This window comes from Sulfobacillus thermosulfidooxidans (genome assembly GCF_001280565.1).
GTDB lineage: Bacteria > Bacillota > Sulfobacillia > Sulfobacillales > Sulfobacillaceae > Sulfobacillus > Sulfobacillus thermosulfidooxidans_A.
The window spans coordinates 2,354,977-2,412,647 of sequence record NZ_LGRO01000001.1 but is presented as its reverse complement, the minus strand read 5'-3'; the positions used below and the strand labels follow the sequence as shown (position 1 = coordinate 2,412,647).

The window sequence follows — 57,671 nt, the reverse complement described above, 5'->3', positions numbered from 1 at the left end:
AAAATTAGCTATCCATAACGGCCCTTTAGGACTGACCGCCAATGCGACGGGACCATCCGCCGTGCTGGCAAAGGTCTTAACTGCACCTGTAGTGGGGTTAATAGCTTCGATGGTCGTACCATCGCCATTGGTTCCAGCTTTATTGGAGAAGTTGGATACTAATAAGTCACCGTAATAGGGGTTAGGCGCCGTTGTGCTACCTTTAAAGCTGTCAAATGTCAAGCCATAAGGGTTTTGATCTCCGTTTGTGCTATCCACCGTACTGGCAACTGTATCAATGGTATTGAGCTGGCTAATGTTGCCGCCATAATCGCGCATCGTTACCCATGTGGGTTGATAGGTGACTGAGGGTGCTGTCGCACTGCCAGTGGCTGCAGTCAGGCCTGAAGCGGTCAATTGGTCGGTTCCCGCCGTGGTACCGGCCATCACTTGAACTTGACCCATACCATTTTGAATCGGAACCTGAACAGAATTCACGGCGTTTCCTGACGCATTCATTAAGAGGCTCTCTGTATCACTCACGGTTACGGTGCCATTGAAGTTGGTTACGGGTTCCCCTTTTGCATTAAGCACAGTTACCATCACAGGATCTACACCGCCACTGGATGTGTGCAAGCTGCTGACAGCGGGTGATAATACGACCATAGCGGCTGGGGTTGAAACGGAAATGGTAGTGGTCTTACTTGCTAAAGCACCGACGTAACTGGATACGGCGGCAGGAGGTTTGGCAAACGCCACAAATTGATAACTGCCATTTCCCGTTAACGGTACGGTAAAAGTATTCCCTGCCTGATAATTACCACTGGCATGCCAGTTACCTGTAGGAGTTTTCCACCATAATTGATACACGGCATTGCCAATGTTCACCGCATTCACGGTGACCGTTGCTGTAACGGTTCCTGATGATGAGGTGGTTGATGTCACATTCAGAGATACAGAAGCATTCACATATAAACTGTCTGGTGTTGTCGGCATTGCCATCGACCAGTCGCGAGCCTGGACCTCGCTTTGGTTGAGCGCATAAGCGACCACTTCATAGGTACCGGCTTTGACATTATTCAGAGTTAAATGATTCGATGCGGAGTAATTTTGTGCCACCATCCATTGTCCAGCAGGTGTTTCCACCCAAAATTGATATTCTGTCGTTGCGGTAGCAGATGGATCTTCAACCGTATAAGTAACACTTTGACCTGCACTTGCTAATTTGCTGCTAGCCATCAAAACCGGCATGCTCGAAGCCGCAAAGGCTGTCAGGGGTAATACCGCTAATGCCGCCGTTGTAGATGCTAACGCTAGCCCAGCACTTTTTTTCAATGTCATAAAAACGCCTCCCAAAATCCATTGACCCATATCATGACGCATTGAAGAGAAAATCATATCTTCTATTAATGAATACGAAATATTTTCCAATACGGATGCACAGATGCCGAGAAAAAATAAAATAAATATTTTCTGGGTTTTGGTTCGGACAATTCAAACTGCTAGGGCCTTGAAAGAGGACTTTGCCAACCGGTGGCGAATGTTTAGGAATAATTGTTGACGGCTTCTTCAGTGGTTTTCGTAGGATTTCAAGGAGGACATCTTAGTGCTTGCTCATTCGCTACTCATGCTCTTATCCACGGCAATCGGATCTCTTTCCCCTTCTTCGGCACCTGCTGTTCCCGTGGTTCATCTCAACAGTCTTAACACCCAAGTAATCAAACAATTACCGCCGACCACCTTTTATCACGGGTCATCGCTCGTTGCCGACTTGCATCACTTACAAGATTTGTCCCGTCCCAAAACATTATCCATCTTGGTCGACAGCCCCAGTAAAATCCAGTCCCTAGAACGCTATAGCCAGGCGGTTAGTCAAGTAGGCAATCCCCTGTACCACCATTTTTTGAGTCCGCGGGCACTCATGAAACGGTTTGGCCCTTCGCCCACACAGTGGAATGAGGCTTTTCACAGCATTGAAGCCGCCGGCTGGCACATTCAAGGGAGGCAGGGATTTTTGGTCACGGTAAGTGTGCCGGCCCATGTTAATAACCCAGCCATACCCGTTTCCCCCGATATTTGGAGTGTGAATGGACTTCAGCCCATTCACATTGTTCACCAAATCCACATGTCCAAGGTGCACGTGTTGCCCAGATCCCGCAGCACGGTGACAGTTCGTCCGGAAAATTCGGGACAAGTGGGATCTCTCAGTGCCTTTCAATTCAACGAAACCCCCACATATCTTCAACAATTTCCTACCGGTTCGGGCGATGTCATCAACTTACTCAGCTGGAATCCCGATATTACCCAGGCGATTCCTGCAGGGTTGCCCTTTAATATGTTTGTAGCAGCCCAAAATAGTCAGGGAACGCCTGTGAGTATCATGCAGGTCAATCATCTTTCCGCATCCAGCAATGTGGGCGTCTATGGACCCGCCACCGCGTTGCCCGCATCGAATGGGACTATTTGGCAAATTGAACTCGCGGGTTACTCGGCTTCGTCTGCAGTCAGTAGCATCTCGATGACGGTGACACTAAGCGATGGACAAACAGAAACTATCCAAGGGACCCTTCCTCCTTTTTCCGGAAACGCTTCCGCATTAAACACCTTAACGGGTCCCGAGCTTAATACGTTAACGGGTAACGCGGCCTTTAGTCACATGCAAGGGCCGGGGTCACCTGTGGCCTTATATGTGCAAGGTCAAATTCCTAGCTTGGCCGATCTGCAACAACTTATGACGCAAGAAAGTTTGCCCATGCCAACGGTCAATTTTCATTATGAAGATGGCGCTACCGCCTCCATGACGAGTCAACAAGACTTGCCCGAATCGAACATCGATATCCAAGCCGTGGCGTCGATTGATCCCGGCACGTCGATTGAAGAATATGTCTTTCCTGCGAACGATCCGACTGACCCGTTAGCGTCATTTCTCAATGATTTGGCTCAACAATCTAGCGCAAAAATTGCTTCCATATCCTACGGATTCTTTGGCATTGACCCTGCTAGCATTACGCCCCTGGTCGATGCTTGTACTGCAGAGGGCATCACCATTGTGAATGCCAGTGGTGATCAAGGTGCATGGGATAGTGGATCGGATCCGGGACCTGTAGGCATTGATCTCATGGATGCCCAAGCAGAAGTGCTGTCCGTTGGAGGCTTAGATATCGCCTCCCCAGCGCAATTTGACCAATCGGGAAATATGACCTCAGTCAGTCCTCCGCCCCTTGCCAAAGCCTGGGGCGGGAATTACCTCAATGGCTTGCCCACAGCCATTGCTCAAGCCTATACCGCACCCAATGCCGCATCAAGCGGCGGATATGGCTCAAATCCTATCCCTTCCTGGCAAGCTCCTTTCTTACCAGCCACAGCCCCAGGCATTGGAGCTCCTGACATTGCTGCCCTTGCTGGCATCCCGGGATTCCTCGGAATTAGCGGTGGGCAACAAGTCGCCATGGGGGGCACTAGTTTAGCCGCTCCTTTAACCGCTGGTTGGCTGTCATTATTCGAAAACTTTACCGGCCAAGTAAGCGGGATGGGGAATATTAATCCCTGGCTTTATCAGATGGCGGGCACTCATCCTAGCGACTTTACCCAAGCCCAGTGGGGCAGCAATGGGGTTTACCAAGTCAGTTCTTCACAAGATGGGACATGGAATCCAGTTACAGGCTTAGGACTCCCCAATTGGTACCAGCTCGCTTTATCCCTCTCCTCAAACGTTGCCACCCATCTAGTCATTCAACCCAGCCAATCTCATGTCAATATTGGCCAACCCATCACGATAAGTGTCAAGGCCCTCACCGCATCTGGGTCAGTCACCGGCCTTCTGCCGGGCTCCGTCGTCATTACATCAAGCGATTCTCAAGCCACTTTACCCTCGACTCTCAACTTAAGTGGGGGAACGGGACAATTTTCTGTCGTCTTCAATAGCCCTGGAACCCAAAGCATCACCGTAGCAGTGCAAAACAGTGGGCAAACCTTGTTTCAAGCTTCAACGTCTGTCCATGTGAGTGATATTGGACTGTCTTTGCCCAATAATCCAGCCATCGGCACCCCGGTTGAAATTCAGGCCACTGGCGGCAATGACACCACCGAATATCAGTTTTGGGTGCAAAATCCGGCAACAACCCAGTGGACGTCATCGGGTGCCTTTAGTTCCCGCTCCTATTGGACGCTAAAAGAAACGGTTCCCGGACTCTATTCGGTTCTTCTTTACGTGAAAACCTCGCAAGGAACACGGCTCGCTGCAACGGGACATATCACCTTTGTGAATCAGAGCCAAATCCCCATGGTCTCAGGATTGACGGTAAACAGTCCTTCAACTCGGTTAGCCCAAGGGGCTTCCATTACCATTACTGCCCAAGCTCAGGATCCGGATGGCGTTGCCGAATATCAATTTTGGATCCATGGACCCAATAACCAGTGGAAAATGGTACAAGATTATTCGCCCGGTAATATCTTGTCCTTGACCGATCTGGCTTCCGGGAGTTATGTCATTGCGGTCTATGCCCTGGATAAAACGCAGGTTGCGCAGGGATTATTCAACGAGGCTTACCGCTCGTCGACGGTTATTGATGTGAATAGTCATGTTTCTCTCAATGCCCCTAGCACCGCCACAATCCAAAATCCGCTCACCATAACCGCGAATTCTTCAGGGATTACCCATCCCGTTTATCAGTTTTGGTATGAGACCCCTAGCGGTCAATGGATGGCCAGCGGCAATTACCAAACGCAGGCATCATTTACATTTACCCCCTCTCAAACGGGAACCTATCACATCGTCGTTTACGCCAAAGATCCTTATGCTCCTGCCACGGCTGCCTATGCTCTAGCAGCCAAAAGCACAATAAGCGTGTCTTAATGTCACACAAGAAACACCAATCAAAAGAGAAGAGCATAGAGACGAACGTTGAAGAGAAACCAAGAGGGATGGACTTGCCGCCAGAGTGAAAGAAAGCACTCCGCGGAGCTGAGGGTTTCCCACAAGTCTCCGCGGAGCTGAGGGTTTCCCACAAGTCTCCGCGGAGTCTACGCCCCTTAGGGCGCCTAACGTCCAGCACTTCCTCTACTTTTTTAAGCTCGAACCTTCAAGGTTATTCCTGGCTTTATCAGAATTGTTGTTCTTGTCGATGTTAATAGTCCGTCATAATAGAAGCTTGAGGATCTCCTAAGGGATAGGGTACCGACTCCTTACGCGAAAGAAAGAAGTAACGTTTGATATGAGGAATATGAATCCTCAGGCCACACCAGCGACTGTTCAGTACCGGCTACTTAGGCGAGAGGTTTAGGAGTCTTGAATGACGTTCCACGATTCTTGCCTGCCAAGCACACCGCTCTACAGTTGACAAGAATAAGCTCGGAGCTTGACCCTGTAATCGGCCCCTCCGTATAATGAACACACAATGACTGTATACCCGCAATCGGAAGGGATATTATGCACACCACTTTTGGCCCAGGAACTCATCGGGGCTTGGCTTCGGGTTTTTCCTCACCGTGCTATTGCCTGGCTTTCATCTCCGAGCGATGTCTTTGACCCACAATCTCTTGGCAACATTCCCCAAATTTCATCTTCCAACCAGGATTCTTGGGATGTGGTGATTAGTCTCAATCGCGAGGCTCTTGACGAATTCGCGGCACGCCGTTCGGTGCCGGCGCGGTTTCTTGTCACCTCAGTGCCCCGATCTTTAAATGCCAATGTCATGATAACCGTTGCGATTCAGTACTATTTTCATTGGGAAAACGCAACGGATCTTGAAGACCTAGGATATGACAGTCACCCCAAAAGCCGAGGGCTAGGATACTTGCTTGGATGGGGAGCAGATGATTTACTAGCTGAATATGTTCACGCGCTTCATAGTGCCAAACACAATGTAGCGCGTCTTGAGCAGGATTTCGAGATTCTCATCGCGGAGCGCCAATCCTTATTACATCGTGTCCGGGAACACGAGCAGATAATTGGCGATTTACATGAGGAAATCCGTGTTTTAAAGCAAACGCATGCGCAGAACGAGGAGCAAATGGGTGTATTACAACAAACCAATAGGTCTTTGGCGGAACACCTCGAGCACTATCAGCAGCAAAAAGAGCTGGCATCTCAAGACAGCCTACAATATTACGAGCAAATGCAAGCATTGCAAAGGCGGGTTGATCAATTGCAAGATGATTTAACCGCCATTCACCAGTCACCCTCTTGGAAACTTTTGTCCAAAATGTGGCGGGTGATGGGTGCCGTGAAAGGGAAGCGGAGATCCCTATGAATATTTGGATTCTCAGTCCACGCTACGCCCCAGATATTACCGATGACACGGCCATTTTGACCTGGCACTTTGCTCACTATCAAAAACAGCAAGGGCACCACGTTAGGATATTAGCGATTTCTTGTTGCTCGAAATCTGAATCCGCTATCTGTGATAGGCCCCGGTTGTCTTTAACTCCTCATTTAAATAGCACCGCTTATTGGGCCTGGCATATGACTCAAGAGATTCTTCATGCCCAGGAAACAGGAGCTGGACCCGATAAGATCTATGTACTAACCGACTGGGGATTAGGCCAGATGCTGCTTCAAGAAAGGTGGACCTTGCATCCTCTCTTTCGCAATATCCCAGTCATCACCCTGCCGGCACGCCCTTTCCTGTTGACGCTCAAGGATAATCTTATTCCACGCTACCGTCTAGACTATTGGTGGGCTACAGAAATGGAGCGTTTTACAATTCAAGCGTCAGACGCTGTGCTCTCCCTGTCTTTAGTCATGACTGAGGCTCTTGGCTTATCTGATGCACATGGGATCAGTGCCTCTGATTTGATGTCCGTTGTGGACACAAACGGTCCGGCACATATTGACCGCTTATTAATGCTTGGTCCGGTTGAGCCTGCCTCACGTTTAGAACTATGGCTGACCGCCTTGTTGCCGTTATGGGAACAAGGATTTCCCTATACTTTGGAGGTAATCGGAGCCCCAAGCCTTTTTAGCGTTACTCAAAGTACTTACCATGATTGGCTGGTGAAAAAATTTCCCCGGGCGTTTACACAAGGCTGGATTAAAGTTATCAATAATGATCCAGACAATCCAGTTACCGAGGACATTTTGTCCTCATCCTTATTGTTGCATGGAACCCCCTCTCCGGTTTTGTCCTGGCCTCTTCTGTTGGCATCTTACAGGTCGGCGCCAGTGCTCGCCTTAGATTCGGCCAGAGTTCGGGAAATTTTAGGCGGCGATGATGCAATAATTCCCCCTGTTCCTGCATTGATGCGGGATATGGTGCAAGAAAAAGTTACTAAGATTCCTGCCGCAGGGAAGGAACAGCCGCCAGCAATGCCGCCCGTAATCACGATCACCGATTGTATTGACACAGCACAGAAAATGTTTCCTTTTGTACGTCCGGGCGACAAAATCGCGACAACCACCCATAAGGAAAACCGGACATTATCTGTCGTGATGCCTTATTATAATCTTGGTTCTTTAATCTTTGATGCCTTAGATAGCGTCTTTCAGTCCCGCTTGATTCCTGATGAAGTCATTGTTGTGGACGACGGCAGTGATCAAGCAGACAGCATCGACGCCCTTTACGAAATCGCCCGCCGATATCCCGTCGTACAGGTAATTCGCACTCCCAATCGCGGCATCGTTCATGCCCGCAATCTAGGTGCTAAAAAAGCCGCCGGGACCTTTGTGGCCTTATTAGATGCCGATGACAAGTACCATCCAGATTATTTGGCACGGTGCTGTGATATCCTTGAAACCTATCCTAATGTGGCATTTGTCGGATCGTGGGTTCAGTACTTCGATGGCAACGAGGGAATTTGGCCGGGATGGAATGCTGAACCACCGTATTTGCTATACCACAACACAATCAATAGCAGTGGGATCGTGATACGCCGGCGTGCCTTGTTAGATGCTGGACTCAGTCATCAAGACATGGCGTATGGACTTGAAGATTATGAAACGATTGTGCATTTAATTGCCAAAGGATACCGCGGCGTAGTCATTCCGGAGCCCTTATTTGATTACCGGGTACGCTCTAATTCTCGCTCCAAGAGCAACCGCCATGATGCTCGCTGGATTTATTTATACGACGTGATTCGTGAGCGCCATGCGCGCGTTTTTTCCCAGTATGCCGAAGAAGTGATGGGACTTCTTAATGCAAATGGACCTCAATACCGGGTCAATTCGCCGCTATGTCCAGATCAAGACTTCATCAAGGACTGGATGGCATTGCTTGAGAGTGCTAACACCAAAGATCACGGACGCGACTTCTTGCCCTAGCATATTCGCTCGAATGCTGAGATGAAGAGCAAGCAAAACCTGCTTCACCCGAGTCCGGTCTTTGGTCAGATTTTTGAGAGGACTATTGACTACCATCCGCTTGTCATAACACATAAGATTCTCAGAAAATCTAATGGCTTCATGCTTCCATGCTCAATTCAGATTATCTATTTTGGTTATGGCTTACTGTTCGAATCGCGCCGTCTTTGATCATTCCATATCAGATAGTCAAGCCACCGGGGACTGACGTGAGGAAAGTCCGACTGAAGTCTTTTAGATACCTGTTGGACCATTTCAAGAGCTTTTGTTTCCGTCAGTGTGGCGTTTCCGCTGACGCGCCTTAGATAGGTCATTACGTGTCGATCGGGTTTGATTAAATCGCGACTTCCGGTAAGCATCCAAAAATAACTCAAAGAAATGCCTGACGTTTGTCCTTTTATCTGACAGAATTGTTGCCGGAAATAGCTGTTATTCATAATGCGCGGCATATCTTGAAAATACTCAACGTTATTGTCAACCAACAACATTGCGGCTTGCCTTACCGCTTCAGCTTTGAGAATGCCATTTTGTGTGGATGTGCGCTGACGGTTTCGGAAAACTTCCGTGGTGAGGGTTTCAAGCCCTAAGGCTTTAAATTGCGTAACCAATTCGCTCAAAGGCTGTTGTTCTGTTGTATTGGGCCAATCATCGAATGAGTCCCGGAACAAAGATAAACCTGAATAATCGGCATAACGTTTAACAGTTTGCTGAGTCGAGGAATACCGAGCACCGATAGAGAAAATCGCATCGATGAGCGCTAAGCTTAAATGAGCATACCGATATTCTGCGCCTAGAGGTGTCGGATGATTGTCCAAAATGTCTCGAAGACTTTTCTCTAATCTTGTCACAGCATCATCCCAATGAGAATTCATCTGGTTCTCCTTTGGCCAAAGTGTATTTACATCTCACTAAATCCCGAGGCAATCGATTGCATTATTCCATCTCAAGGTTGTCGTTCTATATTTTTAGCGTGCATCTAAGATAAAGTCCCTGTAATTATCCATGTGGCAATATCATTAATCACCTCATCTGATACGTGTCCCGGGACTAAGTAGCTTGCCGGCGTAGCCATTTTTGCCTCACAGGGCATAAACAAATGATGAAGATCGGGATAACTCTTGCAAATGACATGATTATTGCCCTTTGCTGCTTCTCGCCACAATTGGAAGTCATCCGCCATCGTTACTTGATAATCGCATTCGCCTTGTAAGATAAGGGCTGGAATATGTATCGCGCTCATCAGCTGTGTAGGCTGGTAATTTTTCAAATCAAGCCAATAACTGGCTGGTACATTAAAGGGCGATAGCGTCAGATCAGGCTGCTGACTGGCTATGAGCGTTTTAAGCTGATTAAGTTGGGTTTGCATTTCCCTTAATTGTTCCCGCATGGGATCCGTCGTTTCAGGTAAGGTCAAAAGATAGGCGACCTGAGAAGATAGCACGTCTTCGAGCGGACGGGCATTGGCTGCTAACAAAATAATGCCAGCCAAATGCGGCTCTTGTTGAGCAATTCGCGGTAAAAGATATCCCCCTAGACTATGTCCTAGTGCAAAAATTCTCTTGGGATCAATGGATTCGACATGCTCGAGAAATTGAATCGCTTGCAGAACATCATCGGTGGTTTCATCAGCCACTGTAAAGGACTTCAGTGTTTGCACCGACTGTGGATAAAGACGTGTCCGTTTGTCATATCGTAAGACGGCCACATTGTGTGCGGCCAATCCCCATGCTAAATCTCGAAATGGTTGATTGGGACCAATCGTTTCATTACGGTCTTGAGGACCAGAACCATGGACAAGAACGACCGCCGGAAAAGGTCCCTCTCCTTTGGGTAAAGACAACGTTGCAGGCAATATCCACGGTTCAGCACCAAAATGCACCGTTTCTTCCGAAAATGCTGCATCGGACAATGTTTCCATTCTAAAAGTCTCCTTGTCTCCTGTACACGATTCAGTCCTAAACAATGTTTCGCTTTTTCTATCAACTTCTATTACGTTGCGAAAAAATGAATAGCCACATCGATCCCTCTCTTATCGAGGCTGGTTTTGGATCCGGTTTTTGCGCTGATGGAAAAGCGGATCGCGAATCCAAAGTGCCCTTCAAAACAGTAAGGACTAGAGTCAAGGAGCGTCATAGGCAACCAAATCGCCCGTCTTCTTCTTTTCTTCGTGCTTTCCATTGCGTCCCAATGGCGGAGTAATCTTAACTCCTTGAATAAGATCCACCTGAAAAAGAGGGATTACGTTTTCCCATCCAAAACGGTGTTTAACTCGCACGTCTTTGTCTCACCTATACGGTCGTGCTCAGTTCTGCGTCGAAAACAAACTTCATCGTTAAAGTCGCCTTCAAGTGCCGTCGCTACCCGGCCACACGTTTAAGATACGAACTAAATGGGTTTTTTGCAGCGTGTAGCGCGTTATGTCTTCATTGCCATCTCCATTTTAAATTAATGCCAGACACCTGACCGACATTACAGGAAAAGCCGCACTTTGGCATATGAGAACAAGGGACAGATCCTCTCATACGCGGTTCTCGTGCGTGACCCCATCCTTGTCTTTGATGACGACGTACAATGCGTGAAAGAAGTCTTCCGTAACCCGATCATCGGCTGGCAACATCGCACAGAGCCGCCCTAAATCGAAAAAAGATTGGAGGAATTTTTGATCCATTAGTGCATCCTCCCTTGAGCTTTTTATCGATCATAGAATTATTTCTTCCCCTAGGCAAGACACCGCGTCAAAAGACTTGATAGCGGCAAAGACTACCGGAACCCACATATTGTCTGATCGGATAATCCAGGCGACGAAGTCTCCAATCCCTTCGGGAAAAACCGCGCAGGCACCCACGGCGAGGCGCGACCAGATGCCTACAGGTGACGGTAGGTACCCACGGGTCGCAATTAACTACACCGGGAAAACTCTAAAAACACTTCCATTGAAAGGTTTTCTTTCGTAGAGTACGCTAAATCTAATGGGCGAATTTAGTGACAGAGTACAAGGGGAGAGACTATAATGACGAAGCCTTTAACATATACCCATATTGCGTTGGTTGGAGCGATTCTTTTAGGATTATGGATTACGCAAGCAGGGTTGTATCACGGCGAGTTTTTATGGGGACGTCATGCGAGCTTTTCACGCACCCTTGTATTGGGCCTTGCTACGGGAGTTTATCTCGGCGTGACCGTTTTTGCTGCGCTTCACCACATGATCACTAAGTGAGGATTTTGGTGCTGGAAACCCGAATCTCCCTAGCTTGTGAGATCTTCCATACACACCTTCCCAGGCATCCATCACGGCCAAGCCTAAATCAGCTGGCACATCTGACCACGACGGTATATTATGGGAAAGATTTTGTCGTTACCGTCTCCGATCACTCAATTCGCTTCCGTTTCATATATCGCGACACAGTATGATAACATCATTACAGGCAAATTTTTACTGCTTTCTTTTGCCCATACAGACCCCGCGCCTCGAAAGATAATTAGAAAAGGAGCGCACAGCATGAACAATTTCATCGAATCCTTAACAGGCGTCAAACCGCCATTCTCCCAAGCCGCTCTCTTTGAAATCGTCGCCGCACTGATCTTTCTAATCGATCTCTTTTGGCCGTATCTTTCCCTGCGTCAACTCATCCGCGGCCTCCTGGTCGGCGGTGTTTGGGCCGTCTATGGTTTTATTGTGTATCTCAAATCAATTCCCCAACGCCCCTCTTAATCGTGTCCACATGCAGAACACAGCAGTTTTTCATCGCCCACATCTGCAACCCAAGTCATCCCACAGTGAGGCGAAGTCTCGTCTCTGAGACAATTTCTTACCGAAGCCGGGGTGATCCACAATGATGCCAAATAACGGTTATGTCGCTCCGGTCGAATCCGACGGAGAGGCCGACGATTTTCATGGCGAAATCCTTAATAGGCGCGATGTCACATACCATTGAAGGACATTCTGAGCAAAAAATGCGCCAAACTCTCCATGATTTCATGGATAATGACCTCACATGGTGTGCCCAACGAGAACGCTTCGATCATCTGTTCACGGATAATTTTGGCTATGATGAGTCCCTATGCGTTCGTTATCGAACAGCCACCACGCAACGTGCAAGATCCAATTAACCTGCATTCCTAATGCCTGACCATACCCGAAAAACTTCACCCGTCTTCATCGGACGGGTTTTTGTGCTCGTCTCACAACAGGAGTCGAATTGCCATGCCGCGGGCATTGTCTTGCTCTTTATTGGCGGGGGCGGAGCGGGTTATACGACTTCTCACGTTAAAAGCAAACCTTTTCATGCCGATATACCTGCCCCTAGGACGTTTCCCCATACACATGTGCCGATTTCACCACAATCCCTCCCTGCGGGCATTACCGCAGCCATCGGACAGAAGCAGGCGATTCAGGATGCGTTAAATCAAATGAGACAGCAGGATCCTCACATCTCTTTCCAAGTGACAAGCGCTGTATTGGTATCGAAAAAAACGTCAGAAGCTGATATTGGTTCCGTTTCTCCCTGGTTTCCCGATTATTTTTGGAAAATCGGTTTAACAAGTTCCACGCACCCGCTGCCATCTACTGCTACCCCCACTCCTATTGTCGTATTTGTGGATTCGCAAACGGGTCATCCCTGGATCATATGGACACCATCAGCTAAAACCCCCTCACAAATCCATGAGAAATGCAGCCAATGATATGATACTCGGGTTGAATTCGCGTTTTATTCGAAAAGTAGATATGATGATCTTTCTGCTATGACACTTTAGGCTCCGTCTGACTGCTCGGAATCCGATTGCCTAGAATGGTCTCATCATTCAAAACGCCATCCAATACCTCAGTTGCCATGGCAACGTCCTTCGTGCCTATGTTGTGATGAATTCCGTATAATAGTTTGTTGATGATGAGACTGTCGAACTACATGAACCAAAGGAGAAAGAAAGATGGCAGCACGAATTGTGTTAATTTCGGGTGCAAGTCGTGGTTATAGTGGTCCCTAAAAACTAGACAATTTTGAAGTCCTTCATTTGTTAGACGGGACATACCATAACGAAACAAAAGCGCCATACGGCCACGTTCAAAGTTCAAGCGGTTCTCAAGACGCTCACAGAAGAAAAAACGGTCGCCCAAATTGCCACCGAATACCACTGAATAATGTCTTCACGAAACCGCTGTAGCCCAATGGAAAATCTGAAGCAGTGTACCGACACGAATACCGTTCATCAGGGGAAGCTCGGTCGACCTGATCCACTTGACATTTTACCTCGATCAGGTGCATCAATCCGTGGGACGCACGTCGACAACCGCCTAGCTTGTCTCTTCCATGCCCTCATCCGTCGAATGAGGTGTTCTGGAATCCGGGGCGGACAGACAATCCGACGAGCTGGGCCTCCTGTTTGGCGCCAGACCGACAACGCGTCTACCAAACGGGAGGGTCATGCTTTCGATGAAGCCCAAAGAAAGGAGGCCAGTCTCACACTTTTGAGGTCAAAAATCTGTCTTGACAATTGGGTCCATCTTATTATTGGTATGACCCGGGGTGACGAAGCCAATAGGGCATTGCAGGTTCATTACTATTTTGAAGAGGATTTAACGGCCATTGCGGCAGCCAAAAACTGAATCCGGAATGTTGTCCGGCCCATGTGCGTCCATTTTGCATATCCTGTAGCGACCAGTGTGCCAATATATCTTCTGCCGTAACCAAATTTGCAGGACTATCGGGTAACGTGACATTCATCAAGAATGTGTTGTCCGAGGACTCATTGCCACCGATGGCTCTCTTCCATCCATACTCCCTGGTTCCCATGAAAACCATTTCGTTAGCATCAATTATCCCGTTGGGATATCTCCATATCATGCTCCACGCTCCCTCGTTACCGCCCGACACCAAAAGGGTTGCACCATTTGGTGCAGCATGGCTCATTTGTTGGAGCGAATAAGGCAGCAGCGAAATAGCGATTTGCATGTTGTTCCTCGAAGACCAATAAGATCCCCAAGGTCTATACGGATTGGGTTGCTGCACAAATGGTCCCCAGCTATTAGGCAAGGGGATAACAAAAGCTATGGGAGCATAGGTTTGGTTGGGGTACCAAATCCCTTGAGTCCAAGAAGTCGCAACGACTGCAGTGTGCGATGTCGGCGTCGTCGAAGAATGCGTTTCGTGATTAGTTGATGGTATGCTGGAGTGAGTGACATGATTTGAAGAATTCTCGGACGTCGAAGAAGACGAACCTTTATTTGATGAGTGTTGCTCATTTAACTGTGGAGATGACGAGGTGATTGTCGATTTTTCATTCGCCGAACCCGTCGATGAACGGGATGGGGCCAAAGAATTATTCGGCAACTGCGAATGCCCCACGTCTGATGTTGATGCAGGTTGAGTGGAACTGGATGTATTAATCGTAATGCCACATCCTGTTAGCAAAGTGAGAACAAATAGACTTGATATTATCTTTTTCATTAATAAAATCCCTTCCCTACAGGATATTTCAGACGCGTCGCTAATCAATTTGGTTTTTGATTACCCTTGCCGTGCCATGTGACGAACAAATCATCGGTCAAGATTCGTTCATGCATTCTTCAATTTCTTTGATAGTGGCAGTCATCACATTTATTACATCAAAATCTCTCATGAATAGACCTCTCAAAGCATAATGCACGTTAATTTATATCGCAATTCAGAATTTAGCGCCGAAACTTATTTTATTGGGTAATTGAAAAAACCAAAATTGATACATCCATGTCTGACAATTTATATAACGCTCTGCCAAATTAAAGGTTACCAAAATCAGATATTTTTCTTAAAATTTTTCCTAAATTGCTTAGATTTTATGCTAGTCAATCGCCTAGTCAATATGTATGAATACTCTCCCAGCCCACAGTGGGGAGTTTTAGGTTTCGATTCTCTTGATAATGAGACGATCGAAAATCTTGCAGCATGAATCGCTGCCCTCATTTCACCGTGATTATAGAGAAATGCCTGCTGCTTCTTGTTTTTGTTAAGAAATTATTTGATAATTCCACGATTAATCCGTGAATAAAATATATATCCTATTCATTCTCCATCACGATTTTCGTAGAGATTGTATCATGTTCCCATTCGATTTCTTCTATTGGATTAATATTCAGACAAATCCTTTTCAGCAAACTCATGTCTGTAACATTCAGATCGAATGCGGTAAACCTGTGTTTGTCCCACCCTTTAGAAATCGTCTTGAATTGCAAAACGGGATAAAGCAACAGTAGGAGGAGCCTCAATAATCATCATTGAGCGCCAGTGACTCCGACTTCTGAGCACCAGAATGACGCCAAGCGACAAGTCATGGATAATTGGTTTGAGAATAGGGAAACTTCTCCCGGTAATTTTTGTGTTAAAACACGGTCCTTGTCACAGACGTGGGTTCCTTAGGCCCCTGGGATTGACGCCATTCAGCCACTTCACGGCACTGAGGACATTCGATATCATCGGGATGAACAACGTGCACGCCATTTTTATAAATATTATGAACCGCTTCCCATAACCTTACGTTATCCAATGCGTCAATGTCCTCAGGCAGACTATCCGAATCTAACATTTGTGATGTCCATGGTGCTAAGCCCATGAGGCACAAGGGACACTCATCTTCCGTTTCGGTGGAGACACTGGCCTAAGGAATAAAAGTAGGAGCAGGATTCCACGGGCTTAATGATACCGACCGGGTATGCATGCATACCCGCACTCCCGAATCGGGACGCTGCTGGAGCTGTTCGATAAGCCGAAACAAAGTGGAATGGGGTTCCCCTCGGACCAAACGCGTATACGGTCGAATGCCTAAATCATCTAGCATTTGTGGAGCTATCAACCAACGGTACAACACATGGTCTATGATCCATACCGTGAGTCGGTCTAGAGCTTCCTCGACATCGTTAAACGGCTGATACTCAGGTGAAACTTGAAAACGGTTTAAAGTCTCTCCCCATGCGGCAGGACATAATGGACACCAATTGGGTAGATTAGACGTCGCATCTGCAATCATAATGTGCTCATCATGCCAATGAAGCCAGATCTTATAGGCTCTCTCCGCTTGACTTACACGTTGTGCTTCCTCAAGTGTCCATTCTTGAATGGTGTAGAACTCATCTAAAGGCATCCAATCTCGAGGCCATGCTCGAGTTTCTTCCATGGACCATCCCTCCTGCCTTATATGCCACGAACGAATCGTGTAATCTTCTAACACATGCAGTAATCATTATACGGTGTCACATCGGTGAGAAATCCTTGGTGGAAAGCGATTTTAACAAGAAAAAAGATGCACAAATTATTGAGGTAAATTAGATCTTACCCTTCACTCATCTTCATATCATGATTATCCTCTATTTCTCATTTTGGGACTTCCCTGTTCGCCGCGTTCCTTTGTTTCTTAAAAGGATACCAGGTTTTGTAACCAGATCCCCAAGGCATTTCTCCTCACTTCGCTTGACACATTTTAGACCCTTAAAACTCCTTTTAGGAAATTTGACTCTCCCCTTAGAGGAATCTTCTATGATAAAGACATTCAAGTTTCAAGCTCGATAAATCCCATATCTCGCAATAGAAAAGGCATGTGGCAACGGGCCGGAATCAAGATGGGAGGAGCCAAGATGACATTATATACCATCGGGATATTATCCGAGCGCAGTGGAGTCCCTGTTAAAACAATCCGCTATTATAGTAACCGCGGTTTATTACCCCCCGCTGCAATTTCCCCTGCGGGATATCGTCTGTACTCAGATCAAGAATTGCAGCAATTATATCGGATTGTAGCCCTCCGTAGACTCGGGGCTTCTCTGAAACAAATTCGGGAATTTGTGCATCAAGACATCTCCTTGAACGATGTTCTTGATCGTCAACTTGCTGCCATATCCCAGCAAGTAGATACCCTTCACCAACTGCACCGACAAATCCAAGGTCTACAAGAACTCCAGGGTAATAACGACGACGCCGACCATGTCTTACACGATTTTTGGTCAAGTGATGCAGTCCCGTTGGCAACAGCGCCGCGCATGGTTCGAAGAATGGTTACGCCGGCAATTAAGTCCTCAAGTCTGGTCACATGATGAGATAGAACAACTGGTCAGTCTCGGCCGTGCATTATATGAACGTTATCCTCTTGGTCTGGCAACTTTCATCTTAGAAGCTATGAAGGCGGGAAAAACGTTGCCAGATGCATTACCTGGAACGCCACACACCTGGGGTTTAGACCTTAACATCGCAACATGGACTGCATGGTGTAAGCAACAACGTGACGCCTTCCAAAAGTTAGTACACTCACGCGATCAAGATCCTGGCAATGCCCAGCTTCAAGAGGCGTTAAGAGATTGGATCAGCACTTTTGGTCCGCTCAATTTGGATACCGTTACTCGTATCCAAAATATGTGGAATTCATCCGAGACCCAAGGTGTCCTACAGGTTTTGACGAAAAAGACTGGTGATCATCGCATTTCACAGGGATTCCATGTTCTCGAGAAAGCCCTAGATATTTTGGCCAGCTCCCTATCTCGGGAACACTCTGACTAAACACATAAACACATCCATCTTTGCGGTTCCCGACCCATTGAAATCAATGAAGCGGGTTAATGGTGAGTGCATGGTTATTAGGGCCAGCCAACTCTAGAGGGGAATAGAAAACATGCGAGGCAAAAAATATTTCTGGATCCCACGAACAATCGGCGGTTTGGGAAGCCTGTTAATTATTTTCGGTACGCTACGGCATATCCCGGTTATCGCCTATCTTGGCGGAATAACATTAGTAGGCCTATTTATAATCTCTTGGAGGGGAGGGAAGAATAAACAATGAATCCCATTAATGCGACGTTGCATTCCGAAGACCTGCCAATTCCCCTTGGAGTCCCCATGGAAATCACCATGGAAGCGGTTACTTGCACATTGGGAGGTATTACGGTTCTTAAAAATGTTACGTGCCACATCGCCCCTGGGACGATTTGGGGTTTGATAGGCCCAAATGGTGCAGGTAAAAGTACTTGGTTGCGGTCACTATTGGGCTTGATTTCCCCATTTTCTGGCTTTATCAAGATTGGCCCTTGGAATCCCACCAGGCAAGCTCGAAAAATTCGTCAACATTGCACGGCGTTACTTAGTCCCAACGGGCTATATGATCATTTGACAGCAGAAGAACATTTGGAATTGGTCGCTCGGATTTGGCATATGCCGCGCACAATTGTCATGTCCCGTATAAAATAAGTGCTTGAGCCTTGGGACCTATGGTCCCGACGCCTAGAAAGCCTCTGCCAATGGAGCCAGGGAATGCGGCAGCAACTCGCCCTTGCCAAGACCTTGTTGGTCCCAACCCCACTCCTGCTGCTTGATGAACCAACAACTCATTTGGATCCCGACGCCCAACTTCTTGCCAGTCGTCTCTTACGAAATGATTGGTGCCGCTACCGGCCGACTATTATTCTGACCTCTCATCACCTATCCTTGATTGAAGAACTGTGTGATAGCGTAGGAATTTTGGACCGAGGCACACTTCTCGCTGTGGATTCTCCGAAATCCTTGCGCCATAACCCCTATCATTCCCTAGTGACAGTCCGCATTCGAAATGGGACAGCTGATCTTCTCCAAAGTCTCACCACTGCCAAACGCAGTATCTCCACGCAATACGATGGAGATACTGCCCATATCACCGTGGCAGAGGATGAACTGAATCCGGTATTAGAAAGACTCCTGCAAAATCATGCCCAAATCATGGAGGTTGTCCCGGTACCCTCATGGGATGAAACCATTCGCCAGATTCTCGGAGGTCAAATCGATTCATGAACTTCAAAGATATTTATACGGTATATTGGAAGGAACGCCGTGAATGGAAAAGCATACAACTCCTCTTCCGCACGTGATGGGTGAAAGCCGTGGAATTTATCCCGAGGGTCTAGGGGGCACCTGCGTGTAAATCGTATCCGTAAAACCCAATGCGGCCAAAATGGCCGCCACCGACTGGGTATGAACCGCCGGGACAAAGAGTTGACGGGTCTGGGCATCCAGCGGCACGACAATCAGTCCGCGCAGATGATGTAACACCTCCTGCCCGGTAGGCCGCGCCAACAGACCGCGAGTCGGCGTGGGAAGGGGCGGGGCCTGCCGGGCCCGACGTTCGATGAGACTGAGCACCAACGCGGCGAGCAAGAGCACATAACCTAAGGCTTCCACCCGTTCCGGCTTTTGCACATAGAGCGCATCCACAAAGGCCGGGTCTTTTAAAAAGCGAAAACGGTGTTCGATGACCGTTTGGCCTTTGTATTCTTCGAGCAATCGGCGGGCATCAAAGGAGGAGGCCGGCAGATTGGTGATTAAGACAAACGTCGCCGCCCGGTCCTGTGCCGCCTGCACGCGTTGCGCATCGACTGCCCCAATGGTGGGATGGACCCGGTATACTGTGGTGGTAGCCGGTTCAGGGGCATCGTGGCGGGGACGCCCGCGGGTCGTGCGTTTGGGGACCTGCGTTTCCGCGACAACCGTCGCCTCGACATGATGCCATGGGGCGGTGGCCCGCCAAGCGGCCACGGCCGCTTCGGCATCATGAGCACAGGCAAACACGGTCTCCGCGAGGCGAGTCGCCGCCCGAGTTAACTGGTTATGGGCCCGTTCGACCTGGCGGGCAATGGTGTGAGCTTTCCGCTCAGCTAGATGATCGGAGCGATAAACCACGAGCCGATAGGATCGGCCCTCAATTTCGCCGGTCTGTTCGGCGGCCGTGTAGGTGGCCGCATCGGCCCGCTCCCCGATTTTGCCGAGGGGAACCCAGGCGTTGGCCGCCAAGGCGGCCGTCTTCGCATCGTGCGCAGCTCGAAATGTTTCCGGACAACGCGAGAGAAAGCGGAGCGAACGGTCAGCCATCGCCTTTAAGTTAGGACCCGTGATGAGGGCGGAATCGGCCACGTAGACCAGTTGTTGCAGTTGCTGAGGCGAAAAGTAATCGTCTAAGGCCGCAATCATCTCGGCATTGAGGATTTTGTCACTCAGATTCCCGTCTTGCACCGTGCCCACCACCGGAATGCCTTCTCGGGTCCCCAACAGCGTCAGGAGAATTTGACGCAGATCGGGACGATGATCCTTGGAATGGCCATAGGTGGGATGCACTCCGGTCTCGGATCCAGTGTCCGGATACGTGCCATAGACCGAGCGGGTCGTACTATCCCAGTGGACAAACACCGGACTATCGGGCGTCCACACGTGGTCGTGCAAGAGCGCTCGCGTTGCAACGGCACTGAAGACGGTGGCGCCACCGGCAGCGGCGACTTTATCCAGAGCCCGTCCGAGGGCATCATCCGTAAAATCGGCCGCGGTGCGGCCGGATCCAAACAACAAGGGCACATCGGTTAACTGCAATGGCTCGTGGACGCGATACAGAGGTCGACGAGCGGTCAGCAAATTGACGACGAGCGCGAAAATCCGTTCGCCGGGCGACAGGTGGCAACGCTGCGAATCCCACGCAACGGTCTGATTTATGGCCTCGACGAATCCAATTTCTTCACAGAGGGCTCGGATGACCGGTCCAGCCCCCACAACAACGGGTGTCGGCATGGGTGTGTTCATAAGAGATTACTTCGCCATGCGATACCCAATCTCCTTTGCGATCAGCCCAAAAAAATAATTTTTTTTGTTCCCGCCACGTGCGGAAAGTAAGTTATAGGAATCCTCCTCGATGGCGTTTTGGCAGGACTTCTCGCGGCTAGTTTGGGAGTGTGGATTTCACTCGGCACTCACACCGTTCGGCAAGCCCAATCCATACTGAGCGTGGTGTCCTTATTGCTCCTATTAATTCCAACCATGGTCAATAACGCGGCCCATCAGTGGCTGGCAGCCCTTATGACCACTCGTCATCCCGACCATATCATCGTTATCCTCACCTTGGGACTTGTTATTCTAGATAGTGGATTCATAGTGATTGCCCAGAAAAATTTTCGCCGATGTTTTGAACCTCGCTAAGTTTACTAAGTTTAGATGAAGCCACTTAATTTTTCCCTCTCGCTAATCCCATGACGTTGCCAAATACCCTTATCATCACACCTGACGCGTTTTAATCCTACACAGAATTTGCATTGATGTACCCCGAATGATCGCCTGATCGTTTTCAAATGGCTTTTCCCGGATTCGTTCTTTGGCTTTGTGTCGTCAAATGGCTGTCGTATCCGGGGTAGATAATTCTAAGTGATATCTTTTCGCAAAAGTTCCTCGCCATAAAATTACATTGATTCCGATTAATAAGGCGATATAAATGAAGATGCCCCCTGGAAACAGACTAAAAACAAAATGTACCCCCGCCATTCCGAGAAGAAGGGCTAGAAGTAGCCATATCGTACCCCGCGACATGGGTTGGATCACTTGAAAAGGCTCTGAAAATGGCAAGACAAAGCCTGCCCGCCGAAAGACGATCAAGGCATAGGCAAAGAGAGCTAATGCCGATGCCAATAAGTCCGGCCAAATTCGTAGTCCAAAAACAGCAAGAAAAATGATCGTTTCGATACTAAAAACGGGGAGGATTAAGCGCACTATGGCCGCCTTCAAAGTCCCTTTCGCGATGGACTGTGGTGATTTCCTGGGTGTCGCTTCAAAGATCCATGCCGCCTTAAACTGAGAAGAGTATTTTAGCATCATCAGTACACTTGGAATCATGACACCACTGGTGTAAATAGCCAAATATCCATAATGGTCTTGGATGGGCAAATGATGAAACGACGAAGAAGAGGAATAAGAAGGATTAAGAAACATCAAAAAGGGAAGCACAATCGCCAATCCTAAAGCAGGATAAGCCTTTAATTTAAATTCTCGTTCCTTGGCCATCATTAATCCGGCGAAGTCGAACACCGTTCGTTCCTCAAGATTTGGGCACAAGATCATTCCCATAAATTTCCAAAGAGATTGATAACGCCTTGTTCGCGACATTTCACTCATAGACGTCAATTTCTGCAAATGGCGTTCAAATACCGGCAAAGACCACAAATATAATCCGAATAATATCAGTGGCATAATAAATGCCATGACCGCCAACACTGCCATAATTGATCCGGTTTGATGGCCAAAGAGCCAAGCAAATGCGGCGCCAAACCACAATGGAGGGACAACAACTTGCCATAGGGCGGGATGGAACACAATGCGCATTTTGATAACCTGAAAGACATGGCCAACGACTTGATACCCTAACACCATGCCAATCGATAAGCCAATCTGCACATAATTAATCAGATCTTTCAATCGTTCTCCATCAAAAAACCGCAAAAAGAAGAGATACACAAACGCCGTCAGAGCCATAATCAATAAATCCATAAAGACCAATGCCACTAAAAAAGTCGCGCCGAAGGCTAATCCGTGCGCAATAAATGCTCCAACCAATGACGGCCCGCCAATAGCTGCGGTCAACAAGGATAGATAGAGGATAATATGGATGACACGGGCTAATCCCACCGTTTGGGCGTTCACCGGCTTCGTCATCAGAATATTGCGGTCGCGCACATCGAGCAAAACCGTAGAAAAGTCCGCAATCATAGACGTCATCACAAAAAACATAAGAACCGTAAAGATCAGGCTCATAGTTACCAAATAATTGTGGCCGATCGTCACCAAAGGCACTAGCAAAATGCCCATCAAGCCATACATCCATAGCGATTTGAGAAATCCGTTACGCTCTGTAGTGGTAGACATTTTCTTTCGCGCCGCAAATACCGTGGCGGGGCGCCGACTATCCATAATCAGTTGCACTTGCAAAATCTGACGCAGCTTGGGATACTCATATCCCATAGCATCAAGCATGGGGCCAAATCGATCGAGAATCCGCAAGATGACAAAATCTTTCATGACGACTTAGTCTCCTTGAATAATCGCGACGCATTGTTTGGCAATATCTTCATGCTCAAAAAATCCCGTCATTTGACCAAAAATATCTTCCAATGACTGTTCATGAGCCAGGGTTTTAAGTTCCTCAAAACTTCCGTCGGCCTTAATCGCCCCGTCATCAAGGAGTATGATGCGGCTGCTAATCTTCTCGACAACGTCCATAATGTGTGAGGAATAAAAAATGGTCTTCTTGGCCAACGCCAGTTGCGCCAATAAGTCTTTGACAATCATGACACTATTGGCATCCAACCCACTTAAGGGTTCGTCCAAGAACAAAATTTCAGGATTATGAAGTAAAGCGGCAATCAGCAAGACTTTTTGGCGCATGCCTTTCGAATAGGATCCAATCCGCGCATAATAGCCGTCCTCTAATCCCATCAGTTTGGCTAAGGCTAATCCCTTGGCATGCGCAGTTTTTTCGGATAAACCATATAATCCGCCCACAAAGATTAAGTATTCATCAGCAGTTAAGGATTCATAAATTTCAGCTGTCTCTGGCACATAGCCAATATGTCTTTTGTATTCCCCGTTACTGTCGGCAATATCATGTCCCATGATACGAATGGATCCGTGATATTCCTTCACTAATCCCAGCATGGTTTTAATGGTAGTGCTTTTACCCGCTCCATTGGGTCCAATATATCCAATGATTTGACCCTGTTTAACCACCAAATTAATCCCCTTTAATGCTATCTGATTGCCGAACCAAACCTTTAAATCGCGAATCTCAATGATGACATCAGCGGCAGTGTCAAAAGCATTCCTCATATTAACCACAAAACGTCAAACACCCCAAACTGATTGTTGATCGCGGTTTTGACGTCTCGTTTTATTCCTCCCTTGATTTGCCGATATAGCCCCTTTCATTATCATAAACATAGATTCATGGCGATCGATATAGTTTATACACAATAATCTGTCATAACCTCTTTGTTCATCTTCAACGGAAGATATTTGATGTTAGAAACTATGAAAAAAGGAGAAACCTTGTTTTTCTGTTCGCATCCGCAAGGGATTATTTTTGACATTCCGTAATTCTCATCAACCAAGGTTCCATTGTTCATCAAGATAGTGCAAAAATCCTGAGATCCTTGAATGCACTTGACACATCTTCCCATTATTGGACTGTCCCGATAAACTAGCCTATCAGACCTATTGAAATAGCCGGTTCGTCTATTTACAGCGTAACGACAACGCTGGTACATTGCTTTTACTATTCTTTTCCTATGTTGGGGGGACAGTGCATGCCTAAAATGGAGCCTGAGTCGAAATTTATTGAGCATCTTTATGCATTAGAACTTACTTTCCGCACGTGGCGGGAACAAAAAAAATTATTTTTTTAGGCTGATCGCAAAGGAGATTGTCTATCGCATGGCGAAGTAATCTCTTATGAACACACCCATGCCGACACCCGTTGTTGTGGGGGCTGGACCGGTCATCCGAGCCCTCTGTGAAGAAATTGGATTCGTCGAGGCCATAAATCAGACCGTTGCGTGGGATTCGCCGCGTTGCCACCTGTCGCCCGGCGAACGGATTTTCGCGCTCGTCGTCAATTTGCTCACCGCTCGTCGACCTCTGTATCGCGTCCACGAGCAATTTCAGTTAACCGATGTGCCCTTATTGTTTGGATCCGGCCGCACCGCGGCCGATTTTACGGATGATGCCCTCGGACGGGCTCTGGATAAAGTCGCCGCTGCCGGTGGCGCCACCGTCTTCAGTGCCGTTGCAACGCGAGCGCTCTTGCACGACCACGTGTGGACGCCCGATAGTCCGGTGTTTGTCCACTGGGATAGTACGACCCGCTCGGTCTATGGCACGTATCCGGACACCGGATCCGGGACCGGAGTGCATCCCACCTATGGCCATTCCAAGGATCATCGTCCCGATCTGCGTCAAATTCTCCTGACGCTGTTGGGGACCCGAGAAGGCATTCCGGTGGTGGGCACGGTGCAAGACGGGAATCGGAGTGATAAAATCCTCAATGCCGAGATGATTGCGGCCTTAGACGATTACTTTTCGCCTCAGCAACTGCAACAACTGGTCTACGTGGCCGATTCCGCCCTCATCACGGGTCCTAACTTAAAGGCGATGGCTGACCGTTCGCTCCGCTTTCTCTCGCGTTGTCCGGAAACATTTCGGGCTGCGCACGATGCGAAGACGGCCGCCTTGGCGGCCAACGCCTGGGTTCCCCTCGGCAAAATCGGGGAGCGGGCCGATGCAGCCACCTACGCGGCCGCCGAACAGACCGGCGAAATTGAGGGCCGATCCTATCGGCTCGTGGTTTATCGCTCCGATCATCTAGCTGAGCGGAAAGCTCACACCATCGCCCGCCAGGTCGAACGGGCCCATAACCAGTTAACCCGGGCGGCGACTCGCCTCGCGGAAACCGTGTTTGCCTGTGCTCATGATGCCGAAGCGGCCGTGGCCGCTTGGCGGGCCACCGCCCAATGGCATCATGTCGAGGCGACAGTTGTCGCGGAAACGCAGGTCCCCAAACGCACGACCCGCGGGCGTCCCCGCCACGATGCCCCCGAACCGGCTACCACCACGGTATACCGGGTCCATCCCACCATTGGGGCAGTCGATGCGCAACGCGTGCAGGCGGCACAGGACCGGGCGGCGACGTTTGTCTTAATCACTAATCTGCCGGCCTCCTCCTTTGATGCCCGCCGATTGCTCGAAGAATACAAAGGCCAGACGGTCATCGAACACCGTTTTCGCTTTGTAAAAGACCCGGCCTTTGTGGATGCGCTCTATGTGCACAAGCCGGAACGGGTGGAAGCCTTAGGTTATGTGCTCTTGCTCGCCGCGTTGGTGCTCAGTCTCATCGAACGTCGGGCCCGGCAGGCCCCGCCCCTTCCCACGCCGACTCGCGGTCTATTGGCGCGGCCCACCGGGCAGGAGGTGTTACATCATCTGCGCGGACTGATTGTCGTGCCGCTGGATGCCCAGACCCGTCAACTCTTTGTCCCGGCGGTTCATACCCAGTCGGTGGCGGCCATTTTGGCCGCATTGGGTTTTACGGACACGATTTACACGCAGGTGCCCCCTAGACCCTCGGGATAAATTCCACGGCTTTCACCCATCACGTGCGGAAGAGGAGTTAGAAGAATATGTCTATCGACATTTCGGGTATGGTTCCTCGCAGAACAATATGCGTCCCTTTCGACGTTATGCCATGTTGTTTATGGCGGTATCCTCACCGCTTATTGCTCTGTTCACCTTCTTTCTCTTGTTTTCTACCCGCCATCTCATTTATCTTACCATCAGCATTATCTTCACCGTGAATACCACATTGTTTAGTTATCATCATTTTCTCGCCAAATTGGGCATTACCAAGAAAATCGGTGTTGTCCTCATGCATGTCATTAGCCCCACTTTGAGCATCGTAGCAGCTTATGCGTATTGGGTGAATCACACCTGGGAATATTTGTTGATTCCAGTACTTTTTGCTCTGATGCCCGTTATTATCTTTTTCGTCGGCCTATCCTAAGTCTTTCTATCCGCGGGCACAAGTTTTATCATCAATCTCTTTCTTGGGGACACTTCTTAGTAAGAATAAGCCTATTATTAGATGATTATTTGACTCCGTGAAATGCCAAGTCTATGTCGTCGGTCGTGAAACGAACCGAAAGACCCCGTCGTTCACACGCCGCTAACGACATACACATGATCATATCTTGTGTTACATTCCTGTGACTAACGTCAAAGCCTAAAGTCTAGAGGCATACACAATTGCCAACTGATGCCCTACAGCCCCTCATTGCCGCTTAACTATGATCGCCTCAAGTTTCCATGGCTGATTTCTGAGGTAACGGTTCTCCCTGTTCGGGGTTTAAACGTGCAGAATATATTGAGCGGAGATTAAAATGGCGGGCCGTAAGAGTTGCTCCCACTACGGCCAGTAACATGGGCACCATGATTCCTTGAATATTGCGAGTCAGTTCCAATATGAACACGATAGCTGTAGCAGGCGCCTCCATCGCGGATGCCATCATGGCAGCGGCAACGATGATAGCGTAACTGGCATCAGGAGGCCCAGACCACAAAATAGACCAGGCCCGGCCTAAAAAAGCCCCGAGAGCTGCCCCGAAGCTTAAAGTCGGCGTAAACAAACCGCCTGTTGCTCCACTGCGAAGAGTGCCTGTCGTCGCAAGGACTTTCAGAATTGCTAATATGGCAAAGAATCCGAGCACACCGTGTCCTGTAAAGGCAAATTGAGCTAAATCAACACCATTACCCAATACTAACGGATACTTGATAGCTATAAGTCCCAAGACCGCAAAGAACACCAAAGGTTCGACGAGAAGAGGCCATTTTTTCGGCCGGTGATCACTGGCCCATCCAATTAAACCGACATAGCCAGCTGAGATCAATCCGATCACAGGCCCTAATACAATGGCGAACACCATTAAGGAAGCGGTAGCGTGCGGCAACTGCGGTACCAAATAAACAGCATGAGAAGGCAGCACCAGCCAAGATACCGCGGTAGCAATTCCTGAGGTAAGGAGAGCGGGAAGGATCAAAATCAATGAAATCGTCCCGAGATAAAGCTCTGTAGCAAATAGAGCACCGGCCAAAGGCGAATTATACACAGCTGCCAGTCCAGCCCCAGCTCCGCAAGCGATAAGAATGTAGGACTGGTCTTGACGAATACCAATCTGGCGGCCTAAATAGGACCCACTTGCCGCTCCTATGCGTTGGGGAGCTGCTTCGCGGCCTATCGATCCTCCCAACCCCACCGTCACTTCCGAGAGAGTGCCGCTCAAAAGAGTACGCGCGAGAGATAGTCTTCCCGCATGCGTCCAGACAACAGATGTCGGTTCTCCACCTGTCCCTCCCAAATACCGGCCGATAAGCCACAATCCCACCCCTGTGATCAATCCCCCTAAAACTAACACGAATACCGTCCTGCTATCAGTGGACCGTGCGACTGCGGCAGAAAATTCGCCGGTTTGATAATGAAAGGCTAGGTGCTGTACAGTATGCAAGGTGGTCATCATGGCGATAGCACCCAATCCAGATGCTATGCCCGTTAAAATTACTGCAACCCAAAAGCGAAGAGAGAAGTCCAGCATACGCGAGGGCACATTGGGTTGTCTAATCCCCCGCATATCATTATCCATCCTGAACTCTCCTCTCGTACAAGGCGCTTCAGTGCGAACATCATTATCGGACAAGATTGGCGCTTTCAATCTGTTTAGGGTCGTTTTGAAACATCTGACTCCTAAATGATAGGGTTATGGGAACAAGTTGTCAGGGATAACGTTATATAACATTTTACTAATTTACAGTTTATCATGGGGGTTTAACATAATTGTGATCGAATGGTCTGATCCCCTAAACAGGTAAGGTTTCTGGATGTTCGAGTCAGGATAATTCCAACCGATTGGAAAACCCAGATGTCGAGTTGCGTCGTTCAACTTGACTCTCCTCGTTGGACCTTTGTCCCCTCTGTGGGTCAAACAGTACAGGTGACGATCATCAAGATCTAGCCCGTTTGTGACCACGTTATATCAATGTTTGCGCGATTCGTTTGTGATCCACGGTCCTTATTGGCGAGATAGTTTTTATTGGTGGCAAGTCGTGAGCGGACGCATTCGCACGCAAATAGCGCTCTATTGGGATGATAAATGGATAATTGTGGCAAGGTTATCTCTCTTCTGCCATTAAATCTCATGCTCCAGACATCGAGCTGAATGATCGCTGAAATGTTTGTTTAGCATCTAGGAGATTCGATGGCCATCGTTATACTGATCATATCCCCTTTGATTGAGGAGGAGTCATCCCATGATCGTCCGTTGGACTCATACGATGCCCATTATCGGAGCCGCGAGCCTTGTTCTTGGGAGCGTAATCTTGACCTCTCCGAGCCGGGCAGCGTCACCGCGTCATCAGCCTTCTGCGCACGGACAACCCGTGCCAGCCCCTTCGTCATCCCAGCCCTTTTGGATTATGTCGACCCAATCGCTCTATAGCCTCGAGCAACACCCCGCTGCTTTGCGCGGACTGGCACATCATGTGGTCTACGTGTTTGCGCCGCCCAGGTCGCATACGCCATTAGTGCCACCGCCACCGTCCGCAGGCATTATCGTGAAACGCACCGCCTACTTTCGGTCGTTGACCTCATTACAAACGGCAATGGCACATCATCAATTGCGGGTTGACCAAGCGGTCTTGCTCGATTTGGAACACTGGATCTTTACCCCATCAGTCGAACAAGCCCATATTCCCGCCACGTATGCCCAAGCCGCTCGGCTTTTGGCACACACCGGCTTGATCCTCATTGGCAGTCCTAGTACCCGAGAGATCGTGGCCTCGGCGCCATATTTGGCCATTGCCGATTTACAAATTCAACAAACCGAATTTCATCCCGACACCTACCGGGCCAAAGCTTTGCAGCTCGTAAGACAAATTCATGCGGTGGCTCCGCATACGTTAATTACCGCCGGACTCTCGACCAATCCCAGGACGGGCACCGCAACACCAGCGATTTTAGCGCGGGCCTATCAAGCCGTGCGGCCTTTCGTCTCCGGGTTTTGGATGAATGAACCAAGTCCCGGACCAGGATGCCCTCAGTGTCAGCTCCATCATCCCCAAGCTGCGTGGGGATTCTTTGCCTGGCTCGGTCAATCGGTCAAACCCTAATGATGTTCGTCATTCTTCTGGGGTCCCACGAATAGTTTTGGTGTACATGATGAACGCTTATGACGCTTTTGCCTAGACTAAGGCATTCATTGAATTCTTCAGACGCTCCAATAAAGGCAGTTTAAGCCGTTATGCCATCTTTTCAAAGCGAGCTGCGTTGGTATCACACTCTATCTACCCAACACGTGAATCACCGATGATCGCTCTGATTCGATGTTTTAATAACTAGTTTATAAGCGAGGAAAAAGTTTCTGCATGGGGTCGAAATATCTTCAGGAAATAATCCCAAGATCCAAAGGATGATGCCGGATGCCGTTATATCATTCGCAAATGACACCATGACGGGCAGACCACAGCCCGTCAAAATAAAAGAGCCTGGAAAAATGAGCCATTTGGTTATTCGTGCCAATAAACGTCATAGGCGCGCGGTCTGCCCTTTATTCATTCCATCCCAAAAATTGGGGAACGGCATCGCGGTGCAGATTATTCAGATTCGCAGCCAGCTTCGCCAGAGCTGCAGAACTGGTACGATAAAAGACGTAATGCCCGTCGGCAATCCGGTCAACCAGTCCCACGGCATGCAAAAAGGTCAAATGACGCGAGACGGTTCCAGCACTGAGGCGAAGCGCATGGCTAATGGCACTTGTGGTTCGCAAGGAACCAACGAGATGCCGTAGGATAAGAAGTCTGGTCGGCTCACTCAAAGCTTCCAGCAAATCTTCCATCTCATGAGACACCGGCACTGGCATGGCCCACTCGCGAACCGCTAACGCCTGATAGGTAATATTGACCTGCTGCTCATCGCCATCAACCCACAAATGGGGCCAGCAAAAGACGCTTGGAAAAAACCGGACGACCGTATTATTCTTGACAAACAGCGAAGTTTTCCACGGCACATAGACTTGGACCGTGTCTAGATCACGCTCTAAGTGCAACCGTGGCGAAATATTCTGCCACCAAACTTCAGAACTTTGTCGTTCTGTTCTTCGAGAGATCATATCATTTTCTAAATAGGGGCGGCTTTCTTCCCAAACTGCCTGGAATTCTCGGTTCCAGAATTCGCGCAGGAAAAATCCCCACTGATCCCGCAAGACTTCTAACTTCTGATGCCATGGTGACCACCAATTCTCGTTTGTTAACAAGGTCGCAATGCGTATCCATTCTGAATTGCGTGCCATGCGTTTATCAAAATCTTCAGTCCAACGCGTTCGCATTCGTTCATAGACGGATTGAATCTCCGCAGCAGGACGTTCCATAAAGTGTTCCCATTCATCCTCAAAACATGGTGTAAGGTCATCTGAGGGTGGGAGAGGAATCAGGGCTTGTAACCAGCCTTGGAAGAAGAAGGCGTATTCTTCCAATTGATTGGTCCATGACGGGCCCATTCGTTGCCGAGCCGCCAAAATCCACCGCTGAAATATTCCGTGATCCGTAGGCCGGGCCATCACATGTAATGCCCATGCCACTTCCCGCAAGGGAGAAATTGCGAAATGCTTCGCTCTACGTTCCATCAGTGCCGCATGAGATTCTGCCGTAAAGTGGATATCCACGCTGCAACGTCCTTCTAGTGGGTGCCGATTTTCCACTTCGACTATAGCCATTCCCCGGATCCTTGACAAGTTGTGTTTCTGGCCTCATATAACCTAAGACAACATCCACGCAGGCATCATCAAGAAAACGTCTGGCGAAGAGAAGAGATGGGTATGACAACAGCTGGTCTTGGTCCAAAAGTCAGTTCCCCTGTCATAAAAAGACGGCCTTTCATCTCTTTCCCGCAATAATGTCGTCGTTAATCCTCATGACTCTCAATAGGACTCTCTTTAGAAAACTCCGCCCAGCGCCGGCAGAATTCCACCAAGAGAGCCACACCATAACCGGTAGCTCCGGTACCGGATTCATTGTCCTTAAATGCAAGACCCGCGATATCCACATGCGCCCAAGGGACCTGAGTTGCAAAATGGCCAATGAACAACCCCGCAGAAATGGTTCCTCCTGCCCGTCCCCCACTATTTTTCAAATCAGCAATGCTGCTTGTGTTCATCAAGGCATATTCTGGGTCATGCGGCATTTCCCACACCGGTTCTTCCATATCTTGTCCTGACTCAGTCAACAATCTTGACACTGATCCATCATTACCGATCAACGTCGCCCGAACTCCTCCTAAGGCGACCACATTGGAACCCGTCAGAGTCGCCATGTCGACAACCGTTGAGGCTCCCTCCCGAATGGCCATGGTCACAGCATCCGCAAGAACCAGACGACCCTCGGCATCAGTAGAAATAATCTCAACGCGCGTGTGATCCAACATCTCAAGTACATCCCCAGGACGATACGCCGCACCATCGGGCAAGTTTTCAGCTAAGGGAGCCCATGCAGCCACATTCACCGGCCACTTGTGTTCCGCAACAACACGCAAGGCCGCCATCACCGCAGCTGATCCTGCCATGTCCCCTTTCATCCGTCCCATCCCGTCGCGCCCTTTAAGTGAAATGCCTCCGCTGTCAAACACAATCCCTTTGCCGACCAACGCCAGCCAAGGACCATCGCCATTGCCATGATATCGTCCCGCTAAGATGACAGGAGGGCGCGTGCTGCCCGAACCAACCGCGAGAATCCCGCCCGCACCTAAAGCCGCTAAATCATCATGGGTATAAAGGTGATAGGAAATCCCCGGAGGTGCATCTTTTTGATATTCCTCGGCTAAACGCTGCGGAGGCTTTTCATTCGCCGGAGCGTTCACCCACTCTCTAACCCAAGACTGCGCCTCGGCAATATTTGTTAAGTAACGGATTCGTTCTTCCAAATTCGGCTCGGTCACCACGATGACGGTATCGACCTTATCTCCTTTGCCGTGGTAATGGTAGAAACCTTGCTCTAGGCCGAAAATCACCGAAGGCAATACGGATTCGTCCATTTTGTTGATGAATACTCCTACGGTAGAAGATCCCTGTTGTTCGGCTAATCGCGCCGCCTCGCTATAGGCACGGTAGCGCTGTTGGCGTACCGGGGGCGTATCCACGATGATGAGACAGCCCTGTTTTTGTGCTATAACTACTGGAGATCCTTGCGGAAGCGACGAAAATTTTCCGGTTTCGGGATCTAGCATAGTTCGAGCACTTTCCCATAATTCCCGGGGCACAATAAATACCGAAGGCGTTTTTGAAGGGATATGATCCGTCACAATCCACGTTCTCACGGTTGATTCCTCTCTTTCTGATTCTGGGTTCAAGATTTGCAATGGTTATCCAATGACATGAAGCGCCATGTGATGGGGATAGGAACATAATCCAAGTCAGTCCCTAACAAGCAACTCTTAAGGTCCTTCTTGGCAAGCGGCAATCGCAGCCTCTGCCAAGATATCTGTGGCATTAAAAAGAGCGCCCGAAAAACGCGGGTGGGTAAGACCCGCATACACCACCGGGGTTTCAGTACACGCCAAAAGTATCCCGTCAGTATCGTGAGCCCATGGCTTTAACATCGCCTCTTCCAGTCTCTCGCCCCACTGAAGACGACTCCCGCCTGATTTGATTCCATCAATCACCGCCATAATTTCGTGTTGAGTCTTCGGATCGGGATACACCGCCGTGATGCCCCGTTTTGCGAAAGCTCCATCATATAACCCCAAGGTACACGTCGGTGTCGTGGCGACAATCCCAATTCGCCGGGAAGCTGACGCCTGAATGTTCTCGGCAACGAGCTCGATAAGATTCAAAATAGGTACCGGAATGCTCGCTGCCATCTCGTCGTAATAGGCATGTGTAGTCGTTGAGGGAATGACGATTACTTCCGCACCTGCTGACACCAACCGCTCCGCTGTCTGAATCAAACGGGGCAAGGGAGTGGGCCCGTGCCCCGTTAAGTGATCCAGTCGACTGGGAATCTCCGGGTCCGAGATTAACACCACCGGAAGGTGCTCTTGATCGCTTAAGGCGGGTGTCAATTCAATCACTCGGCGATAAAAATGCGCCCCAGCCAAAGGACCTAGTCCTGCCAAAATGCCTAAAGTCTTCGCCATTCGCATGATCTCCCAGTGTAAATATTCGCAAGATTAACCAGGGGTCGTCATGGGCATATTTTTTCCCTATCCCCGGTAGTCGTGATTTATCCAGAAATCTAGTGATATTGAATGCGGGGATCAACCACCGCATACAGAATATCCGCCAAAAGGTTCCCCAATATGGTCAGAACGCCCACCATCATGACAATGCCTAACAAAATCGGGTAGTCCCGCTGTTGAGCCGCGTTCCAGAATAACAAGCCCATACCGGGATAATCAAAAATAATTTCAATAATTAATGCTCCACTAAAAAGGCTTGGCAAGGACATTCCCACAAGGGTTATGAGGGGAAGCAGAGAATTTTTTAGCGCATGATGGACCAACACCGCGCGTTCACTGAGCCCTTTGGCGCGTGCCGTGCGAATGTAATCCTGCACTAACGTCTCCGCCATGGTCGAGCGCATATAGCGTCCCCACCCAGCCACTGATCCAATGATCAGCACCGTTGCGGGTAAGACCATGTGATCAAGGTAAGATCCCACCGTGGGATGGGCTAATAAAGGATTATAAAGCCCCCCCGAGGGAAACCATCCAAGCGTAATCGAGAAGGTAGACACCATCAGCACGCCCAACCAAAAGGTCGGCATCGCATATAAAAAATACAACACTGCGGTCAAAATATGGTCTATGACTTGGTCGCGATGCACGGCTTGATAAATGCCGACAATCACCGCTAACACGTGGGAAATAGCAATAGCCGTCACCACAAGAATCAGCGTGCGCGGCAAGTTCGTCAGAATAAGACTCGCGACGCTCTGATGATAAGTGTACGCGTATCCCAAGTGCCCTCGCACTAATTGTCCCAGCCAAATCAGGTACTGCATCCATAACGGTTTATTCAGCCCGAGCGATCGATTGATCTGGGCGATCAAGGCTGGGGTGGCTTTGTCGCCCAGCATCATCACCGCGGGTCCTCCGGGGACGACATGAATCAACACAAAACTAATAATCGATAACAGCAGTAACGTCGGTACAGCCTGCAAAAGCCGTTCCAGACTGTATCGCATCATTCCGATGCACCTCCTCGCACTTTCTGATCCATGCGCGTATCCAACGCCGCTCGGAACGCATCCCCGATAAAACTAATGGAGAGAACCGTCCACAATACCGCAAGTCCGGGTGGATAAATCAGCCACCAGGTATGTTGCGGCAAATAGGTCATAGCATCCGCCAACATCGCTCCCCAATTAGGGGTAGGTGGGGGTAATCCCATCCCTAAAAAGCTCAGGGATGCGATAACTAGTACAGAATCCGCTACCATGAATGTAGTGGCGACTATCACGGTCCCCAAGATGTTCGGAAACAGATGGCGCAGGGCAATGTGTCCGAGACTCCCTCCCATAGCACGCGAAGCTTCCACATACAGACGATGTTTTAACGACAAGACTTCTGCCCGCACCAGTCGACTAACCCCATGCCACGATGTCAGAGCGATTAATACCACCAAAAGCCCTGCACTTGGGGTCACCAAGGAATCCAGAAAAATGAGTAAGAAGAGTCCCGGGATGGCACGAAGCAAATCGACCAACCGCATCATAAGCGCATCCAGCCATCCTCCCACATATCCAGCTACCATCCCATAGATAATCCCGATTCCCATGGCTGAAATGGCTGCTGCAAATCCCACTTCTAAGGACATTTGCCCCCCTAACATCAAGCGGGCAAGCATGTTACGCCCGAGATTATTAGTCCCCAACGGAAACTGGGCCGAAGGTGGCTTCAAAATAGCGGTGAGATGCAATGTATAAGGATTGGCCCGGTAAATCAAGGGACCCACAAAAGAGAAGCCGACGAGAAGAACGAGCCCGATAATCCCCATCCATGCTAAGGGATGGTGCCAAAAGATGCGTCGAAATCGCGACGGGCCAGGATTTTCTTGCATCTCTTCTTCTGTTTCTATCGTTTGTACTTCAGAATACGTCACAGACATTTATGGCATCCCTCCCTTCGATGATTCGTGACGTGGCGCCTTTTAAAGATCCAGACTTTCCCAACTATTGCGGGCTGACCCACCAATACTGCGGCGAAATGGAATCGGTAAAGTGATTAGCGGATGATCTCACCCCATGCACATTCTTAGCGACTTCGGAAAGGCCTTCTGGTACCGGCATCCACAAATTGGGCAGATGTTTCGCAGCAAAGAGTTCATAAGCATCTAACGCCTTCTGTGATGCCGCAGGAGACGGTTGCGGCGCATGGGTCGCCGCGATGAGAGCGTTCATCGTGGGATTGGAGTAGCCATAGAAGTTATAGCCGCCACCGGTTTCATACATGCCTCCACCCGTCGGGTAACTCCCCCCGTAGCTCCATCCGAGACCGGTTTGGATTTCCCATTTGGTGGGTTGATGGTGATATTGCAACATGGTTGCAAACGGCAAGGGCGTTAAGGACACCTTAATCCCTTCCTTGGCCCAGTCTTGTTGGAGAATTTGTACCATAGCCAACGTCGTACTACTGCCGGCATCATATTCCACATTAAACTCCAGTTTCTGCCCCTTGTTATTCGTCATCACGTGATTGACCATGTGCCATCCATTTTTCTCCAACAAATGAATCGCCGCGGGAATGTTGTAGTGATACAAGGGGTGAATCAGCTGGGGAGCTAAAAATGTTTTGGGATGTAAAGGAACCGGTCCTGTACCGGGAACACCCATGCCATTATATAAAGCATCAATAATCGCTTGTTGGTCGATGCCCATCTGCATGGCTTGGCGAACCGGTAGTTGCCTGAGAATACTACCCACCGTGGGACTGCGGAAGTTCAAGATCGTCCGTGCAATGCTGTAGCCATAAGACGGCACTAAGGTGTCATTGGTCAACTCATTGCGCTTGTCATACATGGACAGGGGGAGATAGCCCACTTGTACGGTGCCGGTTTGTAATCCATTGACCTCAGATGTTTCGGAGGTTTCGTAGGCCAAGACAAATTTGTCGATATAAGGTTTGTGCCCATCATAGTGCGCATTCGGAGTAAACGTCCATGAGACGTTTTGAATGGCATTGGTCAAACGAAAGGGACCGTCAACAACTTTAAAGAAATTAACGTTGGTGCCGTTACTGGCCAAATAACTGAGTTCCTGGTCAACATTATTCGGATAGCGGTTCCAGGCTTGTTCTGGCAACGGTATAAAATCACTCAGTCCATCATATTCAAACCACATCTGGTTCACGGGCTGCGTCAGCGTAATTTGAAACTCATGAGAGTTTATGACCTTAAAGCTTTTAATCAGCTGCGGGACACCGCCTGAGTCAGCGCCTGCATAGGGCCAAGGAGCGGGCGCATTGGGAGCGCTAGCGGCTTGGATCAGTTTCCAGGTAAAGGCTACATCGTTGGCCGTCACCGGCGTTCCATCTGACCAGTGCCATTTCGGATTCATTTTTACGGTGTACACGGTCCCGGATTTGTTCCAGGTAATCGAGCTGGCAATACTGCGAGAAAAATCAATTTTGCCATTGGGCGCAATGTGGAACAAACCTTTATACATCAAACTGGCGGCCCAGGCATCATATAAACTATTGTAAGCCACAGGTCTCAACGGCAAATACCAGTTGATCGAAACTAAGGGGCCCAGTGCTTGAATAATCGTGCCGCCCTTGACCGGTTTCAACGCGGCAGTGGTCGTCGCGGTGGCTGTTGCCGGACTACTACTGGTCGATGAGGACGTCGGGGCGTTTGCGCTGGCGTTTCCGCATCCCGCGAGAAGCAAAGGCAAAAGAGAAATGGTGGCTCCGGAAGCCAGCAACGAGAAATGACGATGGCGATTCTTCATGCTAAATATCCTCCTTTAAAATATTAATCTTCAATCGCTGTAGGTGTCCTAAACGGGAGCGATAGGGGTTTAATCATTCTCTTCGTGCGGTCTTACTGCCGGACTTGAATATCCGCCCCATCGATTAACAAAGGGGGTAAAAAGCCTGGGGCCACAGTCATCATCCCTTGCGGCACCCATTGATTGTCATCTCCCACTGCTAACAATTGATGGGTTAAAGCATCCAGGGCATTGAGACTGACCACAACATTTTTGGCACGGCCGGTTATAACCCCATGTTCCATGACATAAAGCTCACTGGCATTTCCCGCGATATCGCCCCGAATAGGATTGGTAGGACGAGCGCCGATCCACCCATTTAATACAAGCAACATGGGAAAACGATTTCCCCACTCAGTCAGATTTCCCGCTCCCCCAGATACAATCAAATTGGCGGGTAAGGAAGCTGGAGGCACGCCAGGATTGCGGCGATATCCCATGCCTTGGGGTTCTTGCCCTATGCGTCTTGCGCTATCTCGATCAAGAATGAAGTGTTTTAAGATGCCTTGTTCAATTAATGAGATGGCCCGAGTAGACGTGCCCTCGTCATCCCATGGACCCGTACGGGGCGCACCCGAAATAGTGGGGTCGCTCGTCAGCGTTAATAAGGGGGAAAGTACGGATTGACCAATTTTGTCGTCCCATGGTGAACTTCCAGCCAACAAAGTAGGGCCGGATAGCCGCGTTAAAATCGGCGTTAAGAGACTCATCACGACCGTTGGCAGAAAGACAACAGGATATTTTCCCGGTTGTACAGGCACAATGGGTTGTCCTAATCGAAACCGTTGTTCCACCACATCTCCCAATTCAGAGATCTTGGACAACGCATCCGGTCCCAGTCGCGTCTCGGTTACAGCGTGAAAATCTGTATCACTCACAAGACGCCCCCCGGCCGATATTGACCAATATCCCCGGGTGAAGCCCACATGCCCTCCCAACGAATTACTCAGGTGCGTTTGTGTTTCCTCATAGGAAATCGACACCGCCGGACGAAACCGGGAATCCAACTGCTCGAGCCTGTCATACAACTCCCGGGCCGTCCCCATCATTGACGACATCCACGAAGGATCCCATTTAGAAGAAGAATATCCTGTTTTTTCCTCTAAGAGAGGTTCGTCCAAGCAGGTATCCGGGCCAGTTTTTGCCGCCGCATAGGCTTCGTTTTTGAGTTGTGTCCAAGGTTGCGTTCGAGAGGAAGCGTATCCTAATCGTCCATCGTCAATCACACGTACAGCACGCACCTCTTCCGTTCCATGCTGAACCAAGGGAGGCTGTCCCCTCTTTATTTCCACAGACCACGTTGACCGCTTAATCTCCGTACTATCCCCGACTTCACCCGCACGCCAAGAAGGAATGGGACCTTCATGTTCTTCTCTAGCTATGAGGTTGTCTATCATCGTCCACGACCTCCTACTATGCAGCGTTCAATCCGCAATGATGGGGCATGATGGCTTACTGGTAATGGCATTTGTCCAGCTTTGCCACATCCTCCTCCGCCTTCATAGCGAGTAAAATCATTACCAATCGCGGTAATTTGCTGAAGGGTAGTAAAAACATTGCCGGTGAGGACAGCATTTCGAACAGGCCGCGTGATCTTGCCATCCTCGATGAGATAGGCTTCCGCGGCAAGGAATGTAAAGAGTTCCCCATTCGTTTGTCCCCCATGAGTGCCCTTGGCATAAATGCCTCGCTTAATGTCCTGAAAAAGATCCTCAAAATCCGTATCACCGGGTGCAATGACGGTATTACGCATCCGCACAATAGGGGGAAAACGGTAATGTAAAGCGCGCGCGTTGCCTGTTGGCCGCTCGCCCATATACGCCGCAGTTTCGCGGGAATGCAGTCTACCGACCAAAACTCCGTCTTTGATCAAGTCCACGTCTTGCGCCGGCATACCTTCATCATCAAAAGGAAGATAACCCCGGCTCCCCATGTCCTTGCCTGTGTCATAAATATGCAAATTCGGAGGGCCAAACTGTCGTCCTAAGACCATCTGGTCCAAAAGGCCAACATCTCCCACCTGACCATCCGCCTCACTCAAATGGCCAAAAGCTTCGTGAGCAAAAACACCGGCAAGATACGGGTCGACCACAACCGTGTATTCTCCACCTTCCACTTCGGGTGCATCTAATAAGGCCACGGCGCTCCTTGCAGCATCTTTGACGGCATCGTCCAGTTTTCTGAACACACCGAAATCGTTTGACGACCCAAAGGAGACTCCGCGCTGGGCAACGCCGTTGAAATTACGTGCCATGACGATGATATTACCGCCAAGATCGAGTTTTTCTTGCTCAATGGCACTTCCTCGGCTATCGGCAAACCATAGATGACGGTAACGATCGAAATAACGCCCCGTAACCGATTTCACCTGGGGATGTGTCGTGTGCGCGATCTCGGCATAATGCAGCAAGAGATGGATTTTGGATTCCACTGAAACATCTAACGGATTTTCCCGGGTTGCTAATCGCTGAACCGAATAGACAGTATCTGCCGGAGCCGATGAATCCTGAAATACCCCAGGGAAATCGGAGGGATTCTGCCACTTGGCCAGCAATTTGGCGTCCTGAATGTGACGCGGTAAATTGTCCCAACCGTCGAAATGGACAAATCCCACTGCTCCTTGGTGAAAGACGCGAACATTTCCCCCTATTTCGACCTCATGCGCCTGATGGCGTATGTGATCATTTAACGTCTCCAGATTTGTAGATTCGTTGTATTCAAGACGTATTTCGATGTAATCAACATCCCCTTGAGATGCCATCAATGCACGTAGGGCATTCAAGATACTGTCATCTTGAGACTCTCGGTTCCACACCAGAATTTTCACCTCGTTGATATTCAGTCTTGATTTAACCAATATTGGCGCAAAATTCTCGCTTCGCAATGGAATATCGTCCAAATTTATCGCAATTGCTTTTTTATCAAATTTTGATTATAGAAAAGGCAAAAGAAAGTTATTACGTGGGCTATCGGATCGTAAGTAAATATAAAATTGCCTATTTAAAGTGTAAGACTCTCCAACTATTTTCTGATTGCATTATCCATCGAAGATATCCAAAAGATATTTTTTATATCCTATGAAGTTTCATATCATCTATCTGGACGGGATTTTCTCACCATTACCGATGCCCCCGCCTTAGTAAGATAAATGCGGTGTGCATTATAGCGAGCACCGTCCGCGTTGATAACTTCAAGCCCTTGTCCCAATGTGACTGTCCATGGTTGCGTAGTAACAATCCTATAGATCTCATTATTTGACGACCGTGTAAACTCACAATCAAGGAAATTTGTACCGATCCGAATTTTGAATAGGCTGGCCTGGTTCCATTGCGATGGCATAAAGGGTTCAAAGTATATCGACGATGCTGCCGCATTGGGATGAATACCAAAAAATCCTGTTACCACTGGGTACCATAATCCATAGGCCGTCCATGCTTGCACAAAGCATCCATAATCAGGCGACATTTCTGATATCGTTCCAGGCGATCGGATATCAATGGTTTTGGCAATTTCTTGGATCCACTGTAACGCATCATCGGCATTGCCGTATTGAATTTCGGCCACGGCTTGTACCCCAGTCGAAATGGTCATCATCTCGTCACGGTCGATGCCGGAAAGATACAATCCATAAGGACCATGAAATTCTTCCGAGGTTCGCATTCGCCTTAACGCACGCTGAGCCCAAGAATTGGGAGCCATTCCGGTTTCCATGGGAGTATTGATAATCCAATTCTTCATAAGATAAACGTCTTCGCCGCCAGGTCGTTTATAGTGCTTGATATGGCGATAGTGACTCATAGCCCGAAAGTTTCCACGAAACTTGGCTCGTTTCATCCAGGTGTTCACGCGCTGATCAATGTCCGACGAAAACGCGAGAAAGTCACCGAATAATCCTTCCTCGGGAATCCAATAGTTTGTCAAAATGCGATATTTAAGCTGCTTCGCGCGTTTCAGGATGGGGTGCGCTTTCGCCGGTCCTTCCAAAATGTGGGCCATTTGCGCGTAAGCCATCAACCCCTTATAGGTGTATACCGCGGTATCGATCATGCGCAGATTTAGATCTTCAATCTCAATAATGCCATATCCCGGAGCCAGATCGCGTCCGCTGGAATCTGCCTGAGTCACCCATGCCATCGCTTGAGCCACTGCCGGATACATTTTTCGTAGCCATGTTTCATCTCCGCTCCACAAAAAAGTTTCCCACACGGCGTCACAAAATTGCGGAGCTTCTTGCATATTTCCGGGATTAAATACCACGCCCGTTGTACTAACTTCATGGATGATACGGCCATCGCCATTACAGTCTTGGGAAACATTTTTCAACAACGCGAGGGTGTCTTTAGCCCACTCATGTTGCCCAAAAGTCAATACCCCTTTGAGTGCATAGTGACTGTCGCACGCAAACCACCAGGGATATTCTGGCATTCCTGCTCCCAAACCCCGACCAATGTCCGAAACTTCCCGCATAAGCCAATCCGTTTGGTACTTTGTCCACTGCATCGCATGCATTAGCTGTGCGTCCGGAAGAGCAACCTGAGATAGCGCATCAATTTGTCGATATCGATCCGATTTAATATTCCACCACGCGTGGTGGTTTTCGGGAAAGGAGGCAACTGTGGGCTGTCCATCGCCTCCCACAATCCAATACAATAACGACCTTGTTTCTCCACACGGCACTATTAAATCATGATGGATTGATGCCGTGGCACATTCAGGAAAAACTTTTGGGGGGAGTGCCGTATCGTTAACCACTATACGTCCTGGCGGATTCGACAGACACTGCACCCACCATGAGGATGAGGTATTTTGGAATATCACCTGATGTTGCGTTTCATAGACCTGATCATAACCACGTGGTTGATTATCAAGCCAACCAGGGTGTAAGTCAGATAGAAATCCCATAATAAGTTCAAGACGTTCATCTTTATTCCCACGATTGAAAATTGTCAATTCCATCATTAATCCAGGCTCATCATCCGGGATCCAAAGTCGTCTCATGATCTCAAGAGTGTTTGTGAGAGTAAAGTGCTGATCCACAAACCATGGCCCCCGGTGAAATCCATCAGATGTTATCCATAAGGGATCAGCCCCAGAATAAGCCCATCCCAGCCAAATATTTTGCAACAATTTATTCGGATGACGCCATAGCCCTGCCATCTCCCGGGGAATATGTTCCCCTAAAGCAGGAAATGTACCATCCATGTCTCCAATGAGATAAGCACGCGTTCCCCCCACAACAAATGGCCCTCGAAGAGAAGATGTCCGGGATAGCACGGAAAGTTCCTCACCATTCATCTTACATTTACCTCCTGCTGATGCCCCTTATCGAATACCGGTGGTAGATATGCCTTCGACAAACCAGCGCTGAAACAGCAAAAATAAAATGGCCGTCGGAATCGTTGCCATGACGACAGAAGCCATGAGATACGGCCAATTAGTGAAGTACTGTTGCTGAAACATCACCATACCCAGGGGAAGGGTCCAGAGTTTGGGATTATTGGCAACCAACAATGGCAACAGAAAATTATTCCACGATCCCAGAAATGTTAATAAGGCGAGCGTCAATAAATTCGGCTTAACCATGGGCAAAGCAATCTGCCAAAACATTCGCCACCGACTTGCGCCGTCAATGATGGCCGCTTCATCTATTTCTGCGGGTATGCCTAAAAAGGCCTGCCTCATGAGAAAAACACCCATAGCGGAAATAATCGTGGGAAGAATCATTCCCCAATAGGTATTAATAAGCCCGAGGTCCCGTAACAAAATATAAGTAGGTAGCATAATCGCTTGAAACGGAATCATCAGCATGGAAATAATGCTTAAGAAAATGAGAGATCGCCCTTTAAATCGAATACGGGCCAACGCGTATCCGGCTAATGAGTCAAAAAGCAAATTACCCAGAACCACAACAAAAGCTACCAAGAGACTATTAAAAAACCACCTCGCCAAAGGCACAATTTTCCATGTGATAACAAAATTATTCCACATTATTGGATGAGGCCACCAAATAGGTGGAAAAGCAACGGACTCTCCTAGAGGCTTTAGTGCTGTCGACACGCTCCAAAGAAAAGGAATTATCATAACAAAAGCACCTGTCGTCAGTAACAAAAGATAAAAAGCTCGTAAAATCCATCCGCCAATACCGCGCGTTTGTGATCCTACCATATACGATTCCTCCAGCCATTAATATTCAATCGGTTTTCCAAGCCAATGATTTGTAGCAATGGTCGCCAACAAAACGACAACAAACAAGAACACCGTCGCCGCGGCACCTAAACCCACTTGGCCATACGAAAAAATAAACTGATAAATCAATAGAGCAATCGTAGTCGTAGAGTTTAATGGACCTCCGGTACCGCCAGAAATGATGAACGCTTGATCAAACATTTGTAACGTCCCAATCAGTCCCATCACGACGATAAAAAATGTCGCCGGTCTCAGCAAAGGTACGGTAATGTGAAAAAATCGTTGCCAACCATTGGCTCCGTCGATAGCAGCAGCTTCATATAAATTTCTTGGAATCGCTTGGAGTCCCGCAAGAAATACCACCATAAAATAACCCGAAGTACTCCATATATTGAGAATCATAATGGCGGAAAGTGCAAACCTAGGGTCGCCTATCCAATCAGGGCCGGAAATATGAAAGAGAAAATTTAGAAAGCCATTCAAGAGTCCCAGTTTATTAAAAATCCACAAAAACATCAACGATGTCACCGCCGATGAACTAATAGAAGGGAAAAAGAAAGCCAATCGAAACAGTCCTCGAGCCGGTAGATTTTGGTTCAATATTACCGCGAATATGAGGGCGACGACGGTTTGTGTCGGCATAACCACTGCAGCAAATATCACCGAATTCTTAACCGCCGTCCAAAAAAGTGGCATGGTCAATAGCTGAGTAAAGTTAGCCAATCCGACCCAATGCATTTTATTAAGCAGGTTCCATGAAAACGCACTGAGATAAAACGCATAAGCAGCAGGACCTAATGAAAATAACATTAAAAGGGCCATTGTGGGGGCCGTGAACAAATACGCAGCCCGTTGCTCTGATTTTCGCCAGGTAGGTGTGGAAAGCATGGTGGTCATGACTGACCACCATGATCTTTCAATATGGCTTCTCCTTGTTGTTGCAAAATTTCTAACGCTGCTTGCGGCGATAGACTTCCATCCACCGCTCTCAATGTCACGTTGGACAAAGTCGTATTGACATATTGGTCAAATCCGACAGGAAAATTCCAAGGTACAGCGTGGGGTAGTGACGCAATGATATTCTTGTAAATCGGATGTTTCTGATAATACGGCATATTGATCAGCGACTTCCGCACAGTGACCAGACCTCCTTGCTCAACCCATTGGGCCTGTCCCACTCCCGTTAAATATTTAATAACTTGCCATGCCTGTTCGGGATGTTTGCTGTCTTTAGTAATAGCCCATGCTGTAGGAAAATCGAGAGACACATTATTCTTGGGACCTTTGGGCAACGGAGCGATAGCAAAAGGTGTGTGGGGATATGTCTGTTGAAGATAGGGAATAGCCCAAGCTCCTTCCAACGTCATTGCTGCCCGTCCCATACCTAAAGCCTGGCCGCCCCATGTAGCCCCCACTTGAGAAGGTTGTTGGGCCACGCCACTACGGTATAAATTCACATAGAACGAAAATCCTCTCAGGGCTGCAGGCGTATTTAACGTCATTTTGGTCATGTTGGCATTCATCACGGAACCCCCCGCCTGATAAATAAACTCAGCCCAACGAGGTTCTTGGGGGGTATTAACCAATCCGTATTGTTTTTTAGCAGGATTGGTTAGTTTTTTCGCGTCGGCTACCAATTGTGCCCACGTTTTAGGTGGACCGCTAATTCCGGCAGCTCTAAATAAAGCCGGATTATAGTACAACGCCAAAGGGGATTGATCGCGCGGAATGCCATAAACGGTATTCCCTGAAACGAACATGTCTAGCGCGCCATGATAAAAATCTGACAAAGAAAAATGTGACTGCTTGATATAAGCATTTAAAGGTATGACCGCTCCCTCAGCTTCAAATGTCGGAGCCTGACCACCATTATTTAGCGTAATGATATCAGGAGCATCCCCGGCTACGAATTCTGTTTTGAGAATGGTTTCATAATTACCCGAAATGGGACGATATACTGCATGAATTCCCGGGTGCGTTTTGTTAAATTCCTCTAATTGATGATCAATAATTCCATTGGTAACATTTGTGCCAGTCCAACTGGCTACCACTATTGTGACAGGGCCTTTGGCATTTGCCGAGGTAGGAGACGTTGATCCACATCCTGACAATACAATACTCGAAACAACAGTAATTGTTCCCATCATCTTGGCACGTCGATTCATTTTTTTCACTCCTTTAACAGTTGCGAATTTTCTTACTGAATAAACTGTAAAAATGTGAGGCTGTCACTTAGCTAACACAACAGTCCAGTTTTCAGGAGACATTAAAATTCGAACCTGATTAGCATCAATATCCAACGCAAATTCACCATCAGCAACTTTGAGACCGTGAATTGTCACGCGTCCTAACTCTGCAGGCGATGTCCCGACCACCAAAGTTCGCGCAGGTGTATTGATGTCTATCTTCAACAAGCTCTGCAACATCAACCACACCGAGGCTGCCGCCCAAGCTTGGGGTGCACAGGCTAATGGATAGGGCATAGGCCGATCGTTGTCCCGTTCTCGAGGCATGCCTGAAAATAATTCGGGCATTCTCCGTTTTGGAAAAAAATTGCCCGCGGAAACCAGAGCATTTGCGATTATGGCGGCTTCATGAATATAGCCCGATCGACACATCCCGGCCACAATAATGCTCGTATCATGGGGCCAAACGCTTCCCCGATGATAACTGTACGGATCGTAAGCCCGCTCGCGAGCGCTTAAGGTGCGGATTCCCCATCCTGAAAACAGATCTTGACTTATCAGTCGATCGATCACCGCCTTTTGAAAAGGTTTAGGGATAATCCCTGTCCATAAACATTGCCCAGGATCCGAACTAATCACATCCAGCGGATTTCCGTGCCGGTCAATGGCCATGGCATAATATTGCTGTTCTGGCAGCCAGAAATGTTCATGGAACTTTTCTTGTACTCGTTGAGCCATTCCTCGATAATGAATAGCAACTTGCGCATCTCCGCTAGCTTCTTCAAGCTCAGCCATCGCGTTTAAGGCCTGAAAAACATAACCTTGAACTTCCGCAACAGCCAAAGGGGATTGGGCAAATGTGCCATCACTATAGACCATGGAATCGGCCGAATCCTTCCACGACTGAACGGACAATCCAGCTTGGTTTGAGGCATGAAACATTAACAAGCCGTGATTGGCTTCATCAATATCCTGACAGAGCCAGTTCATTGCGTCACGGGCTACGGATAAAAACCGGTCAAGTAATGCAGAATTTCCTGTTCGTTTCCACGTTTCATACAGCAGCAAAATAAAAAGAGGTGTCACATCAACCGAACCATAATAACGTCCAAAGGGCACATGGCCAAGATTCGCCAACTCCCCGTATCTTACTTCGTGAACCATTTTTCCCGGCATTTCCGATCGATCAGGGTCTATGACATGACCTTGAAAGTGTGCCATAGTCGCTAGTGTCGATTCAGCCAAATCTGGACGAAATACCAACAATTGATAAGCACTTAAGATGGCATCGCGACCAAATAACGTCCCAAACCATGGAAGACCTGCCACTAACACGGGACCTTGGCCAAAATCCGTCTGTAACATTTCGACATCGTCTTGGGACTGGTTCAACACGTGTTGCCACTCTTCATTTTCAACGATGACCTTTGGCCATTGACCAGACACACGCTGAATCGATGAATGTAAGGCTGGTGGCAATTCCCATTTCATCCGAATCTCAAAACTCCCATTGCCCTCATGAGGATCAACAACCCACCGTTTTGATCCAATTTCGCTTGTTATAGGTTCAGGGCTTACAGAAAGAGAAAACATCCGAATACGGTCGTCGCGTCCATGATACTGGTGACGTTCTCCAGAATTCCCCACGAGATCCGAATAGATCAACCCAGGCGATTCTACCGGAAACCCTCGCATTTCAAAGATGTCACGAAAATCCACTGCATGCTCAAGTTCAAACATCCACCCATTCTCGCGATCACCCCACCGTTTCCAGTCCCATCGGTCAACTAATGCCTGAGCTAAAAACCGGAGTGTTCGCCGAATTGCGAGGCTGCCGTTTTTCAAGGCAACAACATAGCGCATCACAAACTGATCTTGTTGGACATCAACCGCGACGGGTTTAGGTGCTATCCCATTTATGTAAATCATGTAATGAGAGAGCCAATGTGTATCCGCCGCGTATATTCCTTGATTCCCGGAGCGTCTCTCAATAAAACCGTCATCCGACCAAAGACTGAATGACGGTCCGGTTTTGAGAGTAATCTTCTCAGAAGAACGTTGATATAACGGTCCCGTTGGATTTACAGCACTACTTTGTCGCACAATGAGTTGTGGCAAAAAAAGTTCCGGGCGCGCTATTTCTCCTTCTAAGAGATTTATTAGCCGCTCCGCCAACATCTCCCCTAAATGCTGCGGTTGTTGGGCAATGGTTGTTAATGCCGGAATAAATTCATGGGCCAAAGGGCTATCATCAAAACCCACAACGGACAAATCGCGGGGAACTTGCAGTCCAATGTCGGTCGCTGCCCGAATGGCACCAATGGCCATCAAGTCACTCGCTGCAAAAATCGCGGTCGGCCGCGGATTTTTGACAAGCAATTCGCGAGTTAACCGATAACCCGCATCCATAGTCAAATCACCTTCACGAATAATGGCACTTAAGGACGCATCGAAATGTTGCAGCGTTTCTTGATATCCTATACAACGTAAACGTCCATAAAGATATTTTTGTGGAGCAGCAATGTGGGCGATGCGTCGATGGCCCAGTTCCAACAAGTGGCGCGTGGCCATCATCCCGCCTTGCATGTTATCCACGTCAAGCCATGCAACAGGCAATTCCGAACGACCAAATAGTAAAAGCGGCACTCCGGATTGATAAAGTTGCTTGACCCGGACATCATCTTGTTCCACTTCCAACAGCAGAATTCCATCGATACGTTTACGTTGGATCGAATTAATAATGTCATTAACCGTGGTTTCCGACGGAAGCAACACAACTTGATAATCGTGCCGTTGTGCACCTAACATAAAACCAGATGATAACATCGCGAAAAACGGGTCGGAAAGGCTGTCGATCCGCGGCACCAAAATTCCAAGGGCAAGAGCCGTTTTACTCGCCAACCCTCGACCAGCCATACTCGGATGATAGTTTAATTCTTTGATGACTTGTAAAACCTTTTCTCTTGTGCGTTCCGATACGTTTCCGCGATTATTAATGACATAGGAAACGGTCGTAGGAGACACGCCCGCCACCCTAGCTACATCTTCAATCCGCACAGCTTTTGACGCTTTATTCATCTTGACCTCACTTATTGATGTTTTTAGTGAAGCGTTTTACTAATTCTATTCACAAACAACAAATTCCTGCAATATATGCATATTTTTTTATTTTACTTAAGACTTGTATTATCAACTATTACTTATATATTTCGATAAGTTTGACTTAATCAACGATTTACGACCTTCGCACTAAGAACACACTGCCTTACGCTTAAAGTTATAAGTTTTGAGCCGTAATTGTGTATTAATCCCTTGGTTTCTGGATTGGAAAAAGAAAAAAGCGTCCAAGAATACATTCGAGGACGCGTTCTTCATAGCAATCGAAAATTCCCGTTCAATGCGTCATTGGTCTAATTAAGCGGATTAATCTGCCCGTTTAGCAATGGCTTCTTTGGTAAACAAAAATTTCTGCATCTCTTTATCAAAATGGGGCATGGAACGCCGGATCCATTCCATCAGCATGGATGCGTGTTCCATTTCGTCATTCATGTTGTGAAGCAATATGGCTTGGAGCTCCCCATCATCACAGGCTGCTGCTCTTTGCGCATACCAATCAATCGCCTCAAGCTCTTCCATCAAAGACAGGATAGCTCGATGTTGGTTGAGAATTGTGGAATTAAGCATCTGCGGATCTTCATGTAGCCCTTCATGCGCCATTTTAGGGCCTCCTTATAAATTTTTCGGGGCTATGACAACAACACGCCTAATCTTTCACCATTTTTTTACAGTCAATTTATTGTAACATAAAAAACCGTAGTGAATCTTGATGGCTGGCAGGCAATTTTTAGGCAGTAGTGTCCTCAAAATGATGCCAGCGTTTCCCGGTGACCCTATCCCGCGGCTTTTTGCATAGTGCGAGATCCTCATAGATTGAAACCATGGTACACTAATAGCATTCTTCAGACGGCAAAGATCCACCGTTTCCGGCCACAGAGAGTGAGAATTATGCAGAACGCATACCAAACCATACAGATGTGGGGCGTCATATTGCATCTCACCGGTCCTGAGGCCAGTACCATTGCCCAAGATACTGGTCTTAGTGTAATTGGCCTGATATTCGTCATTTTCATCGCATCCCTGTTTTCCAAGCTTCGTCCCATACGGACCCCCGTTGTTTTCCTTTCGGCTTGGTTGCTGGCATTTTTGTTGTGGCCAGCAGCTAGTCAGCTGGGAGCCCACGCTCAAACCAGTCAACTGTTAAGTTCGAAAAATGCCTTGTTATGGGCCGATCACATGAGTGTGCTAACCCAAGAACAAGTGTCTCTTGGCCCCATTAGCTATAATCAGGCAAGCAGTTGGCTCGTTGATGCTCCCACGTCCACATTGGTGCACTTATGGCACCAAACCCATGGTTCCATTCCGCTTGCGTCTTTAACGTTTTATGCCTTAACCCATGCCGCAACAATCATTCAAGCCCCTCATCACGGGTACTCTCAGGCCACCTCCACGTGGGTGATGCATTTACCATCCGCTGACCATGTCACCGCCTTAGACGCCAATACGGCTAACACATGGCTCAATCAGGCTGTGGAACAAAGCTTGTCACGCACAGAAATCTATGCCTTGGGCATCGCCATGATCTTGTTAATGGCGGTTTTAGGGTCTTTGTCGCTGACCATTTTGGCCTTAATGGGCGGTGCTTTAGCGACGCTTTACGCATCCGCCTTGATGGTACTTTTGACGGCCGATGGTCATTTGTCGGAATACTCGGTCAATATTATGGAGCTTCTCACCTTGGGACTAAGTATCGACTATAGCGTATTTTTGATTTTACGCTTTCGCCGCGAATATCATATGGTAAACCAATGAGAACAAAAACGGAGAGAAGCCGCTAAACAGGCCGATATCGCAACCCGCCGAAGTGTTTTGAAAGCGATTTCGATTTCCGCCACTGTTCTGATTACCGTTTTAACGGGTTTGTTATTTCTGCCGCATTCCCTTAGCGTATCTTTAGTCATCAGTGCTTGGGTGGCTGTTCTTACGACTTACGCTACGGTTCGTTGGATTACTTATCCCATTTTGCCGAGATGGCCCGCTTTGATGCACTGGGTGTCATGGAAAACATCGGCATCGGATTGGCTGGATGCAGGGTACTTCTGGTTGCAAAAGAATTTAAAGAAAATACCTCAGTGGGCACTTTCGGCTATGGTTGCTCTCATCGTTTTTGCCCTGTCGCGACCTTATCCTTCATTCACTCTCAGCACGCCGGTCAATTCTTTATCCTTGCTTCCTCAACACAGTGCACTGTATCTCGCATTGAAAAAACAACTCCTCCCATGGCACCCGGTAGTCAGGATGCCCTGGTTATCCAGCCTCCCACGTCATTTCATTCTGTAAGCACATGGCAAGCTGTCGCTGACATAACCCATATCGTACAAGAAGAAGCTCCTCATGACCGGATCACGAGTCCCACACTCCTTTTGCCACCCTCATCATTAGCGAAGTTATCCGCCGAGGCTCTTCCCGCAAGTTCTCCCGCCGACCAGCTTATCAATTATTCACAACATGTCGTGTTAATCGGGATTGTAGGACCCTCTCCTTTGCCGCGGACCCAAATAATCGATGGCGTCAACGAGCATTTGCCAAAGCATTGGCAATTTGGCATGACAGGCGGTAACAGGGCCTATACCGCGACGGCCAATACAGGATTAATACATGGGTTAATAGGCGTCATGATCTTGGGAATATTCGGCACGATTATTGCCATGAGATATTTAATGAAAGGATGGATGGCAGGCATTTTGGCAGCGTCTTTTGATCTCACCATTTTGTTATCAGGCATGCGAATTGCTCAGCACTGGGCATTACAATCTCAGTATATTCTTCTCTTCCCGATGATTATCGTCGTCGTAAGTCTCTTAATGGCTTTATCGTTGGATTACGAAATTCTACTCGTCCATGATATCGGCAAGGACATCACCCGGGAATCTATTGGTACAGCGCTTAGCGAAACCGGTGGTAGTATCACAGGAGCCGGTGTCATCATCGCTTCCACGTTCCTCACGCTCATCGCCACCCCGGTCCCATTTTTGCAGCTTACCGGCCTCATTATCGGAGTCAGTTTATCAGTGGATACGCTTATTGTCCGTTCCCTCCTGATCCCGACCACATTAATGCTAATTTATGATCCATGGCCATCCTTAACATCAGGACTATTCACGCGAGTCAACAGGGAGCGCATTATGGAAAAAGGTATTGTATTCGCTACCCTCACCGCACTTAGTGGCTTAATCCTGGTGAGTGCCTGGCATACCGTGATTGTTCCTCAGCCTATTCCCAGTTGGACCATTTCCCACTCGTCATCCCTGTTAGGGTTTGGTACAGTATGGCAGAGTTTCAGCACCTCACTACACACGTTTTTTACCTCTTGGCACATATAATCCTGCATGCATTTTACGTGTATCTGCTGATCTCTCTTACGGCCTTTCCACGAAATTATATGCCATTTCATGCAGTGCTTCTTATAGTAGTGAAAATAGGGACTTTACCATAATCCGTCATCGTTTTCGTTCGTTGTCAGCCGCCCTCTCAAAAGGGCTTTGGCAGGTATAGAAAAACACAATAATAGCCGCCATTAATCTTTGGTATCCTCTTCACAAAGAGGTCCTTCACACGCTGCTTCCGCTGTCTGTGCCTTCCATAATTCATCTTGCATGTGCTGAATTCGCTGCCATTCTTGATAGGAAACCAACACGGCAAGCGGAGTGCTTTCCTCTTCTATCACGACAGGTTTTTTATGAATGCGTTGAAGCAAATCTTCCCAGTGACTTTGCAGGTCTTTCACCAAATCCGTCTTGGAAATCATTTTTTCTCCTATCCCCACACAACATTTTTTGAATAGAACATTTCCCTCTGAGGACCAAATCCATTACGCTGTCCGCTGTGCCGACATAGATGCCGCGTCATCTTTTGTGACAAACGGCACGGCCAAAGCTATCAATCCCATGAGGACTATAATGCCCAACCACCATACCGGAGCCGCAATGACTAAGGGACCTAACACAACCGGAATCACCGCAACGCCGATATTTGAGGCCATACTGTAACCAGCCGTCGCTAATCCCGCCGACCCGGCATTTTGTGCTTGCCGAGCTGCTGCGTCAAGCGCTAAGGTATACCATCCATTGCCCATCATCCCAAATCCCAAAAAGGCTAATTCTAAGCCCAGGCCCCGCGGGGTCAAAAGACCCGTCAATTCGAGCGCACAGGCCAACAAAAATATTAATGATAAAACCGCTAGCAGTTTCTGAAGATGGATCCCGGTGTTTTGGCGCTCAGCAAGCCAACCAAACAGGATCGCTCCACAAGCTGACCCTATAAACGTTAAGGAGGATAAAATTCCGCCTAATACCAAGGCATGAGCAACATGCCAGTGAATCAACGCCGTCGTACTGATCGATCCATACATCACACTCACCGAGGAAATGACAAAGCCAATAAGCCACCACCGTGACACGACGATGCGAATCCGACCTAATTTTCCAGATGACTCGGAAGTAATATCGCCAAGACTTCGCCATAGCCATATCCCGACCACCAATGACGTGACAGCGCTCACCCCAAAATCCGTGCGGAGGCTTAAATGAGGTCCTAATAACGATGAGGTAGCCATGCCCAAAAACAGACAACCAATCACCAGACCGGTCGCCATTCTTGTGCGTGAGATACCGGATAACCGCAATATAGAACCAATAGGAGCGATCAAAAAGGGATAAGCCAAGGCTGCAATACCTTGTCCAATCAACAATACAGAATAGCTGGGAGCACCTACACGCATAAATAATCCGACAACGGTCAAAACGATTGACCATCGCAATATAGGCCGGGGACCGCTTTTAGCAATCCAAAATCCCGCAGGCAACGACATGATAATCATCGCATAACCATATAACGAAACCAGCAATAAAGCCAAAGCCAGGGATGCATGAAAGTGACCAATGATAGCAGGAACAAGAGGAGCGATGATAAACCAGCCGAATCCCACCATAAAAGCAAATGTCGCATAAGGCCATAATAAATGGGGATGTTCTGACACGGATCGTCCTCCCAATCTATTAATCTTTCATTTGTGTAATTTAGAATATACTATATTTACTCCACAGTTTTTTATAGGAAATTTCTCGTGACGAACGAGGCATTACCAAAACTCTGATGCGCGGCCATGTGTTTCTCAAAATGCTAGAGCCGTGGTACTCCTTTTGAATCCCTTATACGCACCCGTTGTCCCCAAGGACTGATTTCGGTCGATGTGTCGTCAATTAGACAATCTATTTATTTACATATTATGGGAATCTGTCATCTTTTGGTAGCCATTGCGCCCCCGGTAGTCGCAGGATGAGAGGTAAAGCGCGGGTAAACCCAGTGAGTATTCTCAACCGCATGGACCCACCACTGGGCACTGGGCCAAAAGGGCGTTGGGGGAATCCGTTGGCACGGAGTTCAGTGTTCGTGGCTGTTAAAGGATTAAATCCAGGAGAGGGAGGGGTTGGTGTCACTACCAGAGGCCCCCACCGAAACGACAGGGACGACGCGTTATCCTGAGATACACTCACCCATCCTACGCTAGCCAAAACAGCCAGACTCAAAAGTGTTACAACAATCCCATAACGCATATCTATCCCTCATTTCAGTCTTGTGCTGATCTCAGCAACTTCACTTATGACTTGATGGTTTTTGCCCGAGAAAAGACCTCATGAAACAATTCGCTGGACAGAGAATACGGTTTGACAACGATACGAATCTAAAGAGTCCCATCATCAATGTTTCCCCTCATGACGTAGGCGACGACGTTCTCGACTTCCGCATCGGTCGCCATGGTGGCTTGGCGCAAGATGTCCAAGGCGCGCCGGAGCTCCCATTCCACAGGACGGGAGGCCGGCCAATTATCCACTGTCGAGCGCGCCCAAATGATGGCTAACCGCTCTAACAGCGAACGCCGTCGGATCTGAGATAGCCGGACAAAATACTGCACAATGTCTTCGAATTCTTCGTCACTCACGGGAGCGAGTTCGCGAAACATCTGACCCAGCATCCGAATCTCCTCTTCTCCGGGACTTTGATAGGGCCAATCAGGATATCTAAAACGGATACAAACAGCCATCAATGATCCTAGTAAGTGAAAATCCATAAGGCCACTCCTTCTATCCCAAAACCATGAACCCGCCGAAAAAATCTTTTTCCCGTTCATCATCAAACCATCTATCTTCAAGTCTATCGCTTTCCGCGGAGTCATTCTGGCAGGTTAACATGTAAATAGAACAAAAAGAAGTGTCTTCTAAGCCTCATCACAGCATGACGTCGGCGAACGTGAAATTCTTACGCTGTTGGCCTTCTCGAGGATGATTATTCCCACCGTAACGTCCCCAAGATCGTGGAAACTTAAGGTCTTTATGAATACATGGGAACAATTTTCCCATTACGCAGTCTCATAAACCACTGGTTATTACCAATCACGCTCACGTCATGCGGCAGCTGCAAATGCCATAAACCTGCCGGACCGACGGAACAGGAAAATGTCTGCTGGTCTTGGCGAAAAATTACGGTTTTCATGGGGCGCTCGATAACGCCCCAAAGCATCGCCTGCCCCTTAGCGGGGATGATTGTCCAATTGATTGGGGCTTCGCTCGGTGTCAGTCCTGTAGAGACGACCGACGTGGTCACATCATGCCATCCCCAGAAGTTGTGAGTAAGATACCAGCCATAAAACCCATTGCCGTGGGGTTGCTCCGAGATTATCAAGCGTCCTTGGGCGAATGGTAAGGATTGGACGATTCCCGTGAACGGTGCATGATCCGCTAACAATGCGCGTTCTGGAGTCGCGTGCGTAATGATTCGATGTGCCACAATCCCCGCCATAACAAGACCAAGTAGGGCACTAAACCATCCTAATATCCGTGGTTGTGTAGGAATACTCATACGACGACACCGTCTTTCCGTCCGAGCTATACCCATATAACCTTATGATACCGAAATCACGATCTTATTTTGACAGACGCTTTAGAAAACTTTTTTGATGGTCATCTACCAATGCCCATCGTACCCGATACACGTCATTCTCTTTCCGATATGGCCCAATTTGGAGGATATTCCGTTTCATGCATCCCTAAACGTAAGGCTCACCTCAACACAACACCGCGCGCCTTATCCCCAATGTGTTCACAAATTTTTCTCGCTTATCACAAATGATCAATTTTTTGTTGATAGATGTTCCTTTGATCTCGTACCATAGATCCAAAGTATAGACAGTGGAGGCCATAAACAGTGGAAGATGCCAACAATCAAAAATCATTTTACGCCGTTCAAGACTTTTACCCCGATGATTTTGCCTGGTGTTATGGATGCGGCCGGTTAAATGACCATGGTCATCATTTTCGCACCCGGTGGAACAAGGACGAAACGCTCACCGAATATATCCCGCTCCCGCAACACATTGCGGTTCCTGGGTTTGTCTATGGAGGGCTCTTGGCATCTTTAGTGGATTGTCATAGCACGGGTTCGGCAGCCTTAGCGTTGTATCGTCGAGATGGACATGAATTAGGAGATAAAGCGCCCGTGCCCCGGTGCGTCACCGCCTCTTTAAAAATCGACTTTGTGAAACCCACTCCTCTTGGCCAACGGCTCACGGTACGGGGACACATTGTGGAAGTCGGCCAGCGTAAAGTGATTGTGCATAGCGATGTCTATGCAGGCGACCTATTATGCGCCAAAAGCGAAGTAGTCGCGGTGTTGGCACCTCAAACAATGAAACCGCCAATTTAATCACAGGCGGAAAATGCCAATACGCAAGAACCCCAGCATTCGCAAAAACTACCAGCCGTTTTTCCATGAGAATCAATCCCAAGACGGCAGCGGTTTCATCACAGCCATAATGAGCCGGTATTTATGAAACTGATTATGGCTAAAAATCGTGGAGGGAGGATGATAGGTCAAAAACTGCATAGCCTGCTGCCCTTCCTCCGAATCCGCAGGTACTGGGGCCAGCCATTGTTCCGCAGTCATGACTTCCACACTGACACCAAGCGTCATCAAATCAAAACCTGCTTCGGTAATAAGCCGAGCCCATTCGTTAGCTGAACGGGCGGCTTCATGTGAGGCGTCACGATATCGTTCCAGTTGATTCAGCCAATCAATGGCATCTGATGGCGCCGTCATATCGGAAATTGCCAGAAAGGTGCCAGGTTTAAGAACTCGCCGCGCTTCTTCTAAAAAACGAGCCAGATCGGAAAAGTGATGAGCAGCTCGGCGGCAGGTGATCGCATCGAAGGTATTGTCTTCCCACGGCAAATGATGAACAGTACCTTGAACCCACTGGATCTCCAAATGATTTTGTTGAGCTAAACTTTCTGCTTCGGCAAGCATTTCCTGGGTAACATCCAGTCCAATCACGCGATGTCCTTGCCTGGCTAATGCTAAAGCCGTGTGTCCTGTTCCACACGCCGCATCGAGAACCAGGCTATTTGGTGTCAAATGGAGCATCTCAATGAGATGGGTTAAATCGTGTCCGTGGGCATGGGGTGCACTGTTGCGGTAGGCTTCATGGTAGCGGCCAAAATATTTCTGCACCAATTCGTCTGAGGAACTCACCGTGTTCTTCCTCTC

49 protein-coding genes and 1 pseudogene (1 of these 50 running past the window's edge) are annotated in these 57,671 nt (G+C 48.4%); 18 read left to right on the top strand and 32 right to left on the bottom strand.

Annotation, left to right across the window (positions count from 1 at the left end; genetic code table 11):
* Positions 1–1,320: the 5' portion of a hypothetical protein gene (locus tag AOA63_RS11875; protein WP_139061587.1), read on the bottom strand. The gene continues 687 nt to the left of window position 1, outside the view; the window shows 1,320 of its 2,007 coding nt (coding positions 1–1,320); the start codon lies at positions 1,318–1,320; the stop codon falls past the left edge of the window.
* A 265-nt stretch (positions 1,321–1,585) separates the two neighbouring features.
* On the opposite strand from AOA63_RS11875, the gene AOA63_RS11870 reads away from it, so the two are divergent.
* From AOA63_RS11870 to AOA63_RS11860, 3 genes are all read left to right on the top strand, one after another.
* Positions 1,586–4,834 carry a protease pro-enzyme activation domain-containing protein gene (locus AOA63_RS11870; protein WP_053959895.1) on the top strand — a complete coding sequence of 1,083 codons (3,249 nt, stop codon included), beginning with the start codon at positions 1,586–1,588 and terminating at the stop codon, positions 4,832–4,834.
* 586 nt (positions 4,835–5,420) lie between these two features.
* Positions 5,421–6,230 carry a hypothetical protein gene (locus AOA63_RS11865; protein WP_053959894.1) on the top strand — a complete coding sequence of 270 codons (810 nt, stop codon included), beginning with the start codon at positions 5,421–5,423 and terminating at the stop codon, positions 6,228–6,230.
* Positions 6,227–8,236 (top strand): glycosyltransferase, encoded by a 2,010-nt coding sequence (locus tag AOA63_RS11860; protein WP_053959893.1) that lies wholly within the window; start codon positions 6,227–6,229, stop codon positions 8,234–8,236. The genes AOA63_RS11865 and AOA63_RS11860 overlap by 4 nt, the downstream gene beginning before the upstream one ends.
* A gap of 176 nt (positions 8,237–8,412) precedes the next feature.
* Here AOA63_RS11860 and AOA63_RS11855 read toward each other — a convergent pair whose 3' ends face one another.
* The 4 genes from AOA63_RS11855 to AOA63_RS19810 form a co-directional block, all read right to left on the bottom strand.
* The gene (locus AOA63_RS11855; protein ID WP_053959892.1) at positions 8,413–9,147 is read right to left on the bottom strand and encodes a hypothetical protein; all 735 of its coding nucleotides are present in this window, start codon (positions 9,145–9,147) and stop codon (positions 8,413–8,415) included.
* 104 nt (positions 9,148–9,251) lie between these two features.
* Complete coding sequence (locus AOA63_RS11850; RefSeq protein WP_053959891.1) at positions 9,252–10,193, bottom strand: alpha/beta hydrolase family protein; 942 nt, start codon at positions 10,191–10,193, stop codon at positions 9,252–9,254.
* Positions 10,194–10,394: 201 nt separating this feature from the next.
* Complete coding sequence (locus AOA63_RS20050) at positions 10,395–10,550, bottom strand: hypothetical protein (RefSeq protein ID WP_206742827.1); 156 nt, start codon at positions 10,548–10,550, stop codon at positions 10,395–10,397.
* Between the two features lie 243 nt (positions 10,551–10,793).
* Positions 10,794–10,943, bottom strand: coding sequence for a hypothetical protein (locus AOA63_RS19810; RefSeq protein ID WP_171822706.1), 150 nt, complete (start codon positions 10,941–10,943; stop codon positions 10,794–10,796).
* 342 nt (positions 10,944–11,285) lie between these two features.
* Here AOA63_RS19810 and AOA63_RS11845 point away from each other — a divergent pair, with 342 nt between their 5' ends.
* The 3 genes from AOA63_RS11845 to AOA63_RS11830 all read left to right on the top strand — a co-directional run bounded on the left by AOA63_RS11845 (position 11,286) and on the right by AOA63_RS11830 (position 12,958).
* Complete coding sequence (locus AOA63_RS11845) at positions 11,286–11,492, top strand: hypothetical protein (protein WP_053959890.1); 207 nt, start codon at positions 11,286–11,288, stop codon at positions 11,490–11,492.
* A 282-nt stretch (positions 11,493–11,774) separates the two neighbouring features.
* Positions 11,775–11,987: a hypothetical protein gene (locus tag AOA63_RS11840; RefSeq protein ID WP_053959889.1), complete on the top strand. Its 213-nt coding sequence runs from the start codon at positions 11,775–11,777 to the stop codon at positions 11,985–11,987.
* Between the two features lie 410 nt (positions 11,988–12,397).
* A complete protein-coding gene (locus AOA63_RS11830; RefSeq protein ID WP_139061586.1) occupies positions 12,398–12,958 on the top strand; it encodes a hypothetical protein in 561 nt (186 codons plus the stop codon).
* An 824-nt stretch (positions 12,959–13,782) separates the two neighbouring features.
* Here the strand turns inward: AOA63_RS11830 and AOA63_RS19380 are convergent.
* The 3 genes from AOA63_RS19380 to AOA63_RS11810 all read right to left on the bottom strand — a co-directional run bounded on the left by AOA63_RS19380 (position 13,783) and on the right by AOA63_RS11810 (position 16,423).
* A complete protein-coding gene (locus AOA63_RS19380; protein WP_139061585.1) occupies positions 13,783–14,721 on the bottom strand; it encodes a hypothetical protein in 939 nt (312 codons plus the stop codon).
* Positions 14,722–15,631: 910 nt separating this feature from the next.
* Entirely contained in the window at positions 15,632–15,862 is a 231-nt protein-coding gene (locus AOA63_RS11815) for a hypothetical protein (protein ID WP_053959884.1), read from the bottom strand.
* 45 nt (positions 15,863–15,907) lie between these two features.
* Positions 15,908–16,423, bottom strand: a complete 516-nt coding sequence (locus tag AOA63_RS11810; RefSeq protein WP_053959883.1) for a hypothetical protein — start codon at positions 16,421–16,423, stop codon at positions 15,908–15,910.
* Positions 16,424–16,880: 457 nt separating this feature from the next.
* On the opposite strand from AOA63_RS11810, the gene AOA63_RS19025 reads away from it, so the two are divergent.
* From AOA63_RS19025 to AOA63_RS20215, 3 genes and pseudogenes are all read left to right on the top strand, one after another.
* Positions 16,881–17,336, top strand: a complete 456-nt coding sequence (locus tag AOA63_RS19025; RefSeq protein WP_139061584.1) for a MerR family transcriptional regulator — start codon at positions 16,881–16,883, stop codon at positions 17,334–17,336.
* Positions 17,251–17,796 (top strand): hypothetical protein, encoded by a 546-nt coding sequence (locus tag AOA63_RS19020; protein ID WP_139061583.1) that lies wholly within the window; start codon positions 17,251–17,253, stop codon positions 17,794–17,796. Before AOA63_RS19025 ends, AOA63_RS19020 begins: the two co-directional genes overlap by 86 nt.
* Before the next feature lie 276 nt (positions 17,797–18,072).
* Positions 18,073–19,056, top strand: a pseudogene (locus AOA63_RS20215) (ABC transporter ATP-binding protein).
* A 96-nt stretch (positions 19,057–19,152) separates the two neighbouring features.
* On the opposite strand, the gene AOA63_RS11790 reads toward AOA63_RS20215, so the two are convergent.
* On the bottom strand, positions 19,153–20,817 hold the full coding sequence (locus AOA63_RS11790) for an IS1634 family transposase (RefSeq protein WP_053960685.1): 1,665 nt from the start codon (positions 20,815–20,817) through the stop codon (positions 19,153–19,155).
* Between the two features lie 129 nt (positions 20,818–20,946).
* Here AOA63_RS11790 and AOA63_RS11785 point away from each other — a divergent pair, with 129 nt between their 5' ends.
* The gene (locus tag AOA63_RS11785; RefSeq protein ID WP_053959879.1) at positions 20,947–21,222 is read left to right on the top strand and encodes a hypothetical protein; all 276 of its coding nucleotides are present in this window, start codon (positions 20,947–20,949) and stop codon (positions 21,220–21,222) included.
* Between the two features lie 186 nt (positions 21,223–21,408).
* Here the strand turns inward: AOA63_RS11785 and AOA63_RS11780 are convergent, their stop codons facing one another.
* Together AOA63_RS11780 and AOA63_RS11775 are read right to left on the bottom strand one after the other, a co-directional pair.
* On the bottom strand, positions 21,409–23,088 hold the full coding sequence (locus AOA63_RS11780) for a hypothetical protein (RefSeq protein ID WP_053959878.1): 1,680 nt from the start codon (positions 23,086–23,088) through the stop codon (positions 21,409–21,411).
* 6 nt (positions 23,089–23,094) lie between these two features.
* Complete coding sequence (locus AOA63_RS11775; protein WP_053960684.1) at positions 23,095–23,895, bottom strand: ABC transporter ATP-binding protein; 801 nt, start codon at positions 23,893–23,895, stop codon at positions 23,095–23,097.
* A 633-nt stretch (positions 23,896–24,528) separates the two neighbouring features.
* Here AOA63_RS11775 and AOA63_RS11770 point away from each other — a divergent pair.
* Positions 24,529–26,193 (top strand): IS1634 family transposase, encoded by a 1,665-nt coding sequence (locus AOA63_RS11770; protein ID WP_053960683.1) that lies wholly within the window; start codon positions 24,529–24,531, stop codon positions 26,191–26,193.
* Positions 26,194–26,281: 88 nt separating this feature from the next.
* Positions 26,282–26,620 (top strand): hypothetical protein, encoded by a 339-nt coding sequence (locus AOA63_RS11765; RefSeq protein WP_053959877.1) that lies wholly within the window; start codon positions 26,282–26,284, stop codon positions 26,618–26,620.
* Positions 26,621–26,912: 292 nt separating this feature from the next.
* On the opposite strand, the gene AOA63_RS11760 is transcribed toward AOA63_RS11765, so the two are convergent.
* Complete coding sequence (locus AOA63_RS11760; RefSeq protein WP_053959876.1) at positions 26,913–28,253, bottom strand: chloride channel protein; 1,341 nt, start codon at positions 28,251–28,253, stop codon at positions 26,913–26,915.
* 376 nt (positions 28,254–28,629) lie between these two features.
* Here AOA63_RS11760 and AOA63_RS19800 point away from each other — a divergent pair, with 376 nt between their 5' ends.
* Entirely contained in the window at positions 28,630–28,800 is a 171-nt protein-coding gene (locus AOA63_RS19800; protein WP_171822703.1) for a hypothetical protein, read from the top strand.
* 117 nt (positions 28,801–28,917) lie between these two features.
* Positions 28,918–29,775, top strand: coding sequence for a hypothetical protein (locus AOA63_RS11755; RefSeq protein WP_053959875.1), 858 nt, complete (start codon positions 28,918–28,920; stop codon positions 29,773–29,775).
* Between the two features lie 437 nt (positions 29,776–30,212).
* Here AOA63_RS11755 and AOA63_RS11750 read toward each other — a convergent pair whose 3' ends face one another.
* The 14 genes from AOA63_RS11750 to AOA63_RS11685 all read right to left on the bottom strand — a co-directional run bounded on the left by AOA63_RS11750 (position 30,213) and on the right by AOA63_RS11685 (position 49,730).
* The gene (locus AOA63_RS11750) at positions 30,213–31,376 is read right to left on the bottom strand and encodes an ArsR/SmtB family transcription factor (protein ID WP_082343926.1); all 1,164 of its coding nucleotides are present in this window, start codon (positions 31,374–31,376) and stop codon (positions 30,213–30,215) included.
* A gap of 188 nt (positions 31,377–31,564) precedes the next feature.
* Complete coding sequence (locus tag AOA63_RS11745) at positions 31,565–32,971, bottom strand: leucyl aminopeptidase family protein (RefSeq protein ID WP_053959873.1); 1,407 nt, start codon at positions 32,969–32,971, stop codon at positions 31,565–31,567.
* 117 nt (positions 32,972–33,088) lie between these two features.
* Positions 33,089–33,790 (bottom strand): aspartate/glutamate racemase family protein, encoded by a 702-nt coding sequence (locus tag AOA63_RS11740; RefSeq protein ID WP_053959872.1) that lies wholly within the window; start codon positions 33,788–33,790, stop codon positions 33,089–33,091.
* A 98-nt stretch (positions 33,791–33,888) separates the two neighbouring features.
* A complete protein-coding gene (locus AOA63_RS11735) occupies positions 33,889–34,842 on the bottom strand; it encodes an ABC transporter permease (protein WP_053959871.1) in 954 nt (317 codons plus the stop codon).
* Positions 34,839–35,762: an ABC transporter permease gene (locus tag AOA63_RS11730; protein WP_171822702.1), complete on the bottom strand. Its 924-nt coding sequence runs from the start codon at positions 35,760–35,762 to the stop codon at positions 34,839–34,841. The genes AOA63_RS11735 and AOA63_RS11730 overlap by 4 nt, the downstream gene beginning before the upstream one ends.
* Before the next feature lie 64 nt (positions 35,763–35,826).
* Positions 35,827–37,602, bottom strand: coding sequence for a peptide ABC transporter substrate-binding protein (locus tag AOA63_RS11725; RefSeq protein ID WP_053959870.1), 1,776 nt, complete (start codon positions 37,600–37,602; stop codon positions 35,827–35,829).
* A gap of 92 nt (positions 37,603–37,694) precedes the next feature.
* On the bottom strand, positions 37,695–39,038 hold the full coding sequence (locus AOA63_RS11720; protein ID WP_053959869.1) for a TldD/PmbA family protein: 1,344 nt from the start codon (positions 39,036–39,038) through the stop codon (positions 37,695–37,697).
* Positions 39,035–40,456, bottom strand: a complete 1,422-nt coding sequence (locus AOA63_RS11715; protein WP_053959868.1) for a TldD/PmbA family protein — start codon at positions 40,454–40,456, stop codon at positions 39,035–39,037. Before AOA63_RS11715 ends, AOA63_RS11720 begins: the two co-directional genes overlap by 4 nt.
* A 275-nt stretch (positions 40,457–40,731) precedes the next feature.
* Positions 40,732–42,936 (bottom strand): hypothetical protein, encoded by a 2,205-nt coding sequence (locus tag AOA63_RS11710; RefSeq protein WP_053959867.1) that lies wholly within the window; start codon positions 42,934–42,936, stop codon positions 40,732–40,734.
* A 27-nt stretch (positions 42,937–42,963) separates the two neighbouring features.
* A complete protein-coding gene (locus AOA63_RS11705; RefSeq protein WP_053959866.1) occupies positions 42,964–43,806 on the bottom strand; it encodes a carbohydrate ABC transporter permease in 843 nt (280 codons plus the stop codon).
* Positions 43,807–43,824: 18 nt separating this feature from the next.
* On the bottom strand, positions 43,825–44,724 hold the full coding sequence (locus AOA63_RS11700) for a carbohydrate ABC transporter permease (protein WP_053959865.1): 900 nt from the start codon (positions 44,722–44,724) through the stop codon (positions 43,825–43,827).
* Positions 44,721–45,992, bottom strand: coding sequence for an ABC transporter substrate-binding protein (locus tag AOA63_RS11695; protein WP_053959864.1), 1,272 nt, complete (start codon positions 45,990–45,992; stop codon positions 44,721–44,723). The genes AOA63_RS11700 and AOA63_RS11695 overlap by 4 nt, the downstream gene beginning before the upstream one ends.
* Positions 45,993–46,055: 63 nt before the next feature.
* Complete coding sequence (locus tag AOA63_RS11690) at positions 46,056–49,091, bottom strand: substrate-binding domain-containing protein (protein ID WP_053959863.1); 3,036 nt, start codon at positions 49,089–49,091, stop codon at positions 46,056–46,058.
* Between the two features lie 345 nt (positions 49,092–49,436).
* Complete coding sequence (locus AOA63_RS11685; protein WP_053959862.1) at positions 49,437–49,730, bottom strand: ferritin-like domain-containing protein; 294 nt, start codon at positions 49,728–49,730, stop codon at positions 49,437–49,439.
* A 315-nt stretch (positions 49,731–50,045) separates the two neighbouring features.
* Between AOA63_RS11685 and AOA63_RS11680 the strand changes: the two genes are divergently transcribed.
* The 3 genes from AOA63_RS11680 to AOA63_RS11675 are packed head-to-tail and all read left to right on the top strand — an operon-like array spanning position 50,046 to position 52,453.
* Complete coding sequence (locus AOA63_RS11680; RefSeq protein ID WP_171822701.1) at positions 50,046–50,882, top strand: MMPL family transporter; 837 nt, start codon at positions 50,046–50,048, stop codon at positions 50,880–50,882.
* A 57-nt stretch (positions 50,883–50,939) separates the two neighbouring features.
* Entirely contained in the window at positions 50,940–51,410 is a 471-nt protein-coding gene (locus AOA63_RS19795; protein ID WP_171822700.1) for a hypothetical protein, read from the top strand.
* Complete coding sequence (locus AOA63_RS11675) at positions 51,350–52,453, top strand: MMPL family transporter (RefSeq protein WP_171822699.1); 1,104 nt, start codon at positions 51,350–51,352, stop codon at positions 52,451–52,453. Before AOA63_RS19795 ends, AOA63_RS11675 begins: the two co-directional genes overlap by 61 nt.
* Positions 52,454–52,647: 194 nt before the next feature.
* On the opposite strand, the gene AOA63_RS11670 is transcribed toward AOA63_RS11675, so the two are convergent.
* The 5 genes from AOA63_RS11670 to AOA63_RS11655 all read right to left on the bottom strand — a co-directional run bounded on the left by AOA63_RS11670 (position 52,648) and on the right by AOA63_RS11655 (position 55,988).
* On the bottom strand, positions 52,648–52,878 hold the full coding sequence (locus AOA63_RS11670) for a type II toxin-antitoxin system Phd/YefM family antitoxin (RefSeq protein ID WP_053959859.1): 231 nt from the start codon (positions 52,876–52,878) through the stop codon (positions 52,648–52,650).
* A 63-nt stretch (positions 52,879–52,941) separates the two neighbouring features.
* The gene (locus AOA63_RS11665) at positions 52,942–54,108 is read right to left on the bottom strand and encodes an MFS transporter (protein ID WP_171822698.1); all 1,167 of its coding nucleotides are present in this window, start codon (positions 54,106–54,108) and stop codon (positions 52,942–52,944) included.
* A gap of 247 nt (positions 54,109–54,355) precedes the next feature.
* Positions 54,356–54,685: a hypothetical protein gene (locus AOA63_RS19375; protein WP_139061581.1), complete on the bottom strand. Its 330-nt coding sequence runs from the start codon at positions 54,683–54,685 to the stop codon at positions 54,356–54,358.
* Positions 54,686–54,813: 128 nt separating this feature from the next.
* Complete coding sequence (locus tag AOA63_RS11660; protein ID WP_053959858.1) at positions 54,814–55,200, bottom strand: hypothetical protein; 387 nt, start codon at positions 55,198–55,200, stop codon at positions 54,814–54,816.
* Positions 55,201–55,460: 260 nt separating this feature from the next.
* Positions 55,461–55,988 carry a hypothetical protein gene (locus tag AOA63_RS11655; RefSeq protein ID WP_139061580.1) on the bottom strand — a complete coding sequence of 176 codons (528 nt, stop codon included), beginning with the start codon at positions 55,986–55,988 and terminating at the stop codon, positions 55,461–55,463.
* 345 nt (positions 55,989–56,333) lie between these two features.
* Between AOA63_RS11655 and AOA63_RS11650 the strand changes: the two genes are divergently transcribed.
* Positions 56,334–56,831 (top strand): PaaI family thioesterase, encoded by a 498-nt coding sequence (locus tag AOA63_RS11650; protein ID WP_053959856.1) that lies wholly within the window; start codon positions 56,334–56,336, stop codon positions 56,829–56,831.
* A gap of 72 nt (positions 56,832–56,903) precedes the next feature.
* Here the strand turns inward: AOA63_RS11650 and AOA63_RS11645 are convergent, their stop codons facing one another.
* Positions 56,904–57,656 (bottom strand): class I SAM-dependent methyltransferase, encoded by a 753-nt coding sequence (locus tag AOA63_RS11645; protein WP_053959855.1) that lies wholly within the window; start codon positions 57,654–57,656, stop codon positions 56,904–56,906.
* Between the last annotated feature and the right edge of the window lie 15 nt (positions 57,657–57,671).

What these genes read in the sequence shown, in the direction of transcription:
- AOA63_RS11860 (WP_053959893.1), top strand. Translation starts at nt 6,227, where the DNA reads ATGAATATTTGGATTCTCAGTCCACGCTACGCCCCAGATATTACCGAT.
- AOA63_RS11855 (WP_053959892.1), bottom strand. Translation starts at nt 9,147, where the DNA reads ATGAATTCTCATTGGGATGATGCTGTGACAAGATTAGAGAAAAGTCTT.
- AOA63_RS11850 (WP_053959891.1), bottom strand. Translation starts at nt 10,193, where the DNA reads ATGGAAACATTGTCCGATGCAGCATTTTCGGAAGAAACGGTGCATTTT.
- AOA63_RS19810 (WP_171822706.1), bottom strand. Translation starts at nt 10,943, where the DNA reads ATGGATCAAAAATTCCTCCAATCTTTTTTCGATTTAGGGCGGCTCTGT.
- AOA63_RS11845 (WP_053959890.1), top strand. Translation starts at nt 11,286, where the DNA reads ATGACGAAGCCTTTAACATATACCCATATTGCGTTGGTTGGAGCGATT.
- AOA63_RS11840 (WP_053959889.1), top strand. Translation starts at nt 11,775, where the DNA reads ATGAACAATTTCATCGAATCCTTAACAGGCGTCAAACCGCCATTCTCC.
- AOA63_RS11830 (WP_139061586.1), top strand. Translation starts at nt 12,398, where the DNA reads ATGCCTGACCATACCCGAAAAACTTCACCCGTCTTCATCGGACGGGTT.
- AOA63_RS19380 (WP_139061585.1), bottom strand. Translation starts at nt 14,721, where the DNA reads ATGAAAAAGATAATATCAAGTCTATTTGTTCTCACTTTGCTAACAGGA.
- AOA63_RS11815 (WP_053959884.1), bottom strand. Translation starts at nt 15,862, where the DNA reads ATGGGCTTAGCACCATGGACATCACAAATGTTAGATTCGGATAGTCTG.
- AOA63_RS11810 (WP_053959883.1), bottom strand. Translation starts at nt 16,423, where the DNA reads ATGGAAGAAACTCGAGCATGGCCTCGAGATTGGATGCCTTTAGATGAG.
- AOA63_RS19025 (WP_139061584.1), top strand. Translation starts at nt 16,881, where the DNA reads ATGACATTATATACCATCGGGATATTATCCGAGCGCAGTGGAGTCCCT.
- AOA63_RS11790 (WP_053960685.1), bottom strand. Translation starts at nt 20,817, where the DNA reads ATGCCGACACCCGTTGTTGTGGGGGCTGGACCGGTCATCCGAGCCCTC.
- AOA63_RS11780 (WP_053959878.1), bottom strand. Translation starts at nt 23,088, where the DNA reads ATGAAAGATTTTGTCATCTTGCGGATTCTCGATCGATTTGGCCCCATG.
- AOA63_RS11775 (WP_053960684.1), bottom strand. Translation starts at nt 23,895, where the DNA reads ATGAGGAATGCTTTTGACACTGCCGCTGATGTCATCATTGAGATTCGC.
- AOA63_RS11770 (WP_053960683.1), top strand. Translation starts at nt 24,529, where the DNA reads ATGCCGACACCCGTTGTTGTGGGGGCTGGACCGGTCATCCGAGCCCTC.
- AOA63_RS11765 (WP_053959877.1), top strand. Translation starts at nt 26,282, where the DNA reads ATGCGTCCCTTTCGACGTTATGCCATGTTGTTTATGGCGGTATCCTCA.
- AOA63_RS11760 (WP_053959876.1), bottom strand. Translation starts at nt 28,253, where the DNA reads ATGGATAATGATATGCGGGGGATTAGACAACCCAATGTGCCCTCGCGT.
- AOA63_RS11755 (WP_053959875.1), top strand. Translation starts at nt 28,918, where the DNA reads ATGATCGTCCGTTGGACTCATACGATGCCCATTATCGGAGCCGCGAGC.
- AOA63_RS11750 (WP_082343926.1), bottom strand. Translation starts at nt 31,376, where the DNA reads ATGGCTATAGTCGAAGTGGAAAATCGGCACCCACTAGAAGGACGTTGC.
- AOA63_RS11740 (WP_053959872.1), bottom strand. Translation starts at nt 33,790, where the DNA reads ATGGCGAAGACTTTAGGCATTTTGGCAGGACTAGGTCCTTTGGCTGGG.
- AOA63_RS11735 (WP_053959871.1), bottom strand. Translation starts at nt 34,842, where the DNA reads ATGATGCGATACAGTCTGGAACGGCTTTTGCAGGCTGTACCGACGTTA.
- AOA63_RS11730 (WP_171822702.1), bottom strand. Translation starts at nt 35,762, where the DNA reads ATGTCTGTGACGTATTCTGAAGTACAAACGATAGAAACAGAAGAAGAG.
- AOA63_RS11725 (WP_053959870.1), bottom strand. Translation starts at nt 37,602, where the DNA reads ATGAAGAATCGCCATCGTCATTTCTCGTTGCTGGCTTCCGGAGCCACC.
- AOA63_RS11720 (WP_053959869.1), bottom strand. Translation starts at nt 39,038, where the DNA reads ATGATAGACAACCTCATAGCTAGAGAAGAACATGAAGGTCCCATTCCT.
- AOA63_RS11710 (WP_053959867.1), bottom strand. Translation starts at nt 42,936, where the DNA reads ATGAATGGTGAGGAACTTTCCGTGCTATCCCGGACATCTTCTCTTCGA.
- AOA63_RS11705 (WP_053959866.1), bottom strand. Translation starts at nt 43,806, where the DNA reads ATGGTAGGATCACAAACGCGCGGTATTGGCGGATGGATTTTACGAGCT.
- AOA63_RS11700 (WP_053959865.1), bottom strand. Translation starts at nt 44,724, where the DNA reads ATGACCACCATGCTTTCCACACCTACCTGGCGAAAATCAGAGCAACGG.
- AOA63_RS11695 (WP_053959864.1), bottom strand. Translation starts at nt 45,992, where the DNA reads ATGAATCGACGTGCCAAGATGATGGGAACAATTACTGTTGTTTCGAGT.
- AOA63_RS11690 (WP_053959863.1), bottom strand. Translation starts at nt 49,091, where the DNA reads ATGAATAAAGCGTCAAAAGCTGTGCGGATTGAAGATGTAGCTAGGGTG.
- AOA63_RS11685 (WP_053959862.1), bottom strand. Translation starts at nt 49,730, where the DNA reads ATGGCGCATGAAGGGCTACATGAAGATCCGCAGATGCTTAATTCCACA.
- AOA63_RS11680 (WP_171822701.1), top strand. Translation starts at nt 50,046, where the DNA reads ATGTGGGGCGTCATATTGCATCTCACCGGTCCTGAGGCCAGTACCATT.
- AOA63_RS11675 (WP_171822699.1), top strand. Translation starts at nt 51,350, where the DNA reads ATGGCACCCGGTAGTCAGGATGCCCTGGTTATCCAGCCTCCCACGTCA.
- AOA63_RS11670 (WP_053959859.1), bottom strand. Translation starts at nt 52,878, where the DNA reads ATGATTTCCAAGACGGATTTGGTGAAAGACCTGCAAAGTCACTGGGAA.
- AOA63_RS19375 (WP_139061581.1), bottom strand. Translation starts at nt 54,685, where the DNA reads ATGCGTTATGGGATTGTTGTAACACTTTTGAGTCTGGCTGTTTTGGCT.
- AOA63_RS11660 (WP_053959858.1), bottom strand. Translation starts at nt 55,200, where the DNA reads ATGGATTTTCACTTACTAGGATCATTGATGGCTGTTTGTATCCGTTTT.
- AOA63_RS11655 (WP_139061580.1), bottom strand. Translation starts at nt 55,988, where the DNA reads ATGAGTATTCCTACACAACCACGGATATTAGGATGGTTTAGTGCCCTA.